Annotated in this window: 46 protein-coding genes, 1 pseudogene and 1 riboswitch; of the genes and pseudogenes, 27 read left to right on the top strand and 20 right to left on the bottom strand. The window is 71.9% G+C overall.

All coding sequences use genetic code 11. From position 1 onward, the window contains the following. Nucleotides 1-555: 555 nt before the first annotated feature. From ACFFCA_RS13045 to ACFFCA_RS13030, 4 genes are all read right to left on the bottom strand, one after another. Nucleotides 556-2,205, bottom strand: coding sequence for a cytochrome bc complex cytochrome b subunit (locus ACFFCA_RS13045; protein ID WP_375485450.1), 1,650 nt, complete (start codon nucleotides 2,203-2,205; stop codon nucleotides 556-558). Nucleotides 2,206-2,275: 70 nt separating this feature from the next. Then, nucleotides 2,276-3,406, bottom strand: a complete 1,131-nt coding sequence (locus ACFFCA_RS13040) for a ubiquinol-cytochrome c reductase iron-sulfur subunit (RefSeq protein WP_375485448.1) — start codon at nucleotides 3,404-3,406, stop codon at nucleotides 2,276-2,278. Between the two features lie 31 nt (nucleotides 3,407-3,437). Further along, nucleotides 3,438-4,274 (bottom strand): c-type cytochrome, encoded by an 837-nt coding sequence (locus ACFFCA_RS13035; RefSeq protein ID WP_375485457.1) that lies wholly within the window; start codon nucleotides 4,272-4,274, stop codon nucleotides 3,438-3,440. A gap of 121 nt (nucleotides 4,275-4,395) precedes the next feature. Next, the gene (locus ACFFCA_RS13030) at nucleotides 4,396-5,019 is read right to left on the bottom strand and encodes a heme-copper oxidase subunit III (protein WP_375485446.1); all 624 of its coding nucleotides are present in this window, start codon (nucleotides 5,017-5,019) and stop codon (nucleotides 4,396-4,398) included. Nucleotides 5,020-5,156: 137 nt separating this feature from the next. Here ACFFCA_RS13030 and ACFFCA_RS13025 point away from each other — a divergent pair, with 137 nt between their 5' ends. The 3 genes from ACFFCA_RS13025 to ACFFCA_RS13015 all read left to right on the top strand — a co-directional run bounded on the left by ACFFCA_RS13025 (nucleotide 5,157) and on the right by ACFFCA_RS13015 (nucleotide 7,837). Then, nucleotides 5,157-5,555 (top strand): hypothetical protein, encoded by a 399-nt coding sequence (locus ACFFCA_RS13025; protein WP_375485444.1) that lies wholly within the window; start codon nucleotides 5,157-5,159, stop codon nucleotides 5,553-5,555. A 61-nt stretch (nucleotides 5,556-5,616) separates the two neighbouring features. Beyond that, on the top strand, nucleotides 5,617-6,624 hold the full coding sequence (gene trpD, locus ACFFCA_RS13020) for an anthranilate phosphoribosyltransferase (protein WP_375485456.1): 1,008 nt from the start codon (nucleotides 5,617-5,619) through the stop codon (nucleotides 6,622-6,624). Nucleotides 6,625-6,679: 55 nt separating this feature from the next. Then, nucleotides 6,680-7,837, top strand: coding sequence for a cytochrome c oxidase assembly protein (locus ACFFCA_RS13015; protein ID WP_375485442.1), 1,158 nt, complete (start codon nucleotides 6,680-6,682; stop codon nucleotides 7,835-7,837). A 45-nt stretch (nucleotides 7,838-7,882) separates the two neighbouring features. On the opposite strand, the gene ACFFCA_RS13010 is transcribed toward ACFFCA_RS13015, so the two are convergent. Beyond that, nucleotides 7,883-8,161, bottom strand: coding sequence for an Lrp/AsnC family transcriptional regulator (locus tag ACFFCA_RS13010; protein WP_375485440.1), 279 nt, complete (start codon nucleotides 8,159-8,161; stop codon nucleotides 7,883-7,885). Between the two features lie 18 nt (nucleotides 8,162-8,179). Continuing rightward, nucleotides 8,180-9,958, bottom strand: a complete 1,779-nt coding sequence (locus ACFFCA_RS13005; protein ID WP_375485438.1) for a DEDD exonuclease domain-containing protein — start codon at nucleotides 9,956-9,958, stop codon at nucleotides 8,180-8,182. A gap of 166 nt (nucleotides 9,959-10,124) precedes the next feature. On the opposite strand from ACFFCA_RS13005, the gene ACFFCA_RS13000 reads away from it, so the two are divergent. The 4 genes from ACFFCA_RS13000 to ACFFCA_RS12985 all read left to right on the top strand — a co-directional run bounded on the left by ACFFCA_RS13000 (nucleotide 10,125) and on the right by ACFFCA_RS12985 (nucleotide 14,296). Then, a complete protein-coding gene (locus tag ACFFCA_RS13000) occupies nucleotides 10,125-10,361 on the top strand; it encodes a hypothetical protein (RefSeq protein WP_375485436.1) in 237 nt (78 codons plus the stop codon). A gap of 171 nt (nucleotides 10,362-10,532) precedes the next feature. After that, nucleotides 10,533-10,693: riboswitch (cyclic di-AMP (ydaO/yuaA leader) on the top strand. Between the two features lie 45 nt (nucleotides 10,694-10,738). Continuing rightward, complete coding sequence (locus tag ACFFCA_RS12995) at nucleotides 10,739-11,767, top strand: C40 family peptidase (RefSeq protein WP_375485434.1); 1,029 nt, start codon at nucleotides 10,739-10,741, stop codon at nucleotides 11,765-11,767. Between the two features lie 154 nt (nucleotides 11,768-11,921). Continuing rightward, a complete protein-coding gene (locus ACFFCA_RS12990; protein WP_375485432.1) occupies nucleotides 11,922-13,178 on the top strand; it encodes a hypothetical protein in 1,257 nt (418 codons plus the stop codon). Then, nucleotides 13,175-14,296 (top strand): glycosyltransferase family 4 protein, encoded by a 1,122-nt coding sequence (locus ACFFCA_RS12985; protein ID WP_375485430.1) that lies wholly within the window; start codon nucleotides 13,175-13,177, stop codon nucleotides 14,294-14,296. The genes ACFFCA_RS12990 and ACFFCA_RS12985 overlap by 4 nt, the downstream gene beginning before the upstream one ends. A 10-nt stretch (nucleotides 14,297-14,306) precedes the next feature. Here ACFFCA_RS12985 and ACFFCA_RS12980 read toward each other — a convergent pair whose 3' ends face one another. Continuing rightward, nucleotides 14,307-16,109, bottom strand: coding sequence for an AMP-dependent synthetase/ligase (locus tag ACFFCA_RS12980; RefSeq protein ID WP_375485428.1), 1,803 nt, complete (start codon nucleotides 16,107-16,109; stop codon nucleotides 14,307-14,309). Nucleotides 16,110-16,254: 145 nt separating this feature from the next. Here ACFFCA_RS12980 and ACFFCA_RS12975 point away from each other — a divergent pair, with 145 nt between their 5' ends. The 7 genes from ACFFCA_RS12975 (at nucleotide 16,255) to ACFFCA_RS12945 (ending at nucleotide 22,273) form a co-directional block, all read left to right on the top strand. Next, entirely contained in the window at nucleotides 16,255-17,544 is a 1,290-nt protein-coding gene (locus ACFFCA_RS12975) for an AAA family ATPase (protein ID WP_375485426.1), read from the top strand. A gap of 10 nt (nucleotides 17,545-17,554) precedes the next feature. After that, nucleotides 17,555-18,586, top strand: coding sequence for a tetratricopeptide repeat protein (locus tag ACFFCA_RS12970; protein ID WP_375485424.1), 1,032 nt, complete (start codon nucleotides 17,555-17,557; stop codon nucleotides 18,584-18,586). A 27-nt stretch (nucleotides 18,587-18,613) separates the two neighbouring features. Then, nucleotides 18,614-19,057, top strand: coding sequence for an SRPBCC family protein (locus ACFFCA_RS12965; protein ID WP_375485422.1), 444 nt, complete (start codon nucleotides 18,614-18,616; stop codon nucleotides 19,055-19,057). Beyond that, the gene (locus tag ACFFCA_RS12960; RefSeq protein ID WP_375485421.1) at nucleotides 19,057-20,304 is read left to right on the top strand and encodes an ArsA family ATPase; all 1,248 of its coding nucleotides are present in this window, start codon (nucleotides 19,057-19,059) and stop codon (nucleotides 20,302-20,304) included. The genes ACFFCA_RS12965 and ACFFCA_RS12960 overlap by 1 nt, the downstream gene beginning before the upstream one ends. Beyond that, nucleotides 20,301-20,681 (top strand): hypothetical protein, encoded by a 381-nt coding sequence (locus ACFFCA_RS12955; RefSeq protein ID WP_375485419.1) that lies wholly within the window; start codon nucleotides 20,301-20,303, stop codon nucleotides 20,679-20,681. Before ACFFCA_RS12960 ends, ACFFCA_RS12955 begins: the two co-directional genes overlap by 4 nt. A gap of 3 nt (nucleotides 20,682-20,684) precedes the next feature. Further along, entirely contained in the window at nucleotides 20,685-21,629 is a 945-nt protein-coding gene (locus tag ACFFCA_RS12950) for an ROK family glucokinase (RefSeq protein ID WP_375485417.1), read from the top strand. A gap of 65 nt (nucleotides 21,630-21,694) precedes the next feature. Beyond that, nucleotides 21,695-22,273, top strand: coding sequence for a hypothetical protein (locus ACFFCA_RS12945; protein ID WP_375485415.1), 579 nt, complete (start codon nucleotides 21,695-21,697; stop codon nucleotides 22,271-22,273). Between the two features lie 12 nt (nucleotides 22,274-22,285). Here ACFFCA_RS12945 and ACFFCA_RS12940 read toward each other — a convergent pair whose 3' ends face one another. Both ACFFCA_RS12940 and ACFFCA_RS12935 read right to left on the bottom strand, forming a co-directional pair. Further along, nucleotides 22,286-22,999 (bottom strand): hypothetical protein, encoded by a 714-nt coding sequence (locus tag ACFFCA_RS12940; RefSeq protein ID WP_375485413.1) that lies wholly within the window; start codon nucleotides 22,997-22,999, stop codon nucleotides 22,286-22,288. Beyond that, nucleotides 22,996-23,775 carry an alpha/beta hydrolase gene (locus ACFFCA_RS12935; RefSeq protein ID WP_375485411.1) on the bottom strand — a complete coding sequence of 260 codons (780 nt, stop codon included), beginning with the start codon at nucleotides 23,773-23,775 and terminating at the stop codon, nucleotides 22,996-22,998. Before ACFFCA_RS12935 ends, ACFFCA_RS12940 begins: the two co-directional genes overlap by 4 nt. A 232-nt stretch (nucleotides 23,776-24,007) precedes the next feature. On the opposite strand from ACFFCA_RS12935, the gene ACFFCA_RS12930 reads away from it, so the two are divergent. From ACFFCA_RS12930 to ACFFCA_RS12920, 3 genes are all read left to right on the top strand, one after another. Further along, on the top strand, nucleotides 24,008-24,772 hold the full coding sequence (locus tag ACFFCA_RS12930; protein WP_375485409.1) for a lysophospholipid acyltransferase family protein: 765 nt from the start codon (nucleotides 24,008-24,010) through the stop codon (nucleotides 24,770-24,772). A gap of 12 nt (nucleotides 24,773-24,784) precedes the next feature. Then, nucleotides 24,785-25,276, top strand: coding sequence for a polyadenylate-specific 3'-exoribonuclease AS (locus ACFFCA_RS12925; RefSeq protein WP_375485407.1), 492 nt, complete (start codon nucleotides 24,785-24,787; stop codon nucleotides 25,274-25,276). A gap of 68 nt (nucleotides 25,277-25,344) precedes the next feature. Then, nucleotides 25,345-26,370, top strand: a complete 1,026-nt coding sequence (locus ACFFCA_RS12920) for a 6-phosphofructokinase (RefSeq protein WP_375485455.1) — start codon at nucleotides 25,345-25,347, stop codon at nucleotides 26,368-26,370. Nucleotides 26,371-26,437: 67 nt separating this feature from the next. Here the strand turns inward: ACFFCA_RS12920 and ACFFCA_RS12915 are convergent, their stop codons facing one another. Further along, nucleotides 26,438-26,965 (bottom strand): DUF4142 domain-containing protein, encoded by a 528-nt coding sequence (locus ACFFCA_RS12915; RefSeq protein WP_375485406.1) that lies wholly within the window; start codon nucleotides 26,963-26,965, stop codon nucleotides 26,438-26,440. 160 nt (nucleotides 26,966-27,125) lie between these two features. Between ACFFCA_RS12915 and ACFFCA_RS12910 the strand changes: the two genes are divergently transcribed. Next, on the top strand, nucleotides 27,126-27,620 hold the full coding sequence (locus ACFFCA_RS12910) for a polyketide cyclase (protein WP_375485404.1): 495 nt from the start codon (nucleotides 27,126-27,128) through the stop codon (nucleotides 27,618-27,620). A 3-nt stretch (nucleotides 27,621-27,623) separates the two neighbouring features. On the opposite strand, the gene ACFFCA_RS12905 is transcribed toward ACFFCA_RS12910, so the two are convergent. The 4 genes from ACFFCA_RS12905 to ACFFCA_RS12890 all read right to left on the bottom strand — a co-directional run bounded on the left by ACFFCA_RS12905 (nucleotide 27,624) and on the right by ACFFCA_RS12890 (nucleotide 30,959). Then, a complete protein-coding gene (locus ACFFCA_RS12905) occupies nucleotides 27,624-28,526 on the bottom strand; it encodes a fructose bisphosphate aldolase (protein WP_375485402.1) in 903 nt (300 codons plus the stop codon). 59 nt (nucleotides 28,527-28,585) lie between these two features. Then, nucleotides 28,586-29,347, bottom strand: coding sequence for a M15 family metallopeptidase (locus ACFFCA_RS12900; RefSeq protein ID WP_375485454.1), 762 nt, complete (start codon nucleotides 29,345-29,347; stop codon nucleotides 28,586-28,588). Between the two features lie 116 nt (nucleotides 29,348-29,463). Next, nucleotides 29,464-30,300 (bottom strand): phosphatase PAP2 family protein, encoded by an 837-nt coding sequence (locus tag ACFFCA_RS12895; protein ID WP_375485400.1) that lies wholly within the window; start codon nucleotides 30,298-30,300, stop codon nucleotides 29,464-29,466. A 53-nt stretch (nucleotides 30,301-30,353) separates the two neighbouring features. Next, entirely contained in the window at nucleotides 30,354-30,959 is a 606-nt protein-coding gene (locus tag ACFFCA_RS12890; RefSeq protein WP_375485398.1) for a TetR/AcrR family transcriptional regulator, read from the bottom strand. Between the two features lie 102 nt (nucleotides 30,960-31,061). Between ACFFCA_RS12890 and ACFFCA_RS12885 the strand changes: the two genes are divergently transcribed. After that, nucleotides 31,062-32,210 (top strand): ABC transporter permease, encoded by a 1,149-nt coding sequence (locus tag ACFFCA_RS12885; RefSeq protein ID WP_375485396.1) that lies wholly within the window; start codon nucleotides 31,062-31,064, stop codon nucleotides 32,208-32,210. Nucleotides 32,211-32,279: 69 nt separating this feature from the next. After that, nucleotides 32,280-33,020, top strand: a pseudogene (locus ACFFCA_RS12880) (phosphatase PAP2 family protein); the annotation flags it as partial. A gap of 54 nt (nucleotides 33,021-33,074) precedes the next feature. Here the strand turns inward: ACFFCA_RS12880 and ACFFCA_RS12875 are convergent. Beyond that, complete coding sequence (locus ACFFCA_RS12875; RefSeq protein ID WP_375485395.1) at nucleotides 33,075-34,094, bottom strand: SGNH/GDSL hydrolase family protein; 1,020 nt, start codon at nucleotides 34,092-34,094, stop codon at nucleotides 33,075-33,077. A gap of 57 nt (nucleotides 34,095-34,151) precedes the next feature. On the opposite strand from ACFFCA_RS12875, the gene ACFFCA_RS12870 reads away from it, so the two are divergent. Next, nucleotides 34,152-34,904: an endonuclease/exonuclease/phosphatase family protein gene (locus ACFFCA_RS12870; protein WP_375485393.1), complete on the top strand. Its 753-nt coding sequence runs from the start codon at nucleotides 34,152-34,154 to the stop codon at nucleotides 34,902-34,904. Here ACFFCA_RS12870 and ACFFCA_RS12865 read toward each other — a convergent pair. Together ACFFCA_RS12865 and ACFFCA_RS12860 are read right to left on the bottom strand one after the other, a co-directional pair. Then, nucleotides 34,901-36,313, bottom strand: coding sequence for a CoA transferase (locus ACFFCA_RS12865; protein WP_375485391.1), 1,413 nt, complete (start codon nucleotides 36,311-36,313; stop codon nucleotides 34,901-34,903). The two genes, ACFFCA_RS12870 and ACFFCA_RS12865, sit on opposite strands and share 4 nt — an antisense overlap. Before the next feature lie 30 nt (nucleotides 36,314-36,343). Then, the gene (locus ACFFCA_RS12860) at nucleotides 36,344-38,200 is read right to left on the bottom strand and encodes a DNA polymerase (RefSeq protein ID WP_375485389.1); all 1,857 of its coding nucleotides are present in this window, start codon (nucleotides 38,198-38,200) and stop codon (nucleotides 36,344-36,346) included. 13 nt (nucleotides 38,201-38,213) lie between these two features. On the opposite strand from ACFFCA_RS12860, the gene ACFFCA_RS12855 reads away from it, so the two are divergent. Continuing rightward, the gene (locus ACFFCA_RS12855) at nucleotides 38,214-40,403 is read left to right on the top strand and encodes a HelD family protein (protein WP_375485387.1); all 2,190 of its coding nucleotides are present in this window, start codon (nucleotides 38,214-38,216) and stop codon (nucleotides 40,401-40,403) included. Between the two features lie 34 nt (nucleotides 40,404-40,437). Further along, the gene (locus tag ACFFCA_RS12850; RefSeq protein ID WP_375485385.1) at nucleotides 40,438-41,274 is read left to right on the top strand and encodes a PIG-L family deacetylase; all 837 of its coding nucleotides are present in this window, start codon (nucleotides 40,438-40,440) and stop codon (nucleotides 41,272-41,274) included. A 2-nt stretch (nucleotides 41,275-41,276) separates the two neighbouring features. Here the strand turns inward: ACFFCA_RS12850 and ACFFCA_RS12845 are convergent, their stop codons facing one another. After that, a complete protein-coding gene (locus ACFFCA_RS12845) occupies nucleotides 41,277-41,714 on the bottom strand; it encodes a cupin domain-containing protein (RefSeq protein ID WP_375485383.1) in 438 nt (145 codons plus the stop codon). Between the two features lie 62 nt (nucleotides 41,715-41,776). Next, nucleotides 41,777-43,054: a DUF222 domain-containing protein gene (locus ACFFCA_RS12840; protein ID WP_375485381.1), complete on the bottom strand. Its 1,278-nt coding sequence runs from the start codon at nucleotides 43,052-43,054 to the stop codon at nucleotides 41,777-41,779. Nucleotides 43,055-43,281: 227 nt separating this feature from the next. Between ACFFCA_RS12840 and ACFFCA_RS12835 the strand changes: the two genes are divergently transcribed. From ACFFCA_RS12835 to ACFFCA_RS12825, 3 genes are all read left to right on the top strand, one after another. Further along, nucleotides 43,282-44,646: a class II 3-deoxy-7-phosphoheptulonate synthase gene (locus ACFFCA_RS12835; RefSeq protein ID WP_375485379.1), complete on the top strand. Its 1,365-nt coding sequence runs from the start codon at nucleotides 43,282-43,284 to the stop codon at nucleotides 44,644-44,646. Continuing rightward, entirely contained in the window at nucleotides 44,643-45,659 is a 1,017-nt protein-coding gene (locus tag ACFFCA_RS12830; protein ID WP_375485377.1) for a threonine aldolase family protein, read from the top strand. The genes ACFFCA_RS12835 and ACFFCA_RS12830 overlap by 4 nt, the downstream gene beginning before the upstream one ends. Before the next feature lie 67 nt (nucleotides 45,660-45,726). Beyond that, nucleotides 45,727-46,686, top strand: coding sequence for a hypothetical protein (locus ACFFCA_RS12825; protein ID WP_375485375.1), 960 nt, complete (start codon nucleotides 45,727-45,729; stop codon nucleotides 46,684-46,686). A 25-nt stretch (nucleotides 46,687-46,711) separates the two neighbouring features. Here ACFFCA_RS12825 and aroF read toward each other — a convergent pair whose 3' ends face one another. Beyond that, nucleotides 46,712-47,743 carry a 3-deoxy-7-phosphoheptulonate synthase gene (aroF, locus tag ACFFCA_RS12820; RefSeq protein ID WP_375485452.1) on the bottom strand — a complete coding sequence of 344 codons (1,032 nt, stop codon included), beginning with the start codon at nucleotides 47,741-47,743 and terminating at the stop codon, nucleotides 46,712-46,714. Between the two features lie 135 nt (nucleotides 47,744-47,878). Between aroF and ACFFCA_RS12815 the strand changes: the two genes are divergently transcribed. Beyond that, a complete protein-coding gene (locus ACFFCA_RS12815) occupies nucleotides 47,879-48,895 on the top strand; it encodes a hypothetical protein (RefSeq protein WP_375485374.1) in 1,017 nt (338 codons plus the stop codon). Nucleotides 48,896-49,015 lie beyond the last annotated feature (120 nt).

Genomic DNA, 49,015 nt, shown 5'->3' with positions numbered 1-49,015 from the left:
CCCTGCCCCTGCCCCTGCCTGATATGCCAGGGCCGCGATCCCGTCGCGACGAGGTCGTCGGGTGCTGATCACGGTGGGCGGGCTGCGCACGGTGGGCCGCAAGACCCGGTCGCCCTGACCCCCGGGAATGCGGGAGACCCGTCCCGCGTCGGTGGGTTGGGGGGTAGGGCGTACATGCCACCTACATCGGGCGGGTGGCGCGTCTTCGAGGGCCGTAACACCCGGTGTTACGACCGCGCAATGCCCGACCGCTGGGGGAGCAGCCCGCGATCGTGTTGCCGATTCCCGGTGCGTACGCGTCGCCATGCCGCGCCTGGCGCACCAAGATTGCGCAACACGATCCGCCGGTTGCGGGGGTTGGGGTGATCCACGCACGCCCGGCGCCCGGCATGCCCGGCGCCCGGCCCGCCTGGTGCCCGGCACACCCGGCGCCCGGCACCCGGCACGCCCAGCGCCCGGTGCCCGGCACGCGCGGCGCCCGGCACGCCTCATACGACAGGGCCGCGATCCGGTAGCGGATCGCGGCCCTGTGCGTGGCGCTGAGGCAGCTGACGATCAGTCGGTGAGCTGCTTGCGGTCCTCGTTGTCGCGCTCGATCTCGGCCGCGGCCAGGGCGTCGAGCTCGGCCTGGATCTCCGGCTTCTCCTTGACCGGGTACAGGAACCCGCGGATGTGGCGCAGCGGCGAGCCGCCGCCGAGCTGGCTCATCCGCTTCGGCACCGGGGTACCGGCGTACGACAGCTGGCCGTGGCCGTGCTCGTCAACGGGCCCGAGGGGCTGATGCACCTCGATGAACTCGCCGGTCGGCAGGACCTTGATGATGCCGGTCTCGACACCGTGCTCGAGCACCTCGCGGTCGTGCCGCTGCAGGCCCAAGCAGATGCGGTACGCGAGCAGGTAGGCCAGCGGGGGCACCGTGAGCAGCGAGATACGGCCCGCCCACGTCATCGCATTCAGCGAGATGTCGAACGCCTTGGCGATGAGGTCGTTGGCGCCCGACAGGTACAGGATCACGTAGAACGCGATGGCCATGCAGCCGAGGCCGGTACGGACCGGGACATCACGAGGGCGCTGCAGCAGGTGATGCTTCGCGGTGTCCTTGGTCATCTTCGCCTCGATGAACGGATAGACCGCGGCGAGGGTGAACAGGATGCCGGGTAGCACGACCGTCGGCCAGAACACGGCCGGGATGGTGTAGCCGAAGTTGCGGATCTCCCAGGACGGGAACAGGCGCGTCGAACCGTCCAGGAAGCCCATGTACCAGTCGGGCTGCGAGCCCGACGACACCTGGGACGGCTCGTACGGGCCGAACAGCCACACCGGGTTGATCTGGGCCAGGCCGCCCAGCAGGCAGGTGATGCCGAAGACGACGAAGAAGAAGCCGCCGGCCTTCGCCGCGTACACGGGGAACACCCGCTCGCCGCTGACCGTGTCCTCCGTGTGCCCGTGGCCCGGGAACTGGGTGTGCTTCTGGCGCACGACCAGGGCCAGGTGGGCGCCGATGAGCGCGGCCAGGATGGCGGGGATGAGCAGCACGTGCGCGATGTAGAGGCGCCCGATGATCTCGTGCCCAGGGAACGGCCCACCGAAGAGCAGGAAGGAGACCCAGGTCCCGATGACCGGGATGGACAGGATGATCGCGTCGGCGATCCGCAGGCCCGTGCCGGACAGCAGGTCGTCAGGGAGCGAGTAGCCGGCGAAGCCCTCGACGGTGCCCAGGGCGATCAGGGCGATGCCGATCATCCAGTTCATCTCGCGCGGCTTGCGGAACGCCCCGGTGAAGAACGTACGGAACATGTGCACGAGCATCGCGGCGAGGAACATCAGCGCGGACCAGTGGTGGATCTGGCGCACGACCAGGCCACCGCGGACGTCGAAGGTGAGGTCCAGCGTCGAGGAGTACGCCCGAGACATGGTGATGCCGTCCATCGGGACATAGCGGCCGTGGTAGACGGTCGTCGCCATGGACGGGTCGTAGAAGAAGGTGAGGTAGGTGCCGGACAGCAGCAGGATGATGAACGAGTACAGCGCGATCTCGCCCATCATGAACGACCAGTGGTCGGGGAAGACCTTGTTCAGCTGCTTGCGCATCGGGCCGGCCATGTTCAGCCGGTCGTCCATCCACTTGCCGACCTTGCCCTGGGGAGTCCGCGGCTCGGTCGAGCGCCGGGTCGGCGACGCGGGGGGCGTTGTCGTCGTGGTCATGATGTCCTCACAGACACGCGGTCACTGCGGGGCGGCCCAACTATTGGAGCCTGATCGTACGAGGCCGTGCTCATGGCCGGTTCCAGAACGCGGGACCGATGGCCTCGTGGTAGTCGGACAGGGCGACGAAGTACTGCTTCCCATCATCCCCCGTTTCGACGCCGAGGGGGAGTTTCGGGAGACTTCGTGACGCAGGTCCGAAAACCGGCTTGGCGTCCTGGAGCACCTCGAACTGCGACTGGTGGCACGGGCACAACAGGCGCGACGTCTGCTGCTCGTACAACGAGGCGGGGCAACCGGCGTGCGTGCAGATCTTGGAGAACGCCACGAACTCGGGGTTGTCGGTGGGGTAGCCCCAGCCCGCCTGGCCCTTGCGTGCCTTGACCTTCTGGCCCGGCTTGAGCCGGATGATCAGGGTCGGTGACGACGCGTCGGTGATGCCGTTGAACCCGTCGGCGTCGTCCTGGTGGATACCGGGGAACACGGTCAGCAGGCCGCCCGGCTCGAGGTCGTCGGGGCCGATCCGGCGGAAGTCGATGTCGACGATCGGCACGTGGCCGTTCGGCGGGAACAGCTTCTTGTTGGGCCGGAACTGGGTGTGGAACAGCTTGTTGCCCGGGTTCTTGACCAGGGCGCCGACCAGCGCGACGAGCGGTACCGCGGCCAGCGCCCCGCCGGCCAGCCCCAGGGACTTCAGGATGAGGCCGCGGCGCGGGAGGCCGGTGTCCTCGAGGCCGCTGAGCAGCGTGGCCTCGGTCATCAGCTTGTCCTGCTCGGTGGACGGGTCGTCGTGGCGGTCCTGGACCGCCTCCTCCTCGGGCATGAGCCACTTGGCCCACAGCACGAGACCGACGCCCATGAAGATCAGCATGACGGCGAGCAGCGCGCCCAACGCCGGCGTGTAGAAGCGGAAGTTCTGCGGGGTGCCGGGCAGGTGCCAGTGGTACGGCAGGGCCACGAAGGCCACGATGAAACCGACGCCGGCCAGGGCGGAGATGCCGAAGGTCAGCGCGACCGCGCGCTCGACGCGCTTCTCGGCCTTGGTGCCGCGGACCGGGAAGCGGTCGCGACGGTGCACGATATGGACGCCGTCGGCCTCCGAGCCCGCCAGCATGGCGTCCTCGGTGGACATCGCGCGAAGCTCGTCCGGCGACACGTCGTCGGTGTCCTCGGTGCTGTGGGTGTCGTGGGTGGTGCTCACTGCGCCCCCTGCTGTGTTCCGACGACGTGCCTCATCGTGCTCGGGCCCCGATCCACAGGATGGCGACCATCAGGGCCCCGACGCCGGCGACCCAGATGACGATGGCCTCGGACACCGGCCCGATGCGGTCGATGCCGTTGCCACCCGGGTCCTTGGACGCCTTCAGGGTCTGGATGTAGGTGATGATCTGCTTCTTCTGTTCGGGCGTGATCGTGTTGTCGCTGAACACCGGCATGTTCTCGGGGCCCGACAGCATGGCGGTGTAGATCTGCTTGTCGTTCGCCTTGTTCAGCGACGGGGCCTGCTTGCCGGCCGACAGCGGGGCGCCCTTGAAGGTGGTGCCGTGGCAGGACGCGCAGTTCAGCCGGAACAGCTCACCGCCCTTGCCGATCGTGGCCGACGAGGACCGCAGGTCGCCCGTCGGGACACCCGGGCCGCCGCCGACGGACTCGATGTAGGCGCCGAGCTGGTCGACCTGGCTCTCGTTGTACTTGGCTTCCTTGCGCGGGGCGTAGGCGCCCTGGGCGACGAGCGGCATGCGCCCGGTGGAGACCTGGAAGTAGACCGAGGCGGCGCCGGTGCCGATCAGGGACGGGCCGTTGCCCTTGACGCCGTCGAGGTTGGCGCCGTGGCAGGTGATGCAGCCGGTCGAGTAGAGCTGGTGGCCGGCGCTGACGTCGGCCTGGCTTGACCCGGTCCCGGCCGCCCCGGAGGACGTGGCGAACATCGCGTAGGAACCGCCCATGGTGCACAGCGCCGCGATGAGCACGGCCGCCGCACCCAGCCGGTGGCGCAGGCCGCCGCGGGAACGCCGACGCTTCTTCCTGCGCGCGGGAGCGACGGTGTCGTCGGCCCCGGTGGCCGACACCGCCGGTTCGAAGCCGAGCTCGTCCGCGGCGTCCACGTCGTCGAAGTCGTCGCTCACGACTGTCCTTCCGTCCAGGTGGTGCCAGGCTTGGGCAGCGCTGCCCGAGGCGCGAGGGTGATGCTCATTGGATCAGGTAGATGACCGCGAACAGGCCGATCCACACGACGTCCACGAAATGCCAGTAATAGGAGACGACGATCGCCGCGGTGGCCTGGGCCGGGGTGAACTTGCCGAGCGCGGTGCGGATGAGGAAGAAGATGAACGCGATCAGACCGCCGATGACGTGCAGGCCGTGGAATCCGGTGGTGAGGAAGAACACCGAGCCGTAGCCGGTGGCCGAGATGGTGTTCCCGTCATTCACCTGCATGCGGTACTCGTTGGCCTGCGCCAGCACGAAGATCAGGCCCAGCAGGAACGTGAGGATGAACCAGCGGCGGAGTTTGTAGACGTCGCCCTTCTCGGCCGCGAACACCCCCCACTGGCAGGTGAAGCTCGAGGCCACCAGGATGACGGTGAACGGCAGGGCGTACCCGACGCTGACCTCGATCGGCTTGCCGTCGGGCAGGTGCATCGGCCAGTCGCTGCCGTGGATGGATCGCACCGTGAAGTACATGGCGAACAGGCCGGCAAAGAACATCAGCTCGCTCGAGAGCCAGACGATGGTGCCGACGCTCACGATGTTCGGGCGCGTCAGGGAGTGCACCTTGCTGGACTCGAACCGGGGCGCAGCGGCGGTCGACGTCACCCCTGAAGTATGGACCCTGGAAACGCGGCATCGGCGTCCGGGGTAGGGGGTGTCGGGGGCCCCGATACGATCGGCGCCGAACCTGCGAACAAGCGGCTGGAACGAGGGCAGAGCGAGTGGCAACAGTGCCGGACCGCGTGACGGTTCTGATCTACAGCAACCACCCCGACGTGCGGGCGACCGTGCGGAGCGCGGTGGGCCGCCGGCCGGCCCCGGACACGGGCCGGATCGACTGGATCGAGTGCGAGACCAACGCCCAGGTCACGGAGCAGCTCGACGAGGGCGGCATCGACGTGGCGATCCTCGACGGGGAGGCCCAGCCCACCGGCGGGATGGGGCTCGCGCGCCAGTTCAAGTACGAGATCGACGACTGTCCGGCGATCGTCGTGCTGATCGCGCGGCGCCAGGACGGCTGGCTGGCGTCGTGGTCGCTCGCGGACGCGGTGATCAACACGCCGATCGACCCGGTCGAGAGCGCCGCCGTGGTCGCCGAGCAGCTGCGCCGGCGTCACACGGGCATCCCGGTCGTCCGGTAACGGGGTGTCCACCGGCGCCGCTCGCGCCGAGCGCTCCTGGCCGGGCGTGCTGACTGCCCTCATGGCCGGCACCGAGCTCGCGGCCGGCGACACGGCCTGGGCCATGGACGAGATCATGTCCGGCAACGCCACCCCGGCGCAGCTGGCCGCCTTCGCGGTGCTGCTGCGCGCCAAGGGCGAGACGCCGGCCGAGCTCGGCGGTCTGGTCCGGGCCATGCTCGGGCACGCGGCACCGCTGAAGATCGACGGCCGCAGCGTCGACATCGTCGGTACCGGCGCGGACCGGGCCCACACCGTCAACATCTCCACGATGGCGGCGATCGTGGTTGCTGGGACGGGGCGGCGCGTCGTCAAGCACGGCGGCCGGGCCGCGTCCTCGGCCTGCGGGACCGCGGACGTCCTCGAAGAGCTCGGAGTGGCGATCGACCTGCCGCCGGAGGGGGTCGCGCGCACCGTCAACGAGGTCGGCGTCGGCTTCTGCTTCGCGCCGGTGTTCCACGCCGGCATGCGGTACGCGGGTGCGGCGCGCCGGGAGCTCGGCGTGCCGACCGCCTTCAACTTCCTCGGCCCGCTGACGAACCCGGCGCGCGTCACCGCGTCCGCCATCGGCTGTGCCGACCGGCGGATGGCCCCCGTGATGGCCGAGGTGATGGCCGAGCGCGGGGACAGCGCACTGGTCTTCCGGGGCGACGACGGGCTGGACGAGATCACGACCACCACCACGACCTCGACGTGGGTCGTGGCCGACGGCACCGTCCGCGAGACCACGATCGACCCCGAACAGCTCGGGATCGCACCCGTGGCCGCCGCCGAACTGCGCGGCGGTGACCGGGCCTTCAACGCCGCGGTGGTGCGCGACCTGCTGGCCGGGACGACGGGTGGTGTCCGCGACGTCGTCCTGCTGAACGCGGCCGCTGCCGTGGCCGCCCACGACGGGCTGACCGGGCAGGCGCTGGACGCCGCCCTGGCCCGCGGGCTGGCAATCGCGGCCGAGGCGCTGGACAGCGGCGCCGCCCGTGACCTGCTCGCCCGGTGGGTCGACGCCAGCCAGGCCGCCCGTCGCTCCTGACCGCCGCCGCGCCCCACTGATCCGGAGGCGTGCAGACGAGGCGGATACTCGACGAGTGACCACGTCCGCTGCTCCCGCCACGCGCCGGCGCATCCCGCGTCTGGTCCTGGTCGCCTGGGCGGTGGCGGTCGCCGCGGTGGCCGTGCTCGTCGTCGCCGTCTGGCACTACCTGGGCTCGGGCGCGACCGGCCACGTGATGCACGGCATGTCGATGGGCGCCGACCACGACCACTCCGCCGACGCGCTGACCCGGGCCGGGTCCCGCGGGCCGCTGGGGCCGCTGACCGACCACCTGTTCACGAGCTGGCAGCTCGACGCGGTCGCGCTGGCCGTGCTCGTCGTGGCCGCTGCGGTGTACCTCACCGGGGTCGGCCTGGCCGGCGTGCGCAGTCCGGGCGAGCCGTGGCCCGTCCGCCGCACCATCTCCTTCCTCGCCGGCCTCGCGGTCTGCGTGATCGCCACCTGCGGCAGCATCGCGGTCTACGACCAGGTGCTGTTCACCGCACACATGGCCGGCCACCTCGCGCTCGTCATGGTCGCGCCGGCGCTGATCATGTGGGGTCGTCCCCTGCGCCTGCTGCTCGCCGCGTCACCACCGGACCGCCGCGCCCGCCTCGAGCGGGTGTTGCACGGCCGCATCCTGTCGGTGATGTTCTCCCCGCCGGTCGCGCTGGCGGTGTACGCCGCGGTGATCGTCGGCAGCCACCTCACGGGCCTGATGGACACCATCATGCGCAACACCTGGGCCGGCCAGGTCGAGCACCTGGTCTACGTGCTGGCGGGCTGCTGGTTCTTCGCCCTCGTGGTCGGCGACGAACCGATCCGCTGGCGCCTGGCGTCCCCGGCGCGCTGGCTGCTGCTGGCCATCGCCATGGCCGTGGACACCTTCACCGGCATCGTGTTGATGCAGGGCACCACCGCCGTCGCGCTCGCGCCGTCGACGCTGGACGTCAGCGCGCTGTCCGACACCCGCACCGGCGGCGCCATCATGTGGTTCGGCGGGGACGCGATCATGGCGGCGATCATGATCGGGCTGGTGATCGGATGGCTGCGCCGGGTCGAGACGGCCCCGGTCGAGCAGGGGTGGCTCGAGCAGGCACGACGCTCGACGTTCACCACCCACACCGGGTCCGAGGAATCGGCCGACCCGCTCGACGACGACGACGGCGCCCGCGATGCGTACAACCGGTGGCTGGAGACCCTCAACCGCTGACGAGCACCCGGCACCGACGCCCGTTGGGGTGCGTCATGGCCGGGGTCACTCGATCCCGAGCGAGAACGTCGCGTCGAGGTCGTGCTTGGAGTACGCCCGAAACGCGATGTGGGTGTCGGTGTGCAGCACGCCGTCGACCTTGGACAGCCGCCCGGCGATGACATCGGCGATGGCGTCGAACTCGCGCACCCGCACGACGGCGATGAGGTCGACGTCGCCCGCCACCGAGTACACCTCGCTGACGCCGTCGAGGTCAGCGATCGCGCCGGCAACCTCAGGGATCTTGTCGGCCTCGACGGAAATCATCACGATCGCGGTGATCACGCCAGCACCCTAGCGCCCTCACGCGCTGGCCCGGGCCGGCCGGGCGACCATGGGCAGTCGGCGCCGGTCGGCGAAGGGGTTCGCGCTCTCCCGCCCGGCGGTGGCGAGATAGGTACGCAGCCCACCGGCGCCGAAGGCGGGCATGAGCCACGGGTCGGAGGCGTCCGCGAGCCGCACCCCGGGCTCCTCGAGCCAGTGCAGGATGCACTCGCTCTCCTCGGCCAGCGGCTCGTGCGCCTCGTCCACGACGTCGGCGGTGGCCCGCAACGCCTCGATGACCGGCCACGGCGGCACGCCGCGAGGCGCGCGGCCCGCCGCGGCCAACCGGCCCGCGCGCACCACCGACAGCTCCCACCCACCGTCACCGTCGGGGCGGGCGCCGACCAACTCGCCCACCGCGCGCAACGCGGCCAGGCGCTGCATCCGGGCGCACGCCCGGACGACCGCGGTGATGCGGTCACGGACGATGCCCGCCTGCTCGTAGCGCTGCTCGGCCGACAGCGCGGTGAGCTTGCGCTCGAGCGGTTCGACGAGCGGACGCGGGTCGCCGCGCCAGGCCGAGGCGACGAGGCCGGCGAGGGTCGCGTACTCCTCGGCGCCGATGCCGCCCTCGCAGGGCGCGGCACAGCGACCGATACCGGCCAGCACGCACGCCGCGCGCACCACCCGACGCAGCGAGAGCCGATCGCTGCACTGGCGCAGCGGTACTGCGTCGTGGATCGCGTCGCGTACCGCCTCGGCCTGACGTTGGGTACGCAGGGGGCCGAGATAGGCCGCACCGTCCGGTTTCCGGTCGCGGACGATCGACAGGCGCGGGAACGCCTCGACGGTGAGCTTGAGCCACACCGACCTCTCAGGGAACTTCGACCGGCGGTTGTAGCGCGGCTTGTGCGCGGCGATCAGGCGCAGCTCGCGGACCTGCGCCTCGAGGGCGTGTGCGCACTCGATGGGGTCGACCCGCTCGGCCAGGCCCACCATCTCGCCCATCCGGCTACGGGTCTCGCTCGAGACGAAGTACTGCCGTACGCGGGTACGCAGGTTTCGGCTCGTGCCGACGTACAGCGGGCGGCCCTGCGCGTCACGGAAGATGTAGACGCCGGGTGCGCTCGGCATGGCGTCGGCGAGATGGCGCTTGCGACGCTGCGCGTCCGACACCTGGGCCGTGAACGACCGCAGCTCGGGCAGCGACTGCACACCCAGGCTGCCGAGACGCCCGAGCAGCCCGTGCAGCACGTCGACCGTGGCCCGGGCGTCCTCGAGCGCGCGGTGGTTCGGGGTCACGGCGGCGTGGAAGAAAGGCGCCAGGGTGCCCAGCTTGCAGTTGGGCACCTCGTCGCGGGTGAGCACCCGGCGGGCCAGCACTGCGGTGTCGACGACCGCGAACCCCGGCCACGGCAGCGCGAGCGCCACGCATGCGGCCTTGAGGAAGCCGATGTCGAAGGGCGCGTTGTGCGCGACGAGCACGCTGCCCCGCGAGAACTCCAGGAAGCCGGGGATGACCCCCGAGATGGCCGGTGCCGCCGAGACCATGGAGTCGGTGATGCCGGTGAGCACGCTGACGAACGGGCTGATCGCCATCTGCGGGTTGACCAGGCTCTGGAACTCGCCGAGCACCTCGCCACCGCAGACCTTGACGGCGCCGATCTCGGTGATCGCGTCGCTCGCCGCCGCGCCGCCGGTGGTCTCGAGGTCGACCACGACGAACGTCGTGGCGTGCAGCGGCTCGCCGAGTTCGTCGAAGCCCAGCTGCTCGAATGCCGGGCGGCCGGCGGGGGAGTGGCGCAGGTCCGGGCTCATGCTTCGCAAGCTAGGACGGGGGTACGACGAAAACGTGCAGACGCGCTCGGTGGGCACCGACGGCGCGGAAACTGTCGGACGTCGTTCCTAGCGTCGGCGACGTCCGGTTCATCCGACCGGGTCGCACCACCGGTCGTACCGACCGGGTACCGACGAGGAGATGCGCATGAGGATCGACTGCACCACCTGTGTTGCTCGCCACATCGCCTGCGACGACTGCGTGGTCAGCGTGCTGCTCGGCGGACCGCCGGACGCGCTGGAGGCCGCGCCCGTCGGGGCCGCACTGGAACTCGACGACGCCGAACAGGTCGCCCTGGGCAGCCTGGCGCAGGCGGGGCTCGTGCCGCCGCTGCGGTTGGTGCGGGCCCTGCCGGACGTCCAGGCGGAACGGGGGATCGCCTGACGGTGAATCCCGGGCAAACGGGGCGTGACGCGCCGAAGGGTACCCGCGTTGCACAGGAAAGGTCCGGCGTCGTAACCTTTCCGAGACCTAACCGGTTCCTTTGTCGGTCGTCCGGACCGTCGCCGAGCAGGTCTCGCCGAATTGCACGATTCCCGTTACGCGCGCTCGTCTCACCGACGATCGTCAGGACGGGAGCAAACCGGGGACCCACGCAGTCCCGGGGTGAATCGGCACGGCGTGTCCGCAGGATCGACGTGGTCACGCAGTGCCGTAGGGCTACTTCCCGGCCCGAACCCGTCAGCTAACCCGGTAGGCGGTTCGAGGAAGAAGGAGATCCGCCAACCGTGGCGATCCGTTTCGCACGTCAAGTTCGACCCTTGCTCGCCATCGCCGGCCTCGGCGCGACCCTGCTCGTCGCCCCCAACCTGGCCGCTGCGACGCCCGCCGGCCCGCACGCCGGTCCGCACGCCGCGCCGGCTCCGAAGCCCGACATCGCGAGCGTCCAGAAGCAGCTCGGCAGGCTTGCGGTCACCAACTCCCAGCTCGTCGACCAGTACGACACCGCCGTGGTGACGCTGGGCAAGGCCCAGAAGGCCGCCGCCGCGGCCCAGGCCGCCGCCCGGGCCGCCGCCGCGAGCTACAACGCGGCGAGCTCGGCCTTCACCCGCACCGTGCAGGTGCAGTACGAGAGCGGCGGCATCACCTCCGGCGCCGCCCTGCTGTCCAGCCACAGCGGTTCCAACTACCTCGACCGTCTCGACGCCCTGCGGTTGCTGTCCAACCACGACTCCAGCGTCGTCGATCGGGTGTCGGCAGCCCGCGCCGTCGCCGCGTCGAAGGCCAGTGCGGCGAACACCGCGGTCGCCAAGGCGCGGGCCAGCAAGACCCGCCTCGCCGCCCGTAAGAGCACGGTCACCACGCAGATCGGCAAGTACCGCACCCTGCTGGCGACCCTGAACTCGGCGCAGCGCGCGGCCTACCAGCGTGCGGCCAACCCGTCGGTGAAGAAGTCTTCGTCGAAGATCCAGAACATCCCGGTCTCGGGCACCACGGCCGGCGCGCGTCGCGCCGTGCAGTACGCGCTCAACCAGGTCGGCAAGCCGTACGTGTTCGGCGCGGACGGGCCGAGCAGCTTCGACTGCTCCGGGCTGACCATGAAGGCCTGGCAGGCCGGCGGCGTCAGCCTGCCGCACTCGGCAGCCGGTCAGTACAGCTACGGACACCACGTGTCGCGTGACGCCCTGCAGCCCGGTGACCTGATCTTCTTCTACCAGCCGATCGGTCACGTCACGATCTACATCGGCAACGGCTACATGGTGTCGGCGCCCACCGAGGGCGAGAACGTGTCGGTCGTGCCGCTGTCGGCCTTCGACAGCGACTACACCGGCGCCACCCGCCTGACCTGAGCCCGGCGCCCCACCCGTCGGCCGGTCCCTCAGCTCGCTGGGGCAAGCTGGCCGGATGATGGCCGCGACCGCCGCACGATGCCCCCCCCTCCGGGGCATCGCGCGGCGGTCGTCGTCGTCCCGGGCGCGGAGCCGCCGCGTCCGCGGGCCCGCGGTGCTGCTCGTCCTGCTCTCCCTGACCGCCGGGCTGGGCGCCTGCTCCTCCGGCAGCTCCGACGACACCGCGGCACCGACCGACGCGCAGATCCGGGCGGCCCTGGCCGTGCATTCGCGGGGTGTCCTGCAGCACGACCGCGCCGACTTCCGCGCCGCCGTCGACGACGGACCGAAGGCGGTGGAGTTCCGCGAGGACCAGATCGCCCAGTTCGACAACCTGGTGACGGTGCCGCTGGCCTCGTGGTCCTACACCCTCGGCCCACGCGTCACCGACGCATCGGCCCAGGCCGCGGCCCGCAAGACGTTCGGGCCGTCGGCGCGGATCGTCCGGCTCGAACTGCACTACGCGCTGCGCGGCATCGACACCGCGCCCGTCCAGCACGACCTCTGGTGGACGTTCGTCCGCAGTGACGGCCGGGCGCGGGCCGTCGCCGCCGACGGCCTGGCCGACGCCGGCGGGGTCAGCTGGTCCGGTCCGTGGGACTTCGGCCCGATGACCACCGTGACCGGCCGCTCGAGCGTCGTGTTCGGGCGGGCCGACCAGACACCGGCCCTGAAGGCGTTGGCGGCGACCGTGGACGCGGCCGTGCCGGCGGTGACCCACGTCTGGGGCGACGGGTGGACGCGGCGGGTCGCGGTCATCGTCGCGCCCAGCCCGACGGCCCTGACCGCGGCGCTCGGCGGATCCGACGCCGAGCCCGCCGCGACGGGCATCGCGGCGCTCGCCGTGTCGGCCGGGTCCGACCCGCTCACCGGCAAGCCGCGCGAGCAACGGCTCGTCGTCGACCCGACGCCGTACGGCAAGCTCAGTGCCGTCGGCCGGCGCATCACCGTGACGCACGAGCTCACCCACCTCGCGAGCGCCGCCGCGACGACCGAGGCGCAACCACGCTGGTTGGTCGAGGGGTTCGCCGAGTACGTCGCCAACCTCGACACCGGGCAGACGGTCGGCACCGCCGCCTCGGAGTTGCGCGCCCAGGTGCGGGCCGGCCGGATCCCCGCCGCGTTGCCGGGCGACGACGCCGTGGACGCCGCCGGCACGGCCGCGTCGTCCTACGAGCAGGCCTGGCTGGCCTGTCGGCTCATCGCGGCCAGGGCCGGGCAGCCCGGGCTGGTGCGCTTCTACCGGGTCGTAGGGGCGTCGCCGGACAGCAGCGACACGGCGGTGTCGAGCGGCGTGCGAACCGTGCTGCACGAGAGCGTCGCCACGTTCACCGCGCAGTGGCGCACGTACCTCCGCGACCAGCTGGGATGAGACGCACGCTGGTCGTCACCAACGACTTCCCGCCGCGCCAGGGTGGCATCCAGTCCTTCGTCCACGCGCTGCTCGTCCGCCAGCCCGCCGGCTCGATCGTCGTCTACGCCTCGGACCACGAGGGCTCCGCGGCCTTTGACGCCGAGCAGCCCTTCCCGGTGCTCCGTCACCCGACCGGGCTCCTCGTGCCCACGCCCGCGGCCCGGCAGCGGGTCACGACTGCCCTGCGAACACATGACTGCACCGCGGTGTGGTTCGGGGCGGCCGCCCCGCTGGGCCTGCTGGCACCATCGCTGCGCCGCGCCGGGGCCGAGCGGATCGTCGCCACGACGCACGGCCACGAGGCCGGGTGGGCGATACTGCCCGCGGCCCGCTACGCGCTGCGCCGCATCGCCGACGGATGCGACGTGGTCACCTACCTCGGCCGGTACACCCGCGACCGCCTCGCGCCGTTGATGGCGGGACGGACCAAGCTCGTCCAGCTCACACCTGGAGTTGACGTCGAGACATTCACGCCAACGGCCGACCCGACAGCGGTACGCGTCCGGTACGACCTGGGCGACCGACCCACCATCGTGTGCGTGTCCCGGCTCGTCCCACGCAAGGGTCAGGACCGCCTCGTCGACGCGCTGCCCATCATCCGTCAGGTCGTGCCCGACGCCGTCCTGCTGCTGGTCGGGGCCGGCCCGTACGAGCAGGACCTGCGGGACCGGGCTCGTGCGGCCGGGGTGTCGGACGCGGTCGTGTTCACCGGCGGCGTGGCCCACGCCGAGTTGCCCGCCCACTACGCCGCGGGCGACGTGTTCGCGATGCCGTGCCGTACCCGTCGCGCCGGGCTCGACGTCGAGGGGCTGGGCATCGTGTTCCTCGAGGCCTCGGCCACCGGACTGCCGGTGCTCGCCGGTGACTCCGGTGGTGCGCCGGACGCGGTGCGCGACGGCGAGACCGGCTACGTCGTCGACGGGCGCGACGTGCCGGTCATCGCCGAACGGCTGATCGCCCTGCTGCAGAACGCGCCGCTGCGCGGCCGGCTCGGCGCCGCGGGCCGCGCCTGGGTCGAACGCGACTGGCGCTGGGACCTGCTGGCCGCCCGGCTCCGCAGCCTGCTGGACGCCTGATGCCAGGCGCCTACTTCTTGGCGCCGGCGTACAGGTCGGCGATCTGCTGCTCGCTCTCCTTGACCACGACGTTGCGCTTGAGCTTGAGCGACGGCGTCATCTGGCCGCCCTCCTCGGTCCAGTCCTCGGGCAGGATGACGAACTTGCGCACGGACTCGGCCTTGCTGACCGCCTTGTTGCCGTCGTCGATCGCCTTCTGGATCTCGGCGCGCAGGTCGTCGTCGTCGACGAGGTCCGCCATCTTCGTGTCCGCCGGCTTGCCGGCCTGCTCGAGGAAGCGCGGCAGCGATTCGGCGTCGATGGTGACGATGGCCGCGATGAACGGCTTGCCGTCACCCACCACGAGGCACTGGCTGACCAGCCAGTGGGCGCGCACACGGTCCTCGATGACCGCGGGGGCGACGTTCTTGCCGCCGGCGGTGACGATGAGCTCCTTCTTGCGGCCGGTGATCTTGACGAACCCGTCACTGTCAATTTCGCCGATATCTCCTGTATGGAACCAACCGTCGTCGTCGAGGGTCTCCTTGGTGGCCTCGGCGTTGTTCCAGTAGCCGCGGAAGACGTGCGGCGCCTTGAACATCAGCTCGCCGTCGTCGGCGATGCGCGCGGTGGTGCCGCCGATGGGCCGCCCGACGGTGCCGATCTTGATGGCGTCCGGGCGGTTGACGGTGACCCCGGCGGTGGTCTCGGTGAGCCCGTAACCCTCGTAGATGGTGACGCCGATGCCGCGGAAGAAGTGGCCGAGGCGGGCGCCGAGCGGCGCACCGCCCGACACCGCGGCCACGCAGTTGCCGCCCAGGGCGGCACGCAGCTTGCCGTAGACCAGCTTGTCGAACACGGCGTGCTGCGCCTTGAGCAGGATCGGCACCGACCCGTCCTGCTGGGCCTCGGAGTACTTGACGGCCACGGTCTCCGCCAGGTCGAAGATCTTGCCCTTGCCGTCGCTGTGCGCACGCTGCTTGGCGGTGTTGTAGACCTTCTCGAACACCCGCGGCACGGCCAGCACGAACGTGGGCTTGAAGCCGCCGAGGTCCTCGACCAGGTTCTTCACGTCGGGGGTGTGGCCCAGCGTGCAGCCGGTGGCCATGGTGCCGATCTCGATGGCGCGACCGAAGACGTGGGCGATGGGCAGGAAAAGCAGCGTCGAGGTCTGGTCGTTGAAGAACTCCGACAGCAGATCCTGCAGCTCGACGGCCTCGACGACGAAGCACCGGTGCGTGAGCTCGCAGCCCTTCGGCCGGCCCGTCGTGCCCGAGGTGTAGATGATCGAGGCCAGGTCGTCGAGCGTGACGGCCTGGCGGCGGTTGTCCACGTCGGCGTCCGACACGCCGGAACCGTCGGAGGACAGCGTGTCGACCGCGCCGTCCTCGAAGGACCACACGTGCTCCAGTGTCGGCAGGTCGTCGCGGACGGACTTGACGATGCCGGCGTGCTCGTCGGTCTCGACGAAGATCGCCCGCGCGCCGGAGTCCGACACGATCCACTGCACCTGCTCCGCGCTGGACGTCTCGTAGATCGGCACGACGACGGCCCCGACCATGAACAGCGCGAAGTCGGCGACCGTCCATTCGAAGCGCGTCTTGCTCATGACCGCGACGCGGTCGCCGGACTCGATGCCGGCGGCGATCAGACCCTTGGCCACCGCGGTGACCATGTCGAGGAACTCCTTCGCCGTGACGTCCGTCCAGGTGTCCCCGTGGCGGCGTCGCAGGGCGACGTGCCGGGGGTCTCGGGCGGCGTTCTCGACGATGAAGTCAGCCGTGTTGTTCTGGCTGATCGTGGTGATCTTGCTGGCCACGTGGAGCTCGTGCACGGAGTCGGCATCCTCTCTGCAGGGCCCGGTACAAGCCGGTTACGCAACGGTAACCTGTCTTTCGACGCCAGGCGAGACGCAGTATTCGCGGGCACTCGATCGGCCTACGTCGCCCACAGCGACCCTGCTCGGTAGCCTCTGCGACGTGGACGACGAGCTGATCATCGCTTCGCTCCGCCGCGCCGTCGAGCACGAACCCGAGGACACCGTGCTGCGCCTGCACTTGGCGGTCGTCCTGCTCGACACAAAACGCTACGCCGAGGCGATCGCCGAAGCGGCGGCGGTCTTGCAGCACGATCCCGGCTTAATCGAGGCCCGTGAGGTCATGGTCAGGGCCTTGGGAACCGCGACGCCGGGTTCCGTAACGGGCAACGCTGCCACACCGGACCCCGCAAGACCGGGCACTGCGCAAGCTGCTGCGGCATCGAGCCAGGATTCCGTCACTGCGCCTGGCCCGACCTCTGGGTTCGACTGGTCGGCTGCCGAGACCGAGGTCAGCGACGTCGCGCAACCGATGTTTGTCGACGACGCCGCCGCACCCACGCCATCCGAGTCGGCCTTCGATATCGAACGCTCGACCGTCACCCTCGCCGACGTCGGCGGCATGACCGAGGTCAAGAAGCGGTTGCATGCCGCGTTCCTCGCACCCCTGCGCAACGCCGAGTTGCGGTCGCTCTACGGCAAGAGCCTGCGCGGCGGCTTGTTGCTCTACGGCCCGCCCGGGTGCGGCAAGACATTCCTGGCCCGCGCTGTCGCCGGCGAGCTCGGCGCGGCCTTTGTATCCGTAGGACTGTCCGACGTGCTCGACATGTACATCGGCACCAGCGAGCGGAATTTGCACGAGGTTTTCCAGCTCGCCCGGCGAGAAGCGCCCACGGTGCTGTTCTTCGATGAGATCGATGCTTTGGGTCAGAAGCGAACCCAGACCCGCAGCTCTGCACTGCGTGGTGCCACCAACCAGTTGCTTGCGGAGCTGGACGGTGTGGAAGGCGGCAACGACGGGGTCTTCGTACTCGCCGCGACGAATCAGCCCTGGGACGTGGACCCTGCGTTGCGGCGGCCCGGACGCTTGGATCGCACCCTGCTCGTACTGCCGCCCGATCGTCCGGCGCGCGAGCAGATTTTTCGGCACCACTTGGAGCGTCGCCCGGTCGAGGGAATGGATCTAGGCAAGCTGGCGGGTGCTACCGAAGGCATGTCGGGCGCGGACATCGCCCACATCTGCGAGACGGCCGCCGAGCAGGCCTTAGTTGACAGCGTAGAGAGCGGCACACCGCGTCTGATCAATTTCGAGGACCTACGGGCGGCGGTTCGCGAGGTGCGGCCGTCGGTGACTGGCTGGCTCGACACGGCTCGGAACGTCGTCCAGTTCGGTGACGACGACGGCACGTATGAGCAGCTGCGTAGCTACCTGCGCAAGGTCAAACGGCTGTGACCGGAGTGCGGTGACGACGGGCGACCTCGAGCGCGCTCGAGCCTTGCTCGAGTTGGACCGCGCGAGGGAGGCGCGGGTACTGCTGAGGTCGGCCCTCGCGCAGGAGCCGGAGAATGCTGACGCGCTCTGCCTGCTGGCGCAGGCCTGCTTGGCCACCGACGACCCTGCCGGTGCCATCAGCGCGGCCCGAGGAGCAGTTCGGACCGAACCAGACAAGGAGTGGGCCCATCGCCTGCTGTCGCTGGCGTTGGTGCGCTGCGCCCGGGTCGACGAGGCGGTGCTCGCGTCCATTGAGGCACTGCGTTTGGCGCCCAATCAGTGGCGCGGGCACATGAATCGTGCCGTGATCGATCTGACCGGACGTCGGGTTTCGCCGGTTACCGTCGAGTACGCGCAGCGCGCGGTGGCCTTGGCGCCGCACGAGGCCGAGCCGCACGCCGTCCTCGGTCGTGTCCTGCTCGACCTGAACGAGGCTGGGCCCGCTCGCCGGGCGCTGCTGGAAGCGTTGCGTTTGAACCCCGATAATTACTCGGCGCGCAACGACCTGGCCCGGGCCGACTTGCGACGTCACCGGCTCGGGCGCGCCGCGCGGGGCTTCGCTGATGCCGCTGTGTCATCGGTCGGTGATCAGGCCGCCGCGCACAACCTGCATCTCGTCCTGGCACAGTTATTGCGCCGCCTGCATCTGCTGCTCTTGGTGGCGGTGCTGGTTATTGGGAGCATGGCGGCGAACGCGTCGACGACCCGCCTGGCCCGCGGCACTGTCTGGCTCGTGGTAGCGGCCGCGGCCGCGGCGATCCTGCACTCGGGCCACCTGGGTAGCCGGCGGCGCACCCGTCGTGTGATCGGGACGGTGCTCCGCCGGGACCGGCTGCTCACGGCCTGGGCCGTTTGCCTGCTTGTGACCGGTGCGGCCGTTACCGTCGGCGCGTTCGCCGGGCGGGCCGTCGCCAATGACGTCACACCGTGGGGCTGGTTGACCCTGATCACCGGAACGGTGCTCAGCTGGGTCCGTCGCCAACACCGAGCCGGGCGATGGTGAGCATGGGTCCGGGTAGCCTCTGGACCCATGCCCGAGGAGTCGACGCAGTCGATCACGATCGACGCCGACCCCGCCCGAGTCATGGCCGTGATCGCCGACTTCGAGAACTACCCGCAGTGGACCGGTTCGGTGAAACGGACCGAGGTTCTGGAGACCGGGACGGACGGCCGTGCCCGCCGGGTCGCGTTCACCCTGGACGCCGGCATCGTGCGCGACCAGTACGAACTCGCCTACGTCTGGTCCGGCGACGACCGGGTTGAGTGGGACCTCACCTCGGGCGAGATGATGCGCGCCCAGCACGGGTCCTACACGCTGCGTGCGGACGGTCCGCAGCGCACCCACGTCACCTACTCGCTGTCGGTGGACCTGACGATCCCCATGCTGGGCCTGCTCAAGCGCAAGGCCGAACGGGTCGTCATGGACACCGCCCTCAAGCAGCTGAAAAAACGCGTCGAGAGCCTGCTGGTCTAGTGCGCATCCTCCTGTTCACCGGCAAGGGCGGCGTGGGCAAGACCACGACCGCCTCGGCGACGGCGCTGCGGCTGGCCGACCGGGGCGTCAAGACCCTGCTGTTGTCGACGGACGCCGCACACTCGCTCGGCGACGCCCTTGCCGTCCCGCTCACCGACGCGCCGACCGAGGTCGCGCCGAGCCTCTGGGCGGCGCAGCTCGACACCCAGGGCCGGTTCGAGGCGGCCTGGCGCGACGTGCAGTCCTTCCTCGTCGACATGCTGGCCCGCGGCGGCGTCGACGTGGTCACCGCCGAGGAGCTCACCGTCCTGCCCGGCGTCGACGAGGTGCTGGCACTGCTGGCCGTGCGTGAGCTGGCCCGCACCGGCGACTGGGACGCGCTGGTCGTCGACTGCGCGCCGACGGCCGAGACCCTGCGGCTGCTCGCGTTGCCGGAAGCGCTGAACTGGTACCTCGAGCGGGTCTTCCCGGCACAGCGGACGATCGCCCGCAGCGTGCGTCCGTTGGCCGCCCTGCTGGGTCGCGGGGACACCATCCCGCCCGACGGCGTCTTCGACGCGCTGCTCCGGCTGTCCGACGATCTCGCCGGCGTCCGCGAACTGCTCGGCGACCCCGAGGTCACCTCGGTGCGGCTGGTGCTGACCCCCGAGTCGGTGGTGGTCGCCGAGGCCCGTCGCACCTTCACCGCGCTGGCGCTCTACGGCTACGCGGTGGACGTCGTCGTCGCCAACCGGGTGTTCCCGGCGGGCGACGATCCGTGGCGCCGGCAGTGGGCCACGGCCCAGCAGGCCCAGCTCGCCGACGTCCGCGAGTCCTTCGCCGGGTTGCCGGTGCTCGAGCTGCCGTACCGTCCCGCGGAGCCGGTCGGGGCCGTGGCGCTGCGCGAGGTCGCCGACGGCCTGTACGGCGCGCTGCCGGGCGCCGACCCCGCGCCGGCGTCGCCCGCCCGGGATCTGCTGCGTGTCGAGCCGGAAGGCGACGGCTTCGTCCTGCGGATGAGCCTGCCGCTCGCCGGTCGCGCCGACGTCGATGCGGTGCGTGCCGGTGACGACCTGGTCGTGACGGTCGCCGGTCACCGCCGGGTGCTCAGCCTGCCGAGCGTGTTGCGGCGCTGCGTCGTCAGCGGTGGCTCCTACGACGGTGCGCAGCTGCAGGTCCGGTTCCGGCCCGACCCGGAGCTGTGGCCCGCGGAGGGCCCGGCCCGGCGCCGCCCGTCACCGCGCCCTCGACCCGCGACCGAGCCGTGACCGGCGAGCCGCCGGCGGCCGACGCGTCGGGCGGGCCCGGCGCGGACGGCCGCTCGCTGCTGCTCGCCCTGCAGGAGTGGGCGCAGCGCACGTTGCCGGCGCCGCCGTCCGGTCACCCCGGGCCGGAGTGCCAGTGGTGCCCGCTGTGCCAGCTGGCCAGCGTCCTGCGCGGCGAGCACCCGGAGCTCACCGACCGGATGTCCGAGGCCGCAGCTGCGGTCAGCACGGCGGTGAAGGCGCTGCTCGAGTCGTCGGCGAACCCGCCGAGCGGAGCGAGCGACGGCGCCGGCCGCGCGTCCGACGTGCCCGCCGAGCGACCGCAGCCGCGGCCACGAGTGCAGCGCATCGTGCTCGACGACGAGACCCCGCAGGGCTGAGACATGGGACTGGCGATCGGTGTCGACATCGGCGGCACCAAGGTGGCGGCCGGCGTCGTCGACGACAGCGGGACGATCCTCGACCGGGAGCGACGCGACACCCCGGGCAACGACGTGCGGGCCAACGAGGACGTCATCGTCGACGTCGTCGAGACCCTGGCCGCTCGTCACGACGTCACGGCCGCCGGCATCGGCGCGGCGGGCTGGATCGGCAACGACCACGCCACCGTCCTGTTCTCGCCGCACCTCGCCTGGCGCAACGAGCCGCTTCGCGCGTCACTCACCGGCCGTATCTCGGTGCCGCTGATCATCGAGAACGACGCGAACGCCGCGGCCTGGGCCGAGTACCGGTTCGGTGCCGCCCGCGACGAGGCCGTCGTGGTCTGCGTGACGTTGGGGACCGGTATCGGCGGCGGACTCGTGGCCGGCGGCGAGGTCTACCGCGGCGCCTTCGGCATCGGGTGCGAGTACGGGCACATGACGATGGTTCCGGGCGGCTACCTGTGTCCGTGCGGGAACCGTGGCTGCTGGGAGATGTACGCCTCGGGCCGGGCGCTGGCCCGCGACGCGCGCGAGCTCGCGGCGCAGTCACCCGTGGCGGCGCAGTACATGGTGGACCTGGCCGGTTCGGCCGCGGCCATCACCGGGCCCATCGTTACCGAGGCGGCGGCCGCGGGCGACGAGGCGGCCCGCTCGATCTGCACTGACATGGGCCGCTGGCTCGGCCGCGGCCTGGCCAACCTGGCCGCGGTGATCGACCCGTCGGTGTTCGTCATCGGCGGGGGAGTGTCCGCCGCCGGGGAGCTGTTGCTCGGCCCGGCGCGCGACGAGTTCGCCCACCAGCTGACGGGCCGTGGGTTCCGGCCCGAGGCCCGGGTGGCGGGTGCCGCCCTCGGGCCGGACGCCGGGCTGGTGGGCGCTGCCGACCTCGCCCGCCTGCTGACCTGACCCACCGACGCGGGTGTGGTCGGGCTGCCGGGACCGCGGTGCGCGGTGTCCGGCAGGATTGCCCGGTGCCGTCCCTGCGCCTGCTCACCGTCAACGCCCGCACCGCCCGCCTCGACCACGATGCGTTGGCGCGGCGCATCTCGGCCACGATGCCCGACGTCGTCTGCCTGCACGGCGCACCCAGCCTGCTGCGGTGGCGTTCGGTCTCGGCCGCCCTCGCCCGCCGGTCCGGCCTCGTCGTCATCGGCGGCGGGCGCACCGGCGGAGGCAACCTGCTGCTCGGCAACCTGGGGGTCGACGAGAACGCGGTCGCCGAGGTGACCTTCGACGGTCACCGCGGGCCGCGCCCGCCGGGAGCCGCGCTCGCGGGGCTCGCCCGCCTCGGCAGCCCGTTCGTGCTGGTCGGGGCGCGGATGAGCGGCGACGGCCCGGCCCAGCGCAGACAGCTCGACCAGATCGAGAAGCGGATGGTCGAGCTCGACCCGGCCGGCCCGCCCGCCGTGATCTGCGTCGACGGTGCCGGGCCCGGGGTTGCGGTGGCCCTGCAGGACGGCCGGTTCAGCGCGGTCCCCGGGGTGTTCGTGGACGCGCGGATCACGGTCGGCGCGACGCGCGAGGGCGTCGTCGAGCTGACGCTGCCCTAGGCGGCAGCAGGCTCAGAGAGCAGCGCCGTCGTCGTCCTCGTCGCGGCGGAAGTCGCGCACCCGGGTGAGCAACGCCCCGACCCCGATCAGCAGCCCGCCGATGCCGAGGATGCGCGCGACGTTGTCCGCCAGGCCGATCACCGTGCCGGCCGCGAGCAGGAAGACGGCCACCACGACCAGCACGATCCCGAGCACGGCGGGCAGGGACAACCGGGGCAGCGGCGGCGGTGGCGGCGGGACGTAGTGGTCGTCGTCGAGCCACTCGTCGTCCGCGGCGGCCGGCGGCTTGGCCAGCCGCGCACGCCACTCGGCGTCCTCGGCGGTCAGGTCGCGTTCGGCCTTGCGAATGGCGTCGTGGGTGTCGACGTGCCAGTCGGCCACCAGCTCGGCGAACAGCATCTCGGTGTCCAGGCCGGACAGCGGGTCGGCGGCCGGCTTTGCCGGAGCGGGTGCGTCCGGGACGTCGCTCGCGGTCGAACCCAGCGCCCGCACCGTGGCCCGCACGATCGTCCGCGCGTCGACGCGTTCCTCGGCCGCGACGTAGAGCCGTCTCCGCGCGTCGTCGAGGTCGGCCACGACGCTGCCGGCCTCGCCGAGGTAGGCCGCGATCCGCGCCCGGGCGAGGGCGGTCAGCAGCTGCTGACCGACCGCGGCGTCGACGTCGGTCAAGGGCACGTAGGCCAGGGCCCGCAGCCCGTTGTCGAGGCGCTCGTAGGGGTTGGTCATGACGGGCCCGTCGCGACGGGGTCGCTGAGCGAACGGATGAACTCGACGCTGCCGTCGAAGATCGTCGGAGCGTCGTTGTCCAGGGTGGCGACGTGGTAGCTGTCCTCGAGCACGACCTCGCGCAACGTGGTGTTCACGGCGCGCCGTTTGAGCAGCCGCGCCGACAGCGGGTCGACGACGTGGTCCTCGCGGGAGCGGTACAGCAGGATCGGCGCCGTGACCTCGGGGAGGTCGGCGAGGGTGCGCTTCCACAACTTGTACAGCGAGGCGAAGGCCACGACCGGCGTGCGGTCGACGGCGGCCTCGGCCACCCCGGGCTTCTTGATGTCGCCGCCGATCGCCGGGCGGGACTTCACCGCCCAGGAGATCCACGGGGCGAACTTGGCGTCGAAGCGCTGGGTGCCGTAGGCCGGGTTGACCAGGACGAGCCCCGCGACACCCGTGGGGTGCTGCTCGGCCAGCCGGGTGACCAGGGTGCCGCCCATCGACAGCCCGCAGGCGAACACGGTCTCGCACCGCTGGGACAGTTCGAGGTAGGCGTCCTCGATGACCCCGTACCACTGGGGCCAGCGACTGCGGTTGGTGTCCTGCCAGGTGCCTCCGTGTCCGGGCAGCAACGGCAGCCGCACGCTGAAGCCGGCGTCGGCCAGGTGCTGGGCCCAGGGCCGCATGCTGGCCGGGGTGCTCGTGAACCCGTGGCTGACCACCACGCCCACGGAACCGCCGTCCGCCGCGAACGGCTGGTGGTCGGCGGTCGGGTCCGCGGTAGGTGCCACGCCGGTCCCCTCGTCCTCGATCCGTCCGGGATTGTTCGATGCCTGTGCTGCCCTGTGCTGCGCGATCCATCATGCCCGGCCGTCGTGGGTTCGGCGAGCACGGGCGTGGCCGACCCGGCGTCGTCCACAGCCGACCCGGGAACTTGGTGCACGAGTGGCCCGGCACTATTGTCAACGTCACACCGTCCCGACTTTCGGCCGGGCACTCGCGTGGGGGAGACCGACGAACCGTATGGGGTTCTGGCTGGCCAAGTTCATCCTGCTCGGACCGTTGCTCCGCTTGATCTGGCGTCCCTGGATCGAGGGCCGCGAGAACATCCCGGACGACCGTCCGGCCATCCTGGCCAGCAACCACCTGTCGTTCTGCGACTCGTTCTTCCTGCCCCTGCTCGCGCCGCGCAAGGTGACCTTCCTCGCCAAGGCCGAGTACTTCACGACGCCCGGCATCAAGGGACTGTTCTCGCGCATGTTCTTCGCCGGCGTCGGCCAGGTGCCGATCGACCGCGGCGACCGGGACGCGTCGCGCGCCGCGCTGACCACCGGCGTGCGCGTGCTCGCGGCCGGCAACAACCTGCTGGGCATCTACCCCGAGGGCACCCGCTCGCCGGACGGTCGGCTCTACCGCGGCAAGACCGGCGTGGCCCGGATGGCCCTCGAGTCGGGAGCGGTCGTGATCCCGTGCTCGATGGTCAACACCGCGGTCATCCAGCCGCCGGGGCGGTTGTTCCCGAAGCTGCGGCCGCGGCCGGGCGTCGTCATCGGCAAGCCGCTCGACTTCACGCGCTACGAGGGCATGGCGGGCGACCGCTTCGTCGAACGGTCCATGACCGACGAGATCATGTACGAACTGATGCAGCTCTCGGGCCAGGAGTACGTCGACCAGTACGCGGCGAACGTCAAGAGGGCCAAGGGGGCCGACGAGTCGTTCGGGGCCCGCGAGCGCGCGGCCGCGGTACGCGAGCTCGGTGACCGGCACCCCGGCACCCGCGCCTCCTGAGTCCGGCGACGCGTGCGCTACTTCTACGACTGCGAGTTCATCGAGGACGGCACGACCATCGATCTGGTCTCGATCGGGGTGGTCGCCGAGGACGGTCGCGAGTTCTACGCGGTGTCGACGGAGTTCGATCCGTCGCGGGCCATCGACTGGGTCCGTCGTCATGTGCTCGACAAGCTGCCCTCGCCGTCCGACCCGGCCTGGCGCAGCCGTGAGCGCATCCGGGCGGAACTGCTCGCGTTCCTGACCGAGCCCGGCGACGGCGTCGAGCTGTGGGCATGGATGTCGGCGTACGACCACGTGGTGCTCTGCCAGCTCTGGGGTGACATGCGAGCGTTGCCGCGGGCGATCCCGCGCTTCACCCACGAGCTGCGTCAACGTTTCGAGGACGCCGGCAGCCCGGCGTTGCCGCCGGCACCACCCGACCAGCACGACGCCCTCGCCGACGCCCGCCACAACCTCGCGAGGTGGCGAGTGTTGACCCAGACCCTGGAGCTGGAACAGTAAGGCGACGGAGCAACGCGGGCTGTAGCTGGAACGCGACGACAACAGAGAAGTTCCGGAGAGGCGGCATGGTGCGCGTAGGAGTACTCACCGGTGGGGGCGACTGCCCCGGTCTGAATGCGGTCATCCGTGCCGTCGTGCGTAAGGGTGCCGGCGTGCACGGCCACGAATTCGTCGGCTTCCGCGACGGCTGGCGCGGTCCGCTCGAGAGCATCACCATGCCGCTGGGTATCCCGGACGTCCGCGGGATCCTTCCCCGTGGCGGCACCATCCTCGGCTCGTCACGCACCAACCCCTTCGGCGTCGAGGGCGGCGTCGAGCGGGTCACCGAGAACCTGCACCGCCTCGGCGTCGACGCGCTCATCGCCATCGGCGGCGAGGACACCCTGGGTGTCGCGGCCAAGCTCTACGAGCGCGGCGTCAACGTGATCGGCGTGCCCAAGACGATCGACAACGACCTCAACGCCACCGACTACACCTTCGGCTTCGACACCGCGGTGAACATCGCCATGGAGGCCATCGACCGGCTGCACACCACCGCCGAGTCGCACCACCGTGCGCTGATCGTCGAGGTCATGGGGCGTCATGCCGGCTGGATCGCGCTGCACGCCGGCATGGCCGGCGGCGCCAACGTCATCCTGATCCCCGAGTTCCCGTTCTCGCTCGACCGGGTGTGTGCCTATGTCGAGACCCGCTTCCAGGCGCACTACGCGCCGATCGTGGTGGTCGCCGAGGGCGCGCTGCCCGCCGACGGCGGTGCGGCGGTCCTCGAGAAGGGCCTGGACGCCTTCGGCCACGCCCGGCTCGGCGGCGTCGGCGAGTGGCTCGCGAACGAGATCGAGACCCGCACCGGCAAGGAGGCGCGCACGACCGTGCTCGGCCACATCCAGCGCGGCGGAACGCCGACGGCCTTCGACCGCGAGCTCGCGACCCGGTTCGGCCTGCACGCCATCGACGCCGCCACCGACGGCGACTGGGGAAAGATGGTCGCACTCTCGGGTACCGACATCGTCCGGGTGCCGCTCAAGGACGCGACGTCGGAGCTGAAGCTGGTGACGCCGGAGCTCTACGCCGAGGCCGAGGTCTTCTTCGGCTGAGCCGCCGGGCGAGCGGGGTCGTGGTCGCCGGCGCGACCACGACCCGCCCACCCGGTCGGCGTCAGTGCTACTGGAGACGCTTGAGGTCGGCCTCGGCCATGCGCAGGTGCTTCTGCGCCACGGGCAGGTAGTAGCGGGCGTAGGCCACCACGTTCGGGCGTGACCCGTGCTTGATCTCGTACTTCGTCTGTGCGATCGATTGCTTGTGCCCGGCGACCTGGAGCTTGAAGTAGGTCAGGGCCGGCCGCCGCGCCGACTTCTCCTTGGCCGCGGCCGCTCGTTGCTGGGCGTTGGGCCGGGTGGGCAGCGTGACCCCGTCCTTCTTCGCCACGGCCTTGACCTTCTTCATGGCTGCGCGATGGTCACTGATGGTCATGTGCGCCAGCATGTCCGCACGCGGGCCGTTGCTGCGCCGCAGCACGATGTGTCCCAGCGTGATTTCGGCCAGGTTGACCTGCTCGTTGGACTTCAGGAACGCCCGGTCGGCGGAGTTGAGCTTCTTCGCGCTGGGGGCGGCGTCCGCGGCAGCGGCACCGGCCACCGACAGGCCGATGGTGGCGGCTACGGCGACGGCAGCTCTCGTCGTACGGTTCATGGGGGAGCCCTTTCGGGGGAGTCGGGCCCGGGGGCTCCGACGGTGGCCGTGCGGTACGTGCGCGCCGCACGATTGCTCGCTACCCCGAAGCCCGACCAGAGCTAACCGAGGGCAACCGGCCGTTGCTCAGCGAACGACGACCAGTGACGGGAGTGCGGACGTGCTCGGTGATCGTTGGGGTGTCACCGAGGCCGAGGTCGCGCGCCGTTTCCCCTGCGACGACCTCGTGGCCTCGCCGTCGCTCGCCGTCTGGCGCGGCGTCACCGTGGAGGCCGCGCCCGAGCAGGTCTGGCCCTGGGTGCGCCAGATCCGGCTCGCGCCGTACTCCTACGACTGGATCGACAACCTGGGCCGGCGCTCACCGCGCGAGTTGCGCGAACTGCCCGAACCGATGGCGGGCGAACCCTTCACCGCGAGCGCCGGCCGCCCCCTGGGGACGGTGGTGTCCGCGGCCGCCCCGGAGCACTACACGGGCCGCATCCTGGGCGCGGTGATGTCCTACGTCCTGGTGCCCGACGCCCCGGGTCGGACCCGCCTGCTGCTGAAGGTCGTCATGGACGGTGGCCGATGGTTCGCGCCGCTGGTGTCCGTCGGGGACCTCGTGATGGCCCGCCGCCAGCTGCTCACCCTGAAACGGCTCGCCGAGGCGGGCTAAGGGTCAGTCCTGCGACACCTTCTGCACCGACGCCGTGAAGATCTCACGGATCGAGGCCCCCAGGGTGCCGCTGAACTCCTCGTCGGTCTGGTCGTCGCGCAAACCTTCGAGCAGCGCCCGCGAGAAGCTGGCGATCATGGCCGGGTCCTGGGCCAGTCGCTCGCACGCCTCGTGACGCTCGTAACCCCCGGACAGGGCCAGCACCTGCAGCACCCGCGGGTCGTCGCCCAGGTCGGCGTACAGCCCGGGCTGGGCGGGGATCGACAGCTTGAGCATGATGACGGCGTCGTCCGGCAGTTCGGTGATGCGCGCGCGCAATGCGTCGTGCAGCAGGGCCTCCGCCTCGGCCTTGTGCGGGCTGCTGATGCTGACCTCGGGTTCGAGGATGGGGACGAGGCCGGCCGCAGCGATCCGGGCCGCGTACTCGAACTGCTGGTCGACGATCGCGGCCACGCCGTCCTGGTCGGCGTCCTTGATCACCGAGCGCATCTTGGTGCCGAACATCGCGTGCTCGTTCGCCCGGGCGATCAGGTCGTCGAGGGTGTCGATGGGCTTCATCAGCTGCACGCCGTGGTCCTCGTCGGCCAGGCCCTTGTCGACCTTGAGGATCGGCACCACCTGCTTGCGCTCCCACAGGTAACGACCCGTGGGCACGCCCTCGACCTCGCGGTCCATCGTCTGCTCGAACAAGATGGCGGCCAGCACGTGCTCACCGTCGAAGGTCGGGTCGGTGACGACACGCGTGCGCATCTCGTGCACGAGATCGAACATCTCGTCGTCGTCGCGGTAGCGGTCCTCGTCGATGCCGTACTCGGCCAGGGCCTTCGGGGTGCTGCCACCGCTCTGGTCCAGGGCGGCGAAGAACCCTCGTCCGGACCGGATCTTCTCGAGCTGGGTCTGATCCACGGCTGCCCTTCCTGTCGGTGCGGTGTGCGGCGCCCCTTGGCCTACCCGGATTCGTCGCGTCAGTGCAGGGGAGCGTCCAGGAAGGGTCGGCCGACATCCGCGCCCGGCCCGTCGAAGTGCCACCACTCGCCGACGTAGACCGCGAGGCCGCCGTCGAGCATGGCGGCGCGCAGGATCGCCCGATGGGCCCGGGCGCCGGCACCGACGCCGTCCGTGGCGTAGGCGTGGGCGCGGTCGGAGAAGTCGTCGAAGCCGGTGCCCATGCCGAGCAGGCAGTGGCCCTGCACGCGGGTCGTGCACGTCCCGGGCCGGGCGTGGGCGAGGGTGACGTCGATCGAACGGCCGCTCTCGTGACTGCGGGCGTACGGCCCGGGCCGGGCGACGTACTCGGGGTCCGGGACGATGCGGAACATCTGCACCTGCACGGGGTGCGGGCGGTAGCAGTCCCAGAACACGAGCCGGTACCCCTGCTGCCGCAGCCGGGCTGCCGCGGTGCGCAGCCCGGAACGCATGCTCGTGTGCACCAGGCAGCGCGCGCCGGCCGGGTAGAGACGGACGTGGGTGAAGTTCGCACTCGTCGCGTAGCGCAGGTCGACGACGGCGTCGGGCACGACCGTGCGGACGTCCACGAGGCCGGCCCGGCGCGCCGCCGCCGACAGCGGCGCGACGGCAGGCGCACTCGACGCCGGAGGGGTCGTCGCAGCGGTCGTGGCCGGCCCGGCGGTCGAGGGTCGGACCGCGGAGGGGGGCGAGGCCGTCGCCGACGCGGCCGTCGTCGAGGGTCTCGAGGTCGTCGACGCCGACGCCGACGACGACGACACGGTGTTCGAGACCGATGCCCGGGCCGCGGGGGAGCGGTGGGCGGTGGAGCACGCCGCGGCGGTGACCAGCACCGTGGCCGCGAACGCCACGGCGAGCGCCGGACGACGCAGGAGCGTCACACCCGCGCTTCCTGCGCGGGCCGCAGCCGGGCCGTCAGGCGCGGCTGCAGATGCGCACGCAGTCGCCGCCAGAGCGCCTGGACCCCCGCGACACCCCAGGCGCAGATCGCGAGCAACAGCACGGCCACGATGCCGTCGAGCCAGTAGTGGTTGCCGGTCACCACCACGATGAGCACGGTCAGCACCGCGTGCGCCGGACCGATCCAGCGCCAGCGGCTCGGGCTGACCCGCCACACGTACCAGCCGACGAGGACCGCCCAGGCGACGTGCACCGACGGCATCGAGGACAGCTGGTCGGCTGCCAGGCCGCCGCTGTAGACCGACTGGTGGTAGCGCAGGCCGGTGTCGACGATGCCGGGCAGCATCCGGGGTGGGGCCACCGGGATGAGCTGGACGAGCAGGCAGGCCAGCGTGGTCCAGGCCATCACCTGACGGATGGGGCGGTAGCGGTCGCGGTGCCGCACGAACAACCAGAGCAGGAACAGCAGCATCCCGGTGAAGTGCATGGTCGCGTAGTAGAGGTTGGCGCCCTGCACCACGAGCGGATGGTCGAGCACGAGGTGCTGCGTCCACCGCTCGGACGGCAGGTGCAGGTCGCGCTCGATCCGCTCGATGGTGTGGGCGTGCGCGACGGCGCCGCTCGTGCCGGCCGCGGCGAGGTCGCCGACGTAGTGCCACAGGCCGTACAGGAACCCGATGATCGACACCTCGCGGGCGAAGGCCCCCGCCAGCTGCGCCCGGCGATCGGGCACGAAGGCGAGCGCCGTTCCCGACGCCATCAGCACCCCGGCCAGCTCCCACGACTGCGTGATGGTGAGCGAGACGGTCTGCACGAGCAGAAACTATGCCCGACGCGGCCGTCGCGCGGCAGCACCGGCGCCGGACGTCAGGGCCACAGTGCACGCGCCGCAGGGCCGAAGCCGGCGACCGCCTCGGGCCCGCCGAGCGCGAGCTGCAGCAGGAAACCCGGCACGGTGGCCACGGCGACGGCCGCGACGGCTTCCGGCGGTACCGCGTCGGTCACCCGCCCCAGTCGCTGCTGCGTCGCGACAGCCACCGCGAAGCTGCGGCGGGTCTCGTCGAGCAGCGCGGCCAGCCCTTCACCCAGGGCCGGGTCCCGCAACCCCTCGCCCCACACGACGACGGCCATCCCGGCCAGACCGGTGTCAGCGTTCCGGGCCGCGATCAGCTCGTAGATCCGTGCCAGGACGTCGCCGATCGACTGCGCGTCCTGCGGTCGGGCAGGGTCGGTGGCCTCGGCCGCGTCGCGCACGGTGGCCACGACGTCGCGCATGTTCTCCTCGGCGATGGCGAGCACCATCTCGGCCTTGCTGGGGAAGTAGCGGTACACCGCGCCGGCGGACAGTCCGGACTCGGTGAACAGGTCCTGCATGGACGTGGCGTGGAACCCGTTGCGGGCGAAGCAGGTGCGGGCGGCGTCCAGGATCTGGTTTCGACGATCGTCGAGGTACTGCGCGGTGACCTTCGGCATGGTGCTGAGAATAACCTAAAACGGACGTTCGTCTTGACAGCTCGCTCAAGTCGGCGTTGGCTGGGTTCAAACAGAACGGTCGTCCGCTTTCAAGGAGTTCTCATGTCCATCCGTGTCCTGGGCCAGCCACTGCGGTCCGTGCTGATCGTCGGGCTGCTGCTGCCGGTGGTCGTGGTGGCAGCCGTGCTGGCCTTCGCGTGGCCCGCGGCCCGCATCGCGCCGCGCGGTGTCCCGGTGGGCATCGTCGGCGCCACCCCGGCCGCGCAGGCCGCCGTCGCGGCCCTGGACCACGCCCAGCCCGGCGGCTTCGACTTCCGGCTCTACCCGGACGAGCGCGAGGCCCGGACCGCGATCGAGCACCGCGACGTCTACGGAGCGTTCGCCGCGAACGGCAGGGCCGTCACGGTGCTGGAGGCCGGGGCGGCGTCACCCGCCGTCGCCCAGGCCCTGTCGACGGCAGGTTCGGCGCTCGCGGCCCACGCCGGCGTCCCGCTGCACACGGTCGATGTCGTCCCGTTGTCCACGCACGACCCGCGGGGCATGGTGCTGAGCTCGATCCTGCTGCCGTTGTCGCTGTGTGCGTCACTGCTCGCCGCCGCCGTGGCTCTCGTGCTCACGCTGCGGTCGGCCTGGCGCCAGGGCGTGACCCTGGCGGTGGTGTCGGCACTCGCCGGGCTCGGTATCTACCTGATCGCACAGCCGTTCCTGGGCGCACTGCCGCACGAACCGCTCGCCACGTGGGGCGCGCTCTCGCTCACCGTCTTCGCCATCGCGACCACCGCGTCCGGGCTGGCGGCCCTGGTCGGGCCCGCCGGGCTCGGGCTCGGCGCCGCCCTGATGGTGCTGCTCGGCAACGCCTTCGCAGGCTCGACGTCGGCGCCGACCCTGTTGCCCGGCGCGGTGCACCGGCTGGGCCAGTGGTTACCGCCCGGCGCGGGCGCGAACCTCGTGCGCAGCACCGCCTACTTCGGCGGCGCGGGCAGCGCCGGGCACCTCACCGTCCTGCTGCTGTGGTCGGTGGCCGGGATGGTCGTCACCGTGCTCGGGCACCACACCGTGCTCGGCCACGCCGCCCGGTCCCGCGCGCGCTCGGCGGCCCCGGCCACCGAGGACACCGCGCCGACGGAGGACGCCGCGCCGCGCGAGGACACCGCGACCGGCACGCCGCGTCCGACCACGCCGGATCCGACCACGCCGGATCCGACCACGCCGCGACACCTGGACGGGGCCGGCGCGTTGCAGGCGGTCTGACGGGAAGCACATCGCAACCTGTGGTGTTGCGCTGAAAAGAGGGGGTGTGACGGAGTGCGGACGACGGCGATGTACCTGGCCGAACGGCACAATGCGCAGCCGGCGGCTGCGACTCATCGGGGCCGTTCGCGCGCAGCGCTGACCAAGCTCCCGTGGCTGCGCGAGCTCGCGCTGGTCGCCGTCATCTACGGCGCCTACGACGCCATCCGTCTGCTGCCCGGTACGCACCTGCATGCGGCCGACCTCGACGGCCGTCGCGTCTTCGACTTCGAGCGATGGCTGCACCTGGACCCGGAACGGGCGCTGAACCGCTGGCTGAACGGGCTGCCGACGGCGTTCCCGGCCGGCGCGTCGTACTTCTACGAGTCGATGCACTACCTGGTCACGCCGCTCGTGCTGGTGTGGCTGTACCGGACCGCGAAGCCCAGCTACGCGCGGGCGCGCAACTGGCTTGCGACCATGACCCTCTCGGGGCTGCTGGTGTTCTGGCTGTTCCCGGTCACGCCGCCGCGCATGCTGCCGGGTTCGCACACCGTCGACATCGTCGCCGACATGCACCGCTTCGGCTGGTGGGGCGGGGGCGGCACCGCACCGCACGGCTTGGGCAGCTTTGTGAACGAGTACGCGGCGATGCCGTCGTTGCACGTCGGTTGGGCGCTGTGGTGCGGAGTCCAGCTCTACGGCCACGCCCGGCACCGCGTGGTGCGGATCGTCGGGCTTGTCTACCCGGTGCTCACCGCGCTGGTCGTCATGGCGACCGGTAACCACTACCTGCTCGACGCCGTCGCCGGGGTGGCAGCCGCGGCGCTCAGTTGGGCTGCGGTCCGCGGCGTGGAGACGCTGCGGCTGCGCCGGAGGGTGACGCTATTCGTGCGGCAGTGTCGCAGTCACGAGGTCGGCGATGATCGCGTAGCCGGGTGTCCGCGGGTGGATGTCCTGGAAGTCGCAGAAGTAGGTGAGGGTGCAGATCCTGGCGACCGGGACCGGAACGCTGCCTCGTCCCGGTAACGACGTCTTCTCCGACAGCGAGCCGTACCCGCCGAAGGCGGCGGTGACGTCGACGAAGCGTCCTCCCACGCCGGTGTAGGCCTGCTGCAACTGCGGGTTGATGAGTGACCGGAACGCGGTGACCGACAGCGGGGCCAGCGAGCGCAACGTCGAGTCGGTCGAGAGCAGGTTGCCGAGCAGGACGTCGGGATATGTGGTGCCGACGATCCGCGCCGCCGGACCGGCGGCAGACCGCACCTGGCGCAGGATCGAGTCCAGGTTCGTCCGCACCGAGCCGACGGCCGACGTCAGGCAGCCGAGGGCGTCGCTCTTGGCGCCGCACGGGATGACGTCGTTGCCGCCGATCGAGACGGTCACCAGCCCGATGTGCCCGCGGTGCTGCTTGAGGAAGGCCACGGCGGCCGCGGTCTGCGTCGCCGAGTAGCGCGGCGCACCGGGTCCGAGCAGGCGCGCCGGGCACCCGGGCGTCGAGAGCATCGAGCGGGTCGTCGCACCGGCACAGCCGAAGTTGACGAGCCGGTAGTCATAGCCCTTGGCCCGGGCCTTGGTCACCACCTGGTAGGCGAAGCCGTGGGTCGTGGTCGCGCCGGTGCCTCGCCCCGTGCCCTGGTAACCGGCGGCGTAGGAGTCGCCCAGCGAGACGTAGTAGACGGGCCCACTCGGCGCGGACGCCGAGGGAAAGGTGGACGGGACGGAACTGGAGGGCGCGGCGGCCGACGTGCCGGTGGACGCGGGCCCGGTGGACGCGGCGCCCGTGGACGCGGGGCCGCCGGAGGCCGTGCCGGACGGGCTGCCGCCGCCACCGGAACCGCTGCAGCCGGCGAGCACGGCGGCCGCAGCCAGGCCGGTGATGATCAGCCCGAGTCGAGAACGCATGACCCAACCCTGCCCCGATGATCGCCTCGCGAACCGATCGCGCGGCAGGATGAGCACATGGCCGGTACGACGCGGATCGCGAGTTTCAACATTCGCACCTCCACGGGCACCGACGGCTGGAACCGCTGGTGGTTCCGCCGGCCGGCCTGTGTCGCCGCCATCCGTGGGTTCGGTGCCGACGTCGTCGGCCTGCAGGAGGTGCGGCCAGGCCAGCTGCGCGGGCTGCGGCGCGCGTTCAGCACGTGGATGGTCGTCGGCGAGGGCCGCGACGCCGATGGCGGCGGGGAGCACGCGGCGGTACTGATCGCCCCCGACAGCTGGACGGTCGAGTCGAGCGACACCCGCTGGCTGTCGGCCACACCGGACCGACCCGGCTCGCGCGGCTGGGACGCCGGCCACCCCCGGATCGTCACGCTCGTCCGGCTCCGCCGCGGCAACACCGTGCTCGGCGTGGCCAACACCCACTTCGATCACCGCGGGCCGGACTCCCGTCGGAAGAGCGCGGCGCTGCTGGCCGGCTGGCTCGGTGCCGAGCCCGACCGGCCCTGGGTGATCACGGGTGACCTCAACGCCACTCCGACGTCGCCGCCGCTGACGGTGCTGCGCGAGGCCGGGTACGCCGACACCCTGCCCGTCGACGCCGGAGGCACCGAGCACGCCTTCACCGGTGCCCAGGACCGCAAGCGCATCGACTACGTGCTGACCGGTCCGGGCGTGGACGTGACGTCGGCCTGGATCGGACACGAGCGACCCCACGGCCGGCTGCCCAGCGACCACTGGCCGGTCGTCGCCGACCTCTCGATCGACTAGGGCCGCCCGGCCCACGCGGGTGGCTCGGCCAGGTACCGGTTTGGCGGCTCCGGCCAGCGCAGCGCGCGGTCGTCGATCCGGCCCGGCGGCGCCACGGCCTCGACCGGCCCGACACGCGTCGTCCATTCGCGCGACGGTGGCCAGGGCGTGGCGGGAGCCTCCGACGGGCGGGCCTGGTCCAGCAGCCACTGTGCCGTGCGCGCGAGCGACAGCCGACGGAGCACCGTCCCGCCGTGCTCGGCCTGCCGGCGCAGCCCGTCCAGCACGGCGGCCGCGGCCAGGTACCCGGTGGCGTGATCCAGCAGCTGGCAGGGCAGGGCGCCGGGCTCGTCGCCGGTCACACCGTCCTGCGCCGACTCGGCGTCGGCGATCCCGACCCCGGCCTGCACCACGCTGTCGAACCCGCGGCGCTCACGCCACGGGCCGGTGTGGCCCCACGCCGAGAGCCGGACGACGACCAGGCCGGGATGACGCCGCGCGAGGTCGTCGTCGGCGAGCCCGAGCCGGTCCAGCGCACCCGGGCGGTAGCCGCACACCAGCACGTCCGCCTCGTCGAGCAGGGCGAGCAGTGGGCCGGGCCCGGCGGCGAGGTCCAGGGCGGCGCTGCGCTTGCCGAGCAGGGTGTCCGCGGGGGAGCCCGGCGGGGTGTCGGGACGGTCGGGCGGGTCGAGCCGCAGCACGTCGGCACCGAGCGCGCCGAGCAGACGAGTGCAGACCGGGCCGGCGATCACGCGGGTCAGGTCGAGCACCCGGACACCCTCGGCCGGCAGGTCTGCGGGCGAGCGGGATCGGGGCGGGGCGGCTCCGAGGAACTCGTGGCCGACGAGCGGTTCGCCGCGCACGGCCGCACCCTGCAGGTGGGCGTCCCATTCGGCCGCGGTGCGGACGCGGGCGGCAACACCGCCCTCGGCGAAGACCCGCTCCTCGACGTCCTCGCCCGTGCGCCGCCCGAGAGCCCCTGCCACCTCGTCGGCGCCGGCTTCGTCAGGCAGGTCGAGCGCGCGCAGCAGCGCCGCCCGGTGCCACGGGTAGTTGGCGTGGGTGCGGACGTGGCCGTCCGCGGTCGGCCAGAACCGCGACAGCGGCGCGAAGCCGGCACCCGCCGGCCGGCCCTCGACCCGGAACAGCCGCTCGCTGCGTACCGCGTCGGCGACGTGCACGCGGTCCACGGCAACCGTCGGTACCCGGCCGTTGCGCCGGGCGGCCAGCGTCGCCGCGGCCTGCAGCGCCGCCGCGACGCTCGCGGTCGCGACGGCGCCGACGACGCCGGGCAACGCCGACGGCGAACCGGTGCGCGTCAGCTCCGGCGCGACCGGACCTCCGGCAGCGACACCTTCGTCACCCGCGACGGCCCGCCACGCCTCGTCGACGAGCCGGTCCTCGGCGGCGGCGTCACTACCGGTCGTCACCGCCGCCCCATGCCCCGCAGCCTACGAGCGTCAACCCTTCGCGTCCGACCAGCGCGCGACGACGGACACGTCGGCGACGAAGCGCACCGCCGTCCGCCCGCGCTGCCAGCGGTGCGCGGTCTCCTCCAACGCCGCGACGAGCGTGGCGGCGGCTGCGTCGGCCCGCTCGGTCGGTACGTGCACGAGCAGCTCGTCGTGGAGGCACAGCACGATCCGCGCGTCGAGCGGGGCGAGGCGCGCCCGCACCGTCACCGCCCACATCTTGAAGAACTCGGCCGCGGCGCCCTGCACGAGGGCGTTGCGGGCGTAGCGTCCCCGCGCGCCCTGCGCGGCGCGGACACCCGCCTCGTCCAGCCGGGCCGCGAGCGGTGGCATGCGCACCAGCCGCCCACCGTGGGTGCGGACGTCGCGGCCCGCCCGGCCGCGCTCGTAGGCGTCGTCCAGGTAGGCCATGGCCACGGGGTAGGCGCGGTGCAGGCCGCGCAGGGCCTCGCCCGCGGTGCCCGACGTCTGCCCGTACATCGCCGCCAGCACGGCCACCTTCGCGACCGGCCGCTCCACGCCGAGCCGCTGGGCCACCGGCGCGTACAGATCGTCGGCCGCGCCGGCGCGGGCGAGGTCCGGGTCGCCCGACACGACGGCGAGCACCCGTGGTTCGATCTGGCCCAGATCGGCGCGGACGAACGTCCTGCCGGGCTCGGCGGCGACGGCGGGGCGCAGCTCGGCGGGCAGGTTGTGCAGCCCGGCCTGGGCGGTCATTCGGCCGGCGGCGCCGTCGCTGCCGCTCCAGCGCCCGCGCAACCGGCCGTCGCGGACGTGCGAGTCGAGCCACCCGTGCCCGTAGGTGGTGGCGACCCGCTCGGCCTTGCGCCACTCGAGCAACGCGTCCACGAGGGGGTGCGAGGCGCGCAGCGGTTCGAGGCGCCACGAGCGGGTGTCGGGCACGTCGATGCCGATCCCGCCGAGCAGGGTGCGGACGTCGGCGGGGTTGCGCAGGTCGAGGTCGACGCCCGCGCCGGGCAGGTCGGTGACGCGGCGGTCGCGTTCGCCCCGCAGCCGCGCCGCGTCGGCGTCGTCGCGCGGGGCGGGCCCGACGACCGCGGTGATGAGCTCACGGGCACGTACCGAGTCCAGCGGCAGGCCCTCGACCTGCAGCTCGACGGCGAGCAGTTCGGCGGTCGACTCGGACCAGGCCGTCAGCAACGGGTCGCCGCCCGCGTCGAGCGCGCCGAGCAGCTCGCGCTGACGCTCGGCGCAGCGCAGGGCGACCGCTGCCCAGGTCGCGAGGCGGTCGGCATCGCGGTGCCAGCCGCCGTCGACCCAGTCCGGTTGCAGGTAGCCGTCGGGTCGGACCGGGTCGTCGTCGTCGCCGCTGTCGGTCGCGCCGCCGAGGAAGTCGAGCTGGCCGGCCGCCGGGAGCCGGTCGACGTCCAGGCCCGTCGTCCGGGCCCACACCGTCGACGGGTCGGTGTCACCGCCGCCGAACAGCAGCCGGTGCACGGCCGTGACGTCCCAGCAGGCGCCGAGCCGGGCGCCCACCAGGGTCTCGGTGGTGGGCCGCCCCCACCACGTCCAGCGCGGATGCAGCTGCTCGTCGACCACCCGCAGCTCGGCCGGCGCGACGGTCCAGCGGCGGTCGCCGCACGCCAGCCCGGCACCCACGAACGGCGCGGCGGCGACACCCAGCGGGCGCCCGGCACCGGCACCGGCCGCCGCGAGCTCGTCCACCAGGGTCACGCGTTCATCGTGCCGGGCCGCGCCGACACCGCCCGACCCGCCGTCGAGGTCGTGCTCGGTAGGGTTGACGCCCTCATGAGGAGCCACCATCAGCGCGCCTGACACCGAGTCGGCCCGCGCGCGGGAGATCGCCGCCGAGGCCGGGTACATCGACCGTCTCTACGTGCTGCTGGACGAGCTGCGCGAGCAGGCCCGGGTCGCGCTGGACTCGACGGCCCGCAGCGGCACCGTCGGCACGCCCGGGGCCCGCAGCGAGCGCGACGCGTTCATGCGCCTCTACGGGCAACGGGTCCGCACCCTGCTCGACGTCGAGAACCGGCTCTGCTTCGGGCGACTCGACCTGGCCGACGGCGTGCGCCGCTACGTCGGGCGCATCGGCATCTCCGACGAGGCACGGCAGGAGCTGCTCGTCGACTGGCGCGCGCCGGCGGCCGAGCCGTTCTACCAGGCCACCGCGGCACGGCCCGAGGGCGTGTTGCGCCGCCGGCAGATCAGCATCACGAACCGGTACGTGACCGACGTCCAGGACGAGGTGCTCGACCTCGAGGGGTTCGAGGCGTCCGGGGTCGACGGCAGCCACGTCGTCGTCGGCGAGGGCGCCCTGTTCGCGAGCCTGGACGCCGCCCGCAGCGGCCGGATGCGCGACATCGTGGCCACCATCCAGGCCGACCAGGACGAGGTCATCCGGGCCCCGCTGGCCGGTGTGCTCGTCGTGCAGGGCGGTCCGGGCACCGGCAAGACCGCCGTCGCCCTGCACCGCGCCGCGTTCCTGCTGTACGCGAACCGGGAGCGGATCGCCCGCTCCGGCGTGCTGGTCATCGGCCCGAACCGCGTCTTCCTGCGCTACATCGACCAGGTGCTGCCGGCGCTCGGCGAGGCCGACGCGGTCGTCATGTCCACCCCCGGCGAGCTGTTCCCCGGGGTGGTCGCGACGGCCACCGAGGCGCCGGCGGTCGTCGCGGTCAAGGGTGACCTGCGCATGGCCGACGTGCTGAAACGAGCCGTCGAGCGTCGCCAACGGATGATCAACAGCGGTCGGGCGCTGGACGTCGAGGGCACCACGATCCGCTTGCAGCCGCGGTACGTGCGCGAGGCCCGAGAGGTTGCGCGCCGTAGCCGCGCCCCGCACAACGTGGCCCGCAAGACCTTCGTCCAGCACGTGCTGCGCAGCCTTGTCCGCGCGCTCGCCGCCGCGCGGGGCACCGAGGTCGACGACGACAACCGCGCGACCCTGAACGCCGAGCTGCTCGAGTCACGGGACGTGCGGCGCGAGGTCAACCTGCTGTGGATGCCGATCACGCCGCAGCGCCTGCTGCGCGACCTCTACGCCGACCCGGCGCTGCTCGGCGAGGCGGCCGGGCGCAGCCTGACCCGTGACGAGCGGGACCTCCTGCACCGCGACCGCACCGCCCCGTGGACGACGGCCGACGTGCCGCTGCTGGACGAGGCCGCCGAGCTGCTGGGAGAGGACGACTCGGCCGACGAGGCCGAGCGGATGCGTGCCGAGGCGGAGCAGCGGGCCGAGGTCGCCTACGCCCGCCAGGTGCAGGACACTTTCGGCGGCGCCGAGTTCGGGACGGCCGAGGAGCTCGCAAGCCGGTACGCCGGCAGCTGGGCCCTGGGCAGCGTCGCCGAGCGGGCCGGTGCCGACCGCTCCTGGGCGTACGGCCACGTCGTCGTCGACGAGGCGCAGGAGCTGTCGGCCATGGCGTGGCGGCTGCTCATGCGGCTGTGCCCGTCGCGGTCGTTCACCATCGTCGGCGACGTCGCGCAGACCGGCTCGGCCGCCGGAGCTGCCGCGTGGTCCGACGTCCTCGACCCCTACGTCGGCGACCGGTGGCGGCTGGCCGAGCTGACCGTCAACTACCGCACGCCGGAGCAGGTGATGGACCTCGCGGCGGCGGTGCTGGCCGCAGGCGGCTCGAGCGTGCAGGCGCCCACCTCCGCACGCGTCGGCCGTGACAACCCGCAGTTCACGCGGGTCGACGGCGACGTCGCGTCCTCGCCGGCGCTGGCCGAGATCGTCGTCGACGAGCACCGCCGGGCCGGTGACGGGACGCTCGTCGTCATCACGTCGTCGGCCGACCACGACGACGTCGCCGACGCGGTGCGCAAGGCGCTGCCCGACGGCGTCGTGACGGCCAGTTCCGACTCGCTGGAGTCACCGGTGTCGGTGCTGACCGTCGCTGCCGCGAAGGGCCTGGAGTTCGACGGTGTCGTGCTGGTCGAGCCGGCGCGCATCGTCGCCGAGTCGGTGCGCGGCGTGAACGACCTCTACGTCGCGCTGACGCGGCCGACCCAGCGCCTGCACGTCGTGCATCACGACGCGCTGCCGCCCGGGCTCGCGCCGTGACGCCCACGTCCGACCCCCTCATTACGGTGGTTCCATGACTGCCGCCCGACCCCTGACCCTGATGGCCGTGCATGCCCACCCCGACGACGAGGCCACCGGCACCGGCGGGGTGCTGGCCAAGGCCGCCGCCGAGGGCGTCCGCACGGTCCTCGTCACCTGCACCGACGGTCGTTGCGGCGACGGGCCGGGTGGCGTGAAGCCGGGCGACCCCGCTCACGACCCGCAGGCCGTGGTCCAGATGCGGGCCGGCGAGCTCGAGCGCAGCGCCGCGATCCTCGACATCACCGACCTCGAGCTGCTCGGCTACGGCGACTCCGGGATGATGGGCTGGGACACCAACGACGCACCGGGGGCGTTCTGGACGACCCCGGTCGAGGAGGCCGGGGCGCGGCTGGCCGAGCTCATGCGGCACTACCGGCCCGACGTCGTGGTCACCTACGACGAGAACGGGTTCTACGGTCACCCCGACCACATCCAGGCCCACCGGATCACGGTGAACGCCCTCGACCAGATCGGGGACGACGGCCCGGCCAAGGTCTACTGGACGACCATCCCGCGGTCGCAGTTCGAGGAGTTCGGCCGCGTGATGCGCGAGCTCGGGGCCGACTGGGACGAGTCCGAGGACGAGCAGCCGGACTTCGAGATGGGTCTGCCCGACGACGAGGTGACGACCTGGGTCGACACCCGCGCGTACGCGCAGCAGAAGTACGACGCGCTGGCCCAGCACGCGAGCCAGAACGACAACATCTTCTTCCTCAGGCTCGGGGTCGAACGGATGGCCGAGCTGATGGGCATCGAGACGTTCGTCCGCGTCCGGGACAGCACCGGTGCGGCCGTGCCCGAGCACGAGTTGTTCGACGGCCTGCGCTGACCTCAGTCGCCGCGCAGCGACGGCAGGTTGACCACGATGGCCTCCTGCGTGCTGCGCGCGATGACAACCACGGCCTCGGCGTCCGGGTCGTTGTTCTCCTCGCGGTGCGGCGTGTACGGCGGGACGAACACATAGTCACCGGGCTGCGGTCGTAGGCGGACCTCGTCGCCGGTCTCGTCGTCGAGGAAGACGAACTCGGGATGGCCGCTGACGACGTAGATCGCGGTCTCGGCCTCGCCGTGGTGGTGGTCGCCCGAGTGCTGCCCGGCACCGACGTGCGTCTGCCCCATCCAGAGCTCCTGCGAGCCGACCGAGCTGCTGCTGATGGCGGCCAGCCTGCGCATGCCCGGTGTCTGCGCCGTGCCCGCATCCAGAGCGGCCGACGCAACGTGCCGGAGCGGCGCGTGCCCCGGCAGATCAGGATGGAAGTCGTCGGTCATGGCTGCACGCTAGATGACCCTGATGAATGAGGTCGGTGAAGCGGCCATCGCTGGCCGCACGCTCACACGGGGATGGGTGTTCGGTCGGGGTCGATGGTTCTGGGTGGGGTCCATTGGGGTCGGCCGTTGACGATGTCGACGGTCCAGTTGGCTGTCTGGAAGGTTCGGTGGTGGTGGCCGCAGAGCATGACGGCGTTGTCGAGGGTGGTGGGTCCGCCGAGGATGTGTTCGAGGATGTGGTGGATCTGGCACCAGCCCGGTGGGGCCAGGCAGCCGGGGAAGGCGCAGCCCCGGTCGCGGGCGATCAACGCCAATCTCTGTCCTTCGGTGAACAGCCGGTGGGTGGAGGAGTAGCCCTCGACCGCTTTCAGGGAGTTCAGGGCGGTGCACATCAGCCGGTAGTCCCCACCGGCCCAGGACAGCGCTTCCCGGACGGGGACTTGGGCGCCGTGGCCGGTGAGGGCGAACCCGTCGCCGGTGAGGTAGGTGTCGGCGTCGATGGTCAGGACGACGGTGGCCAGCACCCCGCCGGCGGTCGGGAGCTTGCCGGAGCCGACGGTGATCTTCAACGCGTCGAGCAGGGCGTCGTGGCGGCGTTGGCCGGCGGTGCGCGGGTCCTTGATGTCATTCGACTCTGGCTCGGGCTTGGCGAGGGAATCGAAGGTGACCTGCAGGAACTCCCCGAGTTCGGCGGTGCCTTCGCCGCGGAAGCTGCATGACCCGTCCGGTCGGTGATGCACCTGCAGGTCGCGGTCCCGCCGGCGGCGCTCTACGTCGCGGTAGCCGGCGTCGGGGTCGAGCCATTCGGCTTCTCGGGTGGCGAGCTGCTGGAGCGTGGCGGCCTCGAAGGTGCGCGCGAACCCGACCAGCCGCGCCTCCGCCACCGGGATGTGTTCGCAGACCTCGAGCGGCAGCTTGTCCAGGGTGGCGGTGATCACCCGAGCCTGCCGCGCCGCCAACTCACCGGCGGCCTGCGCGGCCGCGACCGCGGGGTATCGCGCCGGCATCGGCTCACCCAGCAGCGACCGGCGTGGCCCGGCGGCGTGTGCGGCCCGCACCCGGGCGTTGGCCTCGGAGATGTCGATGGTCAGCGTCTGCCGCAGCCAGTAGCCGGTGGCCCGGGCCATCGCCCGGGCCGGGACACCCCGCGCCTCCACCTCACCGATTAGCGCGTGGTCCACCGGTTCCAGCCGCCGCCGCAATGACTCGAACGAGCGCACCGCTGCGACGACCCCGTCGTCGGTACAAGCCGACAGCTCCACCGCCTGCAACGCGTCCACGACGTGGTGAGCGTCCGCGAGCAGCGTGGCCAGATCGGCCCGCGTCAACGTATCGCTCATGCGTTCTATTCTAGCGCAGCGGGAGCTGACTGACCAGCGGTTTTCCCAGCAGAACCGGGCCCTGCAACAAGATCGCTCAGTGCGCGTCGCAACCCGACAACGCAGCGCGATCGAACGCGAAGCGCCCTCGTCGCTGCGCCTTTTGTTTGTGACCCGCCGGAGCCTCGACCAGGTCGTCCGTAAGGCCGCGACCGGGTGCCCCGGCCCCCGCCGCCTACGCTGGTGTGGTGAGCACGACGCTGCCCGACCTGAGCACCGACCCCGGCGACCTCGGGCTCGACGCGTGGCGTGACCTGCCCGCGGCGCAGCAGCCGAGCTGGCCCGACGCGGTCGAACTGCGCGAGGTCGCGCTGACCCTGGCGGGGATGCCGCCCCTCGTTGTGGCCTCCGAGGTCGACCAGCTCCGTGAGCGGCTCGGCCAGGTCGCGCGGGGTGAGGCGTTCCTGTTGCAGGGCGGCGACTGCGCTGAGACCTTCCACACCAGTTCGCAGGCCGACATCGCCGGCAAGGCGCGGGTGCTGCTGCAGATGGCGGTGGTGCTGACCTACGGCGCGTCCATGCCGGTCGTCAAGCTGGGTCGCATCGCCGGCCAGTACGCGAAGCCGCGCTCGTCGGACATCGACGCGACCGGCCGCACGTCCTACCGCGGTGACATGGTCAACGACCTGCACGGCGAACGGACCCCCGACCCGCGCCGCATCCTGCGGGCGTACTCCACCGCCGCGTCGACCTTGAACCTGCTGCGTGCCTACGCGGGTGGGGGACTGGCCTCGCTCGATCGCGTGCACGCCTGGAACGCCGCGTTCGCGCGCAGCACCGACACCGGGGCGCGTTACGAGAAGCTGGCCGCCGAGATCGACCGGGCCGTGCGCTTCATGCGGGCGTGCGGCGTGCACGACGCGGCGCTGGACGGTGTCGAGCTGTATGCGTCGCACGAGGCGTTGATCCTCGAGTACGAGCGTGCGCTGACCCGTGTCGAGGAGGGTCGCGCCTACGACCTGTCGGGTCACTTCGTGTGGGTGGGGGAACGGACCCGGCAGATGGACGGCGCGCATCTCGACTTCGTGTCGCGCATCGCCAACCCGATCGGCGTCAAGCTCGGCCCCACGACCACCCCGGAGTTCGCGGCCGAGCTCGTGGAACGCCTCGACCCGCACCACGAACCGGGTCGGCTCACCCTCATCAGCCGGATGTCGAACGCGCGCGTCCGCGACGTGCTGCCCGCGATCGTCGAGAAGGTGACGTCCACCGGGCATCTCGTCGTGTGGCACTGCGACCCGATGCACGGCAACACCGAGGAGACCTCCGACGGGGTCAAGACCCGGCACCTCGACCGCATCATCGACGAGGTCGACGGGTTCTTCGACGTGCACGCCGAGCTCGGCACCCACCCCGGCGGGCTGCACGTGGAACTGACCGGCGACGACGTCACCGAATGCATCGGCGGCACGGCCGACCTGACCGCAGCCGATCTCGGTCGCCGGTACGAGACGGCCTGCGACCCGCGGCTGAACATCGAGCAGTCGCTGGAGCTCGCGTTCCGGGTGGCCGAGCGGTTGGTCTCCGAACGACGCAACCGAGGAGACGCATGACGCACGCCGGCCCCGTCGACCTGCGCTCGGACACCGTCACCCGTCCCACCCCTGCGATGCGGGCAGCGATGGCCGAGGCGGAGGTCGGGGACGACGTCTACGGCGAGGACCCCACCGTCACCGAACTGGAACGACGGGTCGCCGCCCTGCTCGGGCACGAGGCCGGGCTGTTCGTGCCGTCCGGGTCGCTCGGCAACCAGCTCGGGCTGCGGCTGCTGTGCCCGCCCGGGCAGGAGATCGTCTGCGACTCCCTGGCCCACATCGCGCGCGCCGAGCTCGGCGCGGCGGCGGTGTTCTCCGGCATCACGTTCCGCACGTGGAAGGCCGTCGCCGGCCTGCTGGACCCGGGTGCGATCGAGGAACTGATGACGCCGAACGCCGGTCCGTACCAGGTGTCGACAGCAGCGATCGCGGTCGAGAACACGCACAACTTCGGCGGCGGCACCGCACAACCGGCCGACCGGTTGGCCGCTGTCCAGCAGCTCGCCCGCGCGCACGGGCTGGGCCTGCACCTCGACGGCGCCCGGCTCTGGAACGCCCACGTCGCGACCGGCACGCCGCTGCACGAGCTGGCCGGGCCGTTCGACACGGTGTCGGTGTGCCTGTCGAAGGGCCTCGGCGCACCGGTGGGTTCGGTGCTCGTCGCGTCGACCGAACGGATCACCGAGGCGCGCGTGTGGCGCAAGCGCTACGGCGGCGGCATGCGTCAGGTGGGCATCCTCGCGGCCGCCGGGCTCTACGCGCTCGACCACCACCTCGGCCGCCTCGCCGACGATCACGTCCGGGCCCGCCGGCTGGCCGAGGCGCTGGGCGTCGTACCGACGGACGCGGCGACCAACATCGTCGTGCTCGACGTCCCGGACGCGGGAGACGTCGCGGCCAAGGCGGCGGAGCAGGACGTGCTGGTGTCGGCGCTCGGGCCGCGGCTGCTGCGGCTCGTCACCCACCTGGACGTCGACGACGCGGGCGTGGAACGGGCTGTCGAGGTGCTGGCTCCGCTGCTCGGCAGGTGATCGAGAGGTATTACGACTCGGAGTGGCACGTCGCGCAACGGGTGGGTTTGCAGGCACACTCTCGCCCATGAGCTATCCACCGCCGCCCGGTCAGCCCGGTTACCCCTCCGCGCCGCCCGCTTCGACGCCCTCCGGCAAGACGCGCCTGCGTGGGCGCACGCCGTTGCGGCTCGCCATCGCCTTCTTCGTCGTGGCGGTGGCCCTGTTCGTCGTCGGCGGCATCGTTCTGGCCAAGAAATCGCTCGGGAAGGTCGACGACTTCCAGCGGGTGTCCATCGCGAGCGGCAGCGGGACGATCACCCTGAACGGCACGGGGAAGTGGATCGGCTACTACGAGGCCAGCAACGTCGACAACAGCATCGAGCGGATTCCGAGCATCCGCGTCGCCCTCACCGACTCGTCCGGGAAGGCCGTCAAGCTCGAGTCGTACGGCAACCGCAGCGACGACAAGGTCGACAAACTGACCTACAGCTACAACGGCCACCACGGAGCGGCGGCGCTGCAGTTCGACACGACGTCCAAGGGTCGGTACCGCGTGCAGGTGCAGGCCGAGCAGTCGCTGCCGTCGGACGCGAAGCTGGCCTTCGGTCGCGACATCAAGAAGGGCACCGTCGCCGGCGGCCTGCTCATCGTCGGCGGTGTGCTGTTCCTGATCGCGGCCATCGTGCTGCTGATCGTGGGCCTGGTGAAGCGCAGCCGGCACAAGGGCGAGCTCGCGCGTACCGGTGGCGGTTACGGCGCCGGCTACGGCGGTCCGCCGGCCAACTACCCGCCGCCGGGCGGCTACGGCCAGGGCGGCTACGGCCAGCAGGGTGGATACCAGCCCCAGGGTCATGGTCAGGGCCAGCAGGGCAGCTACCCGCCGCCCGGCCAGGGCCAGCAGGGTGGCTACGGACAGCAGGGTCAGGGCCAGCAGGGTCAGGGCCAGCAGGGCGGCCAGGGCGGCCATCCGCCGCCGGGCGGCCAGGGCTCCGGTGGCTGGGCACCCCCGCCACCGCAGGACGGTCCCTCCCTGAGGAAGGACTGACCACCGCGGTACAGCGTGGGGCGGGTCAGCCGGCCAGGTTCGCTGCGGACGTCCGGCCCAACGCCGCGGGGATCGTCACGACCGCCGCCGCGAGCTCGTCCAGCACGTCGCCGTACAGCGCCTGCGGCCCGTCGCACAGGGCCGTCTCCGGGCTCGGGTGGACGTCGACCATGACGCCGTCCGCGCCCGCCGCCATGCCGGCCCGGGCCAGCGGCACGACGAGATCGCGCCGGCCCGCGGCGTGTGACGGGTCGATGATGACCGGCAGGTGCGACAGCCGCTGCACCATCGGCACGGCGGACACGTCGAGCATGTTGCGGATGGCCGGCTCGAAGGAACGGACGCCGCGCTCGCACAGGACGATGTCGAGGTTGCCGCGCTGCGCGATGTACTCGGCGGCCATCAGCCACTCCTCGTAGGTCGCCGTCAGCCCGCGCTTGAGCATGACCGGCCGACCGGACGAGCCGACGGCCTGCAGCAGGCCGAAGTTCTGCATGTTCCGGGTGCCGACCTGCAGCATGTCGGCGTAGCGCGAGACGACGTCGATGTCGGCAGCGTCGGTGATCTCGGTGACGATCGGCAGGCCGACCTCGTCGCGGACCTCGGCGAGGATCCGCAAGCCGTCGACGCCGAGCCCCTGGAACGCGTAGGGCGAGGTGCGCGGTTTGTACGCCCCGCCGCGCAGCAGCGTCGCGCCGGCCCGCTTGGCCATTCGGGCGGCCTCGAGCGTCTGCTCAGGGGTCTCGACGGCGCACGGCCCGGCGATCAGCGTGAAGGTGTCCGGACCGATCGGCACACCGCCGACGCGGATGGTCGTGCGCTTGGCGTGGTTCTGCGCGGACACCAGCTTGTACGGCGCGGTGATGCGCATGGTCTCGGCTACGCCGGGCAGACCCTCCGCGTCCAGGGTCTCGAGGACGTCTTCGGTTCCGACCACCCCGATGATCGTGCGCATGACGCCGCGACTGACGAACGCCTGCCCGCGGTGGGTCTCGATGTGCGCGACCACCGTCTCGATGTCGCCCTCGGACGCGCCCGGAGCCATGACGATGACCATGTCCGGCAGGGTAGCGAGCACCGAATCGTAATCTGCGCCCGGCTACACGCAAGTGGCGCCGCATGGTGTAGTAACTGCGTCCGACGGGTACATCACCCGTTCTCGATCGCCCCGTGCGCCCCAGGAGCCCCGCCCATGTCACAGCCGCCCCAGCAGCCAGGCTGGCAGCCGCAGAGCAATGACCCCTACGGCCAGCCCGACGGCGAGGACGCCGCGCCACCCACGCAGACCAACCCCAGCTACACCGGCCCGCACACCGGTGACTACGGCCAGCAGGGGTACGGCCAGGGCGAGTACGGGAACGGCTCGCAGGAGTACGGCCAGGGCGGGTACGGGCAGGACTACGGCCAGCAGTCCGGCGACTACGGCCAGCAGGGCTACGGCCAGCAGGGGTACGGCCAGGGCGACTACGGCCAGCAGGGCCAGCAGGGCTACGGCCCGCAGCCGCCCTACGGCGGTGGGGGCGGCGGCTACGGCGCTCCGCCGAAGTCGAACGACAACTCGAAGATGGTGTGGATCATCGCGACCGGCGTCGTGGTCGTCGCGCTGATCGTCACCCTCGTCGTCGTCCTGACCTCGGGCGGTGACGACAAGAAGCAGGCCGGCGGTTCGGGCACACCGACCCCGACCGGCTCGGGCGGGCAGAGCGCCAGCGGGTTCCCCAGTGCCAGCGGTTCGGCCAGCGGCGGCTCGGACACCAGCGCGCCGTCCAGCAACACCGACACCACCTCCAGCAACGGCGGGGGAGCCAGCAGCGGCGGCGGATCGGGGACGGCCATCCCGTCTTCGGGGACCTCGTCCACGCCGTCGACCGGTTACACGGGCCTGAACTGCCCGGTCGGCCAGGACGCGTCCGAGGCCAACATCCACCTGACCACCGCCGTCGAGTTCGTCGACCCCGGCGACGAGCCGTCGCAGTTCAACAAGGACATCTTCGCGGCCTGCGCGACCGAGACGGTCCGGCCGCGCCTCACGGTGCTCTACGGGCAGGCGTTCGGCATCCCCGGCACGGACCTGACCGGCGGCGACGGCGAGGGGCCGGTGGCGCGCTACGACATGACGGCGAAGTCCGGCGGCAAGCTGATCATCACGTTCGTGAAGACCAAGGACAACCGGTACGTCTGCACCGACTTCAGCTGGACCCCGGCCTAGCCGGAACGGGAGTGGGGCCCGCGCCCCCCCCCCCGGGGGGGGGGGGGGGGGGGGGGGGGGGGGGCGGGGCGGGGGGGGGGGGGGGGGGGGGGGGGGGGGGGGGGGGGGGGGGGGGGGGGG

The sequence above is a fragment of the uncultured Jatrophihabitans sp. genome (assembly GCF_964252635.1).
Classification (GTDB): domain Bacteria; phylum Actinomycetota; class Actinomycetes; order Mycobacteriales; family Jatrophihabitantaceae; genus Jatrophihabitans.
This window is presented reverse-complemented; position numbering and strand designations above follow the sequence as displayed.

What these genes read in the sequence shown, in the direction of transcription:
- ACFFCA_RS13045 (WP_375485450.1), bottom strand. Translation starts at nt 2,205, where the DNA reads ATGACCACGACGACAACGCCCCCCGCGTCGCCGACCCGGCGCTCGACC.
- ACFFCA_RS12930 (WP_375485409.1), top strand. Translation starts at nt 24,008, where the DNA reads ATGGGGTTCTGGCTGGCCAAGTTCATCCTGCTCGGACCGTTGCTCCGC.
- ACFFCA_RS12890 (WP_375485398.1), bottom strand. Translation starts at nt 30,959, where the DNA reads ATGCCGAAGGTCACCGCGCAGTACCTCGACGATCGTCGAAACCAGATC.
- ACFFCA_RS12850 (WP_375485385.1), top strand. Translation starts at nt 40,438, where the DNA reads ATGACTGCCGCCCGACCCCTGACCCTGATGGCCGTGCATGCCCACCCC.
- ACFFCA_RS12915 (WP_375485406.1), bottom strand. Translation starts at nt 26,965, where the DNA reads ATGAACCGTACGACGAGAGCTGCCGTCGCCGTAGCCGCCACCATCGGC.
- ACFFCA_RS13005 (WP_375485438.1), bottom strand. Translation starts at nt 9,958, where the DNA reads ATGAGCCCGGACCTGCGCCACTCCCCCGCCGGCCGCCCGGCATTCGAG.
- ACFFCA_RS12825 (WP_375485375.1), top strand. Translation starts at nt 45,727, where the DNA reads ATGAGCTATCCACCGCCGCCCGGTCAGCCCGGTTACCCCTCCGCGCCG.
- ACFFCA_RS12875 (WP_375485395.1), bottom strand. Translation starts at nt 34,094, where the DNA reads ATGCGTTCTCGACTCGGGCTGATCATCACCGGCCTGGCTGCGGCCGCC.
- ACFFCA_RS12845 (WP_375485383.1), bottom strand. Translation starts at nt 41,714, where the DNA reads ATGACCGACGACTTCCATCCTGATCTGCCGGGGCACGCGCCGCTCCGG.
- ACFFCA_RS12870 (WP_375485393.1), top strand. Translation starts at nt 34,152, where the DNA reads ATGGCCGGTACGACGCGGATCGCGAGTTTCAACATTCGCACCTCCACG.
- ACFFCA_RS12815 (WP_375485374.1), top strand. Translation starts at nt 47,879, where the DNA reads ATGTCACAGCCGCCCCAGCAGCCAGGCTGGCAGCCGCAGAGCAATGAC.
- ACFFCA_RS12940 (WP_375485413.1), bottom strand. Translation starts at nt 22,999, where the DNA reads ATGACCAACCCCTACGAGCGCCTCGACAACGGGCTGCGGGCCCTGGCC.
- ACFFCA_RS12965 (WP_375485422.1), top strand. Translation starts at nt 18,614, where the DNA reads ATGCCCGAGGAGTCGACGCAGTCGATCACGATCGACGCCGACCCCGCC.
- ACFFCA_RS12885 (WP_375485396.1), top strand. Translation starts at nt 31,062, where the DNA reads ATGTCCATCCGTGTCCTGGGCCAGCCACTGCGGTCCGTGCTGATCGTC.
- ACFFCA_RS12950 (WP_375485417.1), top strand. Translation starts at nt 20,685, where the DNA reads ATGGGACTGGCGATCGGTGTCGACATCGGCGGCACCAAGGTGGCGGCC.
- ACFFCA_RS12830 (WP_375485377.1), top strand. Translation starts at nt 44,643, where the DNA reads ATGACGCACGCCGGCCCCGTCGACCTGCGCTCGGACACCGTCACCCGT.
- aroF (WP_375485452.1), bottom strand. Translation starts at nt 47,743, where the DNA reads ATGGTCATCGTCATGGCTCCGGGCGCGTCCGAGGGCGACATCGAGACG.
- ACFFCA_RS13000 (WP_375485436.1), top strand. Translation starts at nt 10,125, where the DNA reads ATGAGGATCGACTGCACCACCTGTGTTGCTCGCCACATCGCCTGCGAC.
- trpD (WP_375485456.1), top strand. Translation starts at nt 5,617, where the DNA reads ATGGCCGGCACCGAGCTCGCGGCCGGCGACACGGCCTGGGCCATGGAC.
- ACFFCA_RS12840 (WP_375485381.1), bottom strand. Translation starts at nt 43,054, where the DNA reads ATGAGCGATACGTTGACGCGGGCCGATCTGGCCACGCTGCTCGCGGAC.
- ACFFCA_RS12985 (WP_375485430.1), top strand. Translation starts at nt 13,175, where the DNA reads ATGAGACGCACGCTGGTCGTCACCAACGACTTCCCGCCGCGCCAGGGT.
- ACFFCA_RS12860 (WP_375485389.1), bottom strand. Translation starts at nt 38,200, where the DNA reads ATGTACCCGGCCTCGGCGGCGATCTCCCGCGCGCGGGCCGACTCGGTG.